Annotated in this window: 59 protein-coding genes (2 of these 59 running past the window's edge); 22 read left to right on the top strand and 37 right to left on the bottom strand. The window is 66.5% G+C overall.

Annotated elements, in window-relative coordinates:
* The 4 genes from argE to OHZ10_RS34955 form a co-directional block, all read right to left on the bottom strand.
* A protein-coding gene (argE, locus tag OHZ10_RS34940) for an acetylornithine deacetylase (RefSeq protein WP_256087486.1) crosses the window boundary here: on the bottom strand, positions 1-68 show its start. The gene continues 1,096 nt to the left of window position 1, outside the view; only the first 68 of its 1,164 coding nucleotides appear in the window; it begins with the start codon at positions 66-68; its stop codon lies off the left edge, out of view.
* Complete coding sequence (locus OHZ10_RS34945; RefSeq protein ID WP_174994557.1) at positions 61-738, bottom strand: DUF1028 domain-containing protein; 678 nt, start codon at positions 736-738, stop codon at positions 61-63. Before OHZ10_RS34945 ends, argE begins: the two co-directional genes overlap by 8 nt.
* Positions 735-1,184: a RidA family protein gene (locus OHZ10_RS34950; protein ID WP_059242004.1), complete on the bottom strand. Its 450-nt coding sequence runs from the start codon at positions 1,182-1,184 to the stop codon at positions 735-737. The genes OHZ10_RS34945 and OHZ10_RS34950 overlap by 4 nt, the downstream gene beginning before the upstream one ends.
* Before the next feature lie 75 nt (positions 1,185-1,259).
* A complete protein-coding gene (locus OHZ10_RS34955; RefSeq protein ID WP_342706444.1) occupies positions 1,260-2,582 on the bottom strand; it encodes an NAD(P)/FAD-dependent oxidoreductase in 1,323 nt (440 codons plus the stop codon).
* Between the two features lie 318 nt (positions 2,583-2,900).
* On the opposite strand from OHZ10_RS34955, the gene OHZ10_RS34960 reads away from it, so the two are divergent.
* Complete coding sequence (locus OHZ10_RS34960; RefSeq protein WP_059242009.1) at positions 2,901-3,779, top strand: AraC family transcriptional regulator; 879 nt, start codon at positions 2,901-2,903, stop codon at positions 3,777-3,779.
* A gap of 78 nt (positions 3,780-3,857) precedes the next feature.
* Complete coding sequence (locus OHZ10_RS34965) at positions 3,858-5,600, top strand: thiamine pyrophosphate-binding protein (RefSeq protein WP_342706445.1); 1,743 nt, start codon at positions 3,858-3,860, stop codon at positions 5,598-5,600.
* Positions 5,601-5,885: 285 nt separating this feature from the next.
* Here the strand turns inward: OHZ10_RS34965 and OHZ10_RS34970 are convergent, their stop codons facing one another.
* The 4 genes from OHZ10_RS34970 to OHZ10_RS34985 all read right to left on the bottom strand — a co-directional run bounded on the left by OHZ10_RS34970 (position 5,886) and on the right by OHZ10_RS34985 (position 8,225).
* Positions 5,886-6,332 (bottom strand): hypothetical protein, encoded by a 447-nt coding sequence (locus OHZ10_RS34970; RefSeq protein WP_342706446.1) that lies wholly within the window; start codon positions 6,330-6,332, stop codon positions 5,886-5,888.
* A gap of 286 nt (positions 6,333-6,618) precedes the next feature.
* Positions 6,619-7,224 (bottom strand): hypothetical protein, encoded by a 606-nt coding sequence (locus OHZ10_RS34975; protein ID WP_226196819.1) that lies wholly within the window; start codon positions 7,222-7,224, stop codon positions 6,619-6,621.
* A 35-nt stretch (positions 7,225-7,259) separates the two neighbouring features.
* Positions 7,260-7,553: a RebB family R body protein gene (locus OHZ10_RS34980; protein ID WP_059242014.1), complete on the bottom strand. Its 294-nt coding sequence runs from the start codon at positions 7,551-7,553 to the stop codon at positions 7,260-7,262.
* A 114-nt stretch (positions 7,554-7,667) separates the two neighbouring features.
* The gene (locus OHZ10_RS34985; RefSeq protein ID WP_059242016.1) at positions 7,668-8,225 is read right to left on the bottom strand and encodes an RNA polymerase sigma factor; all 558 of its coding nucleotides are present in this window, start codon (positions 8,223-8,225) and stop codon (positions 7,668-7,670) included.
* Positions 8,226-8,632: 407 nt separating this feature from the next.
* On the opposite strand from OHZ10_RS34985, the gene OHZ10_RS34990 reads away from it, so the two are divergent.
* A complete protein-coding gene (locus OHZ10_RS34990; protein WP_059242017.1) occupies positions 8,633-9,307 on the top strand; it encodes a Crp/Fnr family transcriptional regulator in 675 nt (224 codons plus the stop codon).
* 74 nt (positions 9,308-9,381) lie between these two features.
* Here the strand turns inward: OHZ10_RS34990 and OHZ10_RS34995 are convergent, their stop codons facing one another.
* From OHZ10_RS34995 to OHZ10_RS35010, 4 genes are all read right to left on the bottom strand, one after another.
* Positions 9,382-9,705, bottom strand: a complete 324-nt coding sequence (locus tag OHZ10_RS34995; protein WP_059242019.1) for a RebB family R body protein — start codon at positions 9,703-9,705, stop codon at positions 9,382-9,384.
* 223 nt (positions 9,706-9,928) lie between these two features.
* Positions 9,929-10,288 carry a RebB family R body protein gene (locus OHZ10_RS35000; RefSeq protein WP_059242022.1) on the bottom strand — a complete coding sequence of 120 codons (360 nt, stop codon included), beginning with the start codon at positions 10,286-10,288 and terminating at the stop codon, positions 9,929-9,931.
* A gap of 190 nt (positions 10,289-10,478) precedes the next feature.
* On the bottom strand, positions 10,479-10,811 hold the full coding sequence (locus OHZ10_RS35005; RefSeq protein ID WP_059242024.1) for a RebB family R body protein: 333 nt from the start codon (positions 10,809-10,811) through the stop codon (positions 10,479-10,481).
* Positions 10,812-10,891: 80 nt separating this feature from the next.
* Positions 10,892-11,533, bottom strand: a complete 642-nt coding sequence (locus tag OHZ10_RS35010) for a hypothetical protein (protein ID WP_342706447.1) — start codon at positions 11,531-11,533, stop codon at positions 10,892-10,894.
* Between the two features lie 434 nt (positions 11,534-11,967).
* On the opposite strand from OHZ10_RS35010, the gene OHZ10_RS35015 reads away from it, so the two are divergent.
* Positions 11,968-12,300, top strand: a complete 333-nt coding sequence (locus OHZ10_RS35015; RefSeq protein WP_155627359.1) for a hypothetical protein — start codon at positions 11,968-11,970, stop codon at positions 12,298-12,300.
* A gap of 117 nt (positions 12,301-12,417) precedes the next feature.
* Here the strand turns inward: OHZ10_RS35015 and OHZ10_RS35020 are convergent, their stop codons facing one another.
* The 4 genes from OHZ10_RS35020 to OHZ10_RS35035 form a co-directional block, all read right to left on the bottom strand.
* On the bottom strand, positions 12,418-12,921 hold the full coding sequence (locus OHZ10_RS35020; protein WP_342706448.1) for a pentapeptide repeat-containing protein: 504 nt from the start codon (positions 12,919-12,921) through the stop codon (positions 12,418-12,420).
* Positions 12,918-13,220: a hypothetical protein gene (locus tag OHZ10_RS35025; protein WP_081052128.1), complete on the bottom strand. Its 303-nt coding sequence runs from the start codon at positions 13,218-13,220 to the stop codon at positions 12,918-12,920. The genes OHZ10_RS35020 and OHZ10_RS35025 overlap by 4 nt, the downstream gene beginning before the upstream one ends.
* Positions 13,221-13,230: 10 nt before the next feature.
* Positions 13,231-14,793, bottom strand: a complete 1,563-nt coding sequence (locus OHZ10_RS35030) for an SEL1-like repeat protein (RefSeq protein WP_059242030.1) — start codon at positions 14,791-14,793, stop codon at positions 13,231-13,233.
* Between the two features lie 109 nt (positions 14,794-14,902).
* Complete coding sequence (locus OHZ10_RS35035) at positions 14,903-15,448, bottom strand: phospholipase D-like domain-containing protein (protein ID WP_059242031.1); 546 nt, start codon at positions 15,446-15,448, stop codon at positions 14,903-14,905.
* Between the two features lie 459 nt (positions 15,449-15,907).
* On the opposite strand from OHZ10_RS35035, the gene OHZ10_RS35040 reads away from it, so the two are divergent.
* Entirely contained in the window at positions 15,908-16,063 is a 156-nt protein-coding gene (locus OHZ10_RS35040; protein ID WP_174994553.1) for a hypothetical protein, read from the top strand.
* Between the two features lie 209 nt (positions 16,064-16,272).
* The gene (gene trpS, locus OHZ10_RS35045) at positions 16,273-17,286 is read left to right on the top strand and encodes a tryptophan--tRNA ligase (protein WP_059242035.1); all 1,014 of its coding nucleotides are present in this window, start codon (positions 16,273-16,275) and stop codon (positions 17,284-17,286) included.
* Positions 17,287-17,295: 9 nt separating this feature from the next.
* Here trpS and OHZ10_RS35050 read toward each other — a convergent pair whose 3' ends face one another.
* The 4 genes from OHZ10_RS35050 to OHZ10_RS35065 all read right to left on the bottom strand — a co-directional run bounded on the left by OHZ10_RS35050 (position 17,296) and on the right by OHZ10_RS35065 (position 19,084).
* Complete coding sequence (locus OHZ10_RS35050; RefSeq protein ID WP_059242037.1) at positions 17,296-17,709, bottom strand: VOC family protein; 414 nt, start codon at positions 17,707-17,709, stop codon at positions 17,296-17,298.
* 232 nt (positions 17,710-17,941) lie between these two features.
* Positions 17,942-18,256, bottom strand: coding sequence for an antibiotic biosynthesis monooxygenase family protein (locus tag OHZ10_RS35055; RefSeq protein ID WP_059242039.1), 315 nt, complete (start codon positions 18,254-18,256; stop codon positions 17,942-17,944).
* 161 nt (positions 18,257-18,417) lie between these two features.
* A complete protein-coding gene (locus OHZ10_RS35060) occupies positions 18,418-18,570 on the bottom strand; it encodes a hypothetical protein (protein WP_155627360.1) in 153 nt (50 codons plus the stop codon).
* Positions 18,571-18,712: 142 nt separating this feature from the next.
* A complete protein-coding gene (locus OHZ10_RS35065; protein WP_059242041.1) occupies positions 18,713-19,084 on the bottom strand; it encodes a winged helix-turn-helix transcriptional regulator in 372 nt (123 codons plus the stop codon).
* Positions 19,085-19,247: 163 nt separating this feature from the next.
* Here OHZ10_RS35065 and OHZ10_RS35070 point away from each other — a divergent pair, with 163 nt between their 5' ends.
* From OHZ10_RS35070 to OHZ10_RS35080, 3 genes are all read left to right on the top strand, one after another.
* Positions 19,248-20,090 carry an alpha/beta hydrolase gene (locus tag OHZ10_RS35070; protein WP_340626119.1) on the top strand — a complete coding sequence of 281 codons (843 nt, stop codon included), beginning with the start codon at positions 19,248-19,250 and terminating at the stop codon, positions 20,088-20,090.
* 30 nt (positions 20,091-20,120) lie between these two features.
* Positions 20,121-21,233, top strand: coding sequence for an NADH:flavin oxidoreductase (locus tag OHZ10_RS35075; protein WP_342706449.1), 1,113 nt, complete (start codon positions 20,121-20,123; stop codon positions 21,231-21,233).
* A 331-nt stretch (positions 21,234-21,564) separates the two neighbouring features.
* Positions 21,565-22,005 (top strand): nuclear transport factor 2 family protein, encoded by a 441-nt coding sequence (locus OHZ10_RS35080; RefSeq protein WP_059242043.1) that lies wholly within the window; start codon positions 21,565-21,567, stop codon positions 22,003-22,005.
* A 17-nt stretch (positions 22,006-22,022) separates the two neighbouring features.
* On the opposite strand, the gene OHZ10_RS35085 is transcribed toward OHZ10_RS35080, so the two are convergent.
* The 5 genes from OHZ10_RS35085 to OHZ10_RS35105 all read right to left on the bottom strand — a co-directional run bounded on the left by OHZ10_RS35085 (position 22,023) and on the right by OHZ10_RS35105 (position 26,621).
* Positions 22,023-22,409 carry a VOC family protein gene (locus OHZ10_RS35085; RefSeq protein WP_059242045.1) on the bottom strand — a complete coding sequence of 129 codons (387 nt, stop codon included), beginning with the start codon at positions 22,407-22,409 and terminating at the stop codon, positions 22,023-22,025.
* A gap of 36 nt (positions 22,410-22,445) precedes the next feature.
* Entirely contained in the window at positions 22,446-23,039 is a 594-nt protein-coding gene (locus tag OHZ10_RS35090) for an SMI1/KNR4 family protein (RefSeq protein WP_059242047.1), read from the bottom strand.
* An 86-nt stretch (positions 23,040-23,125) separates the two neighbouring features.
* Positions 23,126-24,046, bottom strand: coding sequence for a bestrophin family protein (locus OHZ10_RS35095; protein ID WP_174994550.1), 921 nt, complete (start codon positions 24,044-24,046; stop codon positions 23,126-23,128).
* 163 nt (positions 24,047-24,209) lie between these two features.
* Entirely contained in the window at positions 24,210-25,217 is a 1,008-nt protein-coding gene (cydB, locus tag OHZ10_RS35100; RefSeq protein WP_059242052.1) for a cytochrome d ubiquinol oxidase subunit II, read from the bottom strand.
* A gap of 3 nt (positions 25,218-25,220) precedes the next feature.
* Positions 25,221-26,621: a cytochrome ubiquinol oxidase subunit I gene (locus OHZ10_RS35105; RefSeq protein ID WP_059242054.1), complete on the bottom strand. Its 1,401-nt coding sequence runs from the start codon at positions 26,619-26,621 to the stop codon at positions 25,221-25,223.
* A 422-nt stretch (positions 26,622-27,043) separates the two neighbouring features.
* Here OHZ10_RS35105 and fdhD point away from each other — a divergent pair, with 422 nt between their 5' ends.
* The 5 genes from fdhD to moaD all read left to right on the top strand — a co-directional run bounded on the left by fdhD (position 27,044) and on the right by moaD (position 31,388).
* A complete protein-coding gene (gene fdhD, locus OHZ10_RS35110; RefSeq protein ID WP_342706450.1) occupies positions 27,044-27,916 on the top strand; it encodes a formate dehydrogenase accessory sulfurtransferase FdhD in 873 nt (290 codons plus the stop codon).
* Positions 27,913-29,127 (top strand): gephyrin-like molybdotransferase Glp, encoded by a 1,215-nt coding sequence (gene glp / locus OHZ10_RS35115; protein ID WP_342706451.1) that lies wholly within the window; start codon positions 27,913-27,915, stop codon positions 29,125-29,127. Before fdhD ends, glp begins: the two co-directional genes overlap by 4 nt.
* A 208-nt stretch (positions 29,128-29,335) precedes the next feature.
* Positions 29,336-30,460 (top strand): GTP 3',8-cyclase MoaA, encoded by a 1,125-nt coding sequence (moaA, locus tag OHZ10_RS35120; protein WP_059242060.1) that lies wholly within the window; start codon positions 29,336-29,338, stop codon positions 30,458-30,460.
* 48 nt (positions 30,461-30,508) lie between these two features.
* On the top strand, positions 30,509-31,078 hold the full coding sequence (locus OHZ10_RS35125; RefSeq protein WP_174994547.1) for a molybdenum cofactor biosynthesis protein MoaE: 570 nt from the start codon (positions 30,509-30,511) through the stop codon (positions 31,076-31,078).
* 52 nt (positions 31,079-31,130) lie between these two features.
* On the top strand, positions 31,131-31,388 hold the full coding sequence (gene moaD, locus OHZ10_RS35130; RefSeq protein WP_059242064.1) for a molybdopterin converting factor subunit 1: 258 nt from the start codon (positions 31,131-31,133) through the stop codon (positions 31,386-31,388).
* Between the two features lie 27 nt (positions 31,389-31,415).
* On the opposite strand, the gene OHZ10_RS35135 is transcribed toward moaD, so the two are convergent.
* Positions 31,416-32,000, bottom strand: a complete 585-nt coding sequence (locus tag OHZ10_RS35135; RefSeq protein WP_342706452.1) for a TetR/AcrR family transcriptional regulator C-terminal domain-containing protein — start codon at positions 31,998-32,000, stop codon at positions 31,416-31,418.
* A gap of 93 nt (positions 32,001-32,093) precedes the next feature.
* Here OHZ10_RS35135 and OHZ10_RS35140 point away from each other — a divergent pair, with 93 nt between their 5' ends.
* Positions 32,094-33,632, top strand: coding sequence for an FAD-dependent monooxygenase (locus OHZ10_RS35140; protein WP_059242067.1), 1,539 nt, complete (start codon positions 32,094-32,096; stop codon positions 33,630-33,632).
* Positions 33,633-33,726: 94 nt separating this feature from the next.
* Here OHZ10_RS35140 and OHZ10_RS35145 read toward each other — a convergent pair whose 3' ends face one another.
* Positions 33,727-35,151, bottom strand: coding sequence for a PLP-dependent aminotransferase family protein (locus OHZ10_RS35145; RefSeq protein WP_342706453.1), 1,425 nt, complete (start codon positions 35,149-35,151; stop codon positions 33,727-33,729).
* 575 nt (positions 35,152-35,726) lie between these two features.
* Between OHZ10_RS35145 and OHZ10_RS35150 the strand changes: the two genes are divergently transcribed.
* Positions 35,727-37,901 carry a DUF4132 domain-containing protein gene (locus OHZ10_RS35150; protein WP_342706454.1) on the top strand — a complete coding sequence of 725 codons (2,175 nt, stop codon included), beginning with the start codon at positions 35,727-35,729 and terminating at the stop codon, positions 37,899-37,901.
* A gap of 10 nt (positions 37,902-37,911) precedes the next feature.
* On the opposite strand, the gene OHZ10_RS35155 is transcribed toward OHZ10_RS35150, so the two are convergent.
* Positions 37,912-39,324 (bottom strand): PLP-dependent aminotransferase family protein, encoded by a 1,413-nt coding sequence (locus OHZ10_RS35155; RefSeq protein WP_342706455.1) that lies wholly within the window; start codon positions 39,322-39,324, stop codon positions 37,912-37,914.
* 231 nt (positions 39,325-39,555) lie between these two features.
* On the opposite strand from OHZ10_RS35155, the gene OHZ10_RS35160 reads away from it, so the two are divergent.
* Both OHZ10_RS35160 and OHZ10_RS35165 read left to right on the top strand, forming a co-directional pair.
* Complete coding sequence (locus tag OHZ10_RS35160) at positions 39,556-40,785, top strand: NAD(P)/FAD-dependent oxidoreductase (RefSeq protein WP_059242076.1); 1,230 nt, start codon at positions 39,556-39,558, stop codon at positions 40,783-40,785.
* A gap of 38 nt (positions 40,786-40,823) precedes the next feature.
* Positions 40,824-41,975: a branched-chain amino acid ABC transporter substrate-binding protein gene (locus OHZ10_RS35165; RefSeq protein ID WP_059242078.1), complete on the top strand. Its 1,152-nt coding sequence runs from the start codon at positions 40,824-40,826 to the stop codon at positions 41,973-41,975.
* A gap of 30 nt (positions 41,976-42,005) precedes the next feature.
* On the opposite strand, the gene OHZ10_RS35170 is transcribed toward OHZ10_RS35165, so the two are convergent.
* Together OHZ10_RS35170 and OHZ10_RS35175 are read right to left on the bottom strand one after the other, a co-directional pair.
* A complete protein-coding gene (locus tag OHZ10_RS35170; RefSeq protein ID WP_059242079.1) occupies positions 42,006-42,923 on the bottom strand; it encodes a hypothetical protein in 918 nt (305 codons plus the stop codon).
* Between the two features lie 71 nt (positions 42,924-42,994).
* Complete coding sequence (locus tag OHZ10_RS35175; protein ID WP_059242081.1) at positions 42,995-43,318, bottom strand: TfoX/Sxy family protein; 324 nt, start codon at positions 43,316-43,318, stop codon at positions 42,995-42,997.
* Between the two features lie 288 nt (positions 43,319-43,606).
* On the opposite strand from OHZ10_RS35175, the gene OHZ10_RS35180 reads away from it, so the two are divergent.
* Entirely contained in the window at positions 43,607-45,637 is a 2,031-nt protein-coding gene (locus OHZ10_RS35180) for an SMI1/KNR4 family protein (protein ID WP_342706456.1), read from the top strand.
* 214 nt (positions 45,638-45,851) lie between these two features.
* Here OHZ10_RS35180 and OHZ10_RS35185 read toward each other — a convergent pair whose 3' ends face one another.
* The 3 genes from OHZ10_RS35185 to OHZ10_RS35195 all read right to left on the bottom strand — a co-directional run bounded on the left by OHZ10_RS35185 (position 45,852) and on the right by OHZ10_RS35195 (position 47,977).
* Positions 45,852-46,241, bottom strand: a complete 390-nt coding sequence (locus OHZ10_RS35185) for a tautomerase family protein (RefSeq protein ID WP_226196821.1) — start codon at positions 46,239-46,241, stop codon at positions 45,852-45,854.
* Between the two features lie 35 nt (positions 46,242-46,276).
* Positions 46,277-46,588 carry a carboxymuconolactone decarboxylase family protein gene (locus OHZ10_RS35190; RefSeq protein WP_059242087.1) on the bottom strand — a complete coding sequence of 104 codons (312 nt, stop codon included), beginning with the start codon at positions 46,586-46,588 and terminating at the stop codon, positions 46,277-46,279.
* 258 nt (positions 46,589-46,846) lie between these two features.
* The gene (locus OHZ10_RS35195; RefSeq protein ID WP_342706458.1) at positions 46,847-47,977 is read right to left on the bottom strand and encodes a GlxA family transcriptional regulator; all 1,131 of its coding nucleotides are present in this window, start codon (positions 47,975-47,977) and stop codon (positions 46,847-46,849) included.
* On the opposite strand from OHZ10_RS35195, the gene OHZ10_RS35200 reads away from it, so the two are divergent.
* The 3 genes from OHZ10_RS35200 to OHZ10_RS35210 are packed head-to-tail and all read left to right on the top strand — an operon-like array spanning position 47,976 to position 49,638.
* Entirely contained in the window at positions 47,976-48,725 is a 750-nt protein-coding gene (locus OHZ10_RS35200; RefSeq protein ID WP_342706459.1) for an NAD(P)H-dependent oxidoreductase, read from the top strand. The genes OHZ10_RS35195 and OHZ10_RS35200 overlap by 2 nt on opposite strands.
* Positions 48,726-48,763: 38 nt before the next feature.
* Entirely contained in the window at positions 48,764-48,916 is a 153-nt protein-coding gene (locus OHZ10_RS35205) for a hypothetical protein (RefSeq protein WP_174994078.1), read from the top strand.
* Positions 48,916-49,638: a DJ-1/PfpI family protein gene (locus OHZ10_RS35210; protein WP_059242094.1), complete on the top strand. Its 723-nt coding sequence runs from the start codon at positions 48,916-48,918 to the stop codon at positions 49,636-49,638. Before OHZ10_RS35205 ends, OHZ10_RS35210 begins: the two co-directional genes overlap by 1 nt.
* A gap of 30 nt (positions 49,639-49,668) precedes the next feature.
* Here the strand turns inward: OHZ10_RS35210 and OHZ10_RS35215 are convergent, their stop codons facing one another.
* The 4 genes from OHZ10_RS35215 to narI all read right to left on the bottom strand — a co-directional run.
* Positions 49,669-51,405 (bottom strand): site-specific integrase, encoded by a 1,737-nt coding sequence (locus OHZ10_RS35215; protein ID WP_342706460.1) that lies wholly within the window; start codon positions 51,403-51,405, stop codon positions 49,669-49,671.
* Between the two features lie 121 nt (positions 51,406-51,526).
* Positions 51,527-52,792 (bottom strand): MFS transporter, encoded by a 1,266-nt coding sequence (locus OHZ10_RS35220; RefSeq protein WP_059242098.1) that lies wholly within the window; start codon positions 52,790-52,792, stop codon positions 51,527-51,529.
* 13 nt (positions 52,793-52,805) lie between these two features.
* Positions 52,806-53,591 (bottom strand): peptidylprolyl isomerase, encoded by a 786-nt coding sequence (locus tag OHZ10_RS35225; protein WP_174994075.1) that lies wholly within the window; start codon positions 53,589-53,591, stop codon positions 52,806-52,808.
* 9 nt (positions 53,592-53,600) lie between these two features.
* A protein-coding gene (gene narI / locus OHZ10_RS35230; protein WP_174994074.1) for a respiratory nitrate reductase subunit gamma crosses the window boundary here: on the bottom strand, positions 53,601-54,209 show its 3' portion. 75 nt of this gene lie beyond the right edge of the window; the window shows 609 of its 684 coding nt (coding positions 76-684); its start codon lies off the right edge, out of view — the gene reads right to left on this strand; the stop codon is at positions 53,601-53,603.

The raw sequence follows: 54,209 nt of genomic DNA on the forward strand, positions 1-54,209 counted from the left end.
GACTCGCGGCTGACCGTCGCGAAACCGATCAGCCGCTCGAGCAGCGCGCGGCTCGACATATCACTCATCGCCCGGCACCCCGTAGCTCGGCGCGGCGGTCGGGTTCAGCGCGCGCGTCTGGTAATCCTGCATCTGCGGCCGATACGCACGCCACAGCGCATCGAGCTGCCCGAGCGGATCGGTATCGGCCCAGTCGACGCGCAAATCGACGATCGGCCAGGTCACGTCGCCGGCCACCTTGAGCGCGGCCGAATGCACCGGCCCGGCCTCGCCGCCGGCCGCCATCGCCGCGTGCATCGCCGCCAGCAGCCGGTCGGCGAGCAGGCCGGGCGCCTGTTCGAACGCCTGCACCATCGCGTCGATCACGGCCGGCGCGGCCAGCAGGTTGCCGGCCGCCATGCATTGCTCGCCCTGCACCGCGTGATGCGTACCGAGCGCTTCCTTGCCGGTGAAGCACGCCGTGTGCCCCTGCCCGTCGATCACCGTGACCTGCCGGTACTGGCTCCAGCCGTTCGCGCTCAACGCGCGGTCGAGCGCCGCGGCGGGCGCAAGCTGGTCGTGTTCGATCAGGTCGAGGATCTGCGGGCCGAGCGCCGGCAGCGTGATGTTCTGCGTCGCGACGGCGCCGACGCCCGCGCGCACCCACGGGCAGCGCGCGCCGACCGCGATGCTCGACGAGCTGATCGCGATCCCGAGCTGGCCGGTCTCCGGGCAACGCCCGACGATGGAGAAAGTCATGTCGCCTCCTGGGCGCGGTGCGGCTGCCAGTTGTCCGGGATCACCGCGATCACATCGATCTCCATCAGCCACTGCGGCTGACCGAGCGCGGACACGACGAGCCCCGTCGAGATCGGATACACGCCCTTCAGCCACTTGCCGACTTCCTGGTACACGGGCTCGCGATAACGCGGATCGATCAGGTAGGTCGTCGTCTTCACGATGTGCGTGATGTCGCTGCCGGCTTCCTCGAGCAACTGCCTGACGTTCTTCATCGCCTGCTCGGCCTGCGCGCGCGGATCGCCGAGGCCGATCAGGTTGCCGTCGAAATCGGTGCCGACCTGGCCGCGCACGTAGACGGTGTTACCGGCACGCACGGCCTGGCACAGGTCGTTGTCGAGCGTCTGGTTCGGGTAGGTATCCTTGGTGTTGAACATGCGGATACGCGTATGGGTAGGCTGGCTCATCGAAGTCCTTCGAGTGTCGGGGTGTTCGCCTGCCACGCCGACAGCGGTCGCGGCGCGGCGGGTCGTATCAGGGGGTCAGTTCGCCGCTTCGGCGAGCGGACGCGCGTCGGCCGGTGCCGGCTGCGCGGCCGCGCGGTGCTGCGACGCGTCGTGGTACGCGAGATATTTGCGCTGCGTGACGATGTGATCGGCGATGTGCTTCGCGTCGTGCCACACGCCCCAGATGAAGCTGGAGCCGCGCCGCGACAGCCACGGCAGCCCGAGGAAATAGATGCCGGGCTCCTTCGACACGCCGCGCTGGTGCTGCGGCTTGCCGGTCGGCGCGAACGCGTCGACGTCCAGCCAGCCGTAGTCGACCGCGTAGCCCGTCGCCCAGACGATCGACGCGACGCCGGCACCGGCGAGGTCGAGCGCGAGGATCGGATGTGCGACGCATTCGGGGTTCGGCAGGATGCGGCGTGCCTCCGGCTCCTCCGGCAGGTCGAGGCCGTTGCGTGCCGCGTAGGCGTCGGCCGCGTCGAGCAGCGACAGGTAGTTCTCGTCGCCGCGGGCGAGATTGACCGCGAGATCGCGTTCGAACACGGCCACGCCGCCGTCGAACGACTTCGTCAGCCCGACGAGCGTCACGCCCTGGTTCGCGAGCGCGCGAAAATCGACCGTGTGGCCGCCGCGCGCGCCGCTCACCGCAATCGTCACGTGTTCGCGGCCGGGCGTCGCGATTTCCTTGTCCCATTCGCCGAGCACGCCGAGCCACCAGCAGAAGTCGCGGCCGCGATACGCGCGCGGCGGGCGATCGTGCGGCCCGACCGACAGATAGACCTGGCGGCCCGCGCGCTGCAGCTCGTCGGCGATCTGCACGCCCGACGAACCGGCGCCGACCACCAGCACCGCGCCTTCCGGAAGCTGGCCCGGATTGCGATAGTCGGCGGAATGGAGCTGCACGAGGCGCGCGTCGGCCGGTGCGATCGGCGGAATGACCGGGCGCTGGAACGGCCCTGTCGCGACGACCACGCGATTCGCCTCGATCGCGCCGTCGGAGGTTTCCACGACGAAGCCCGGCTTGCCCGTGTTGCGCACGACGCGCTTCACTTCGACCCCCGTGCGGATCGGCGCGTTGAATTTGCGCGCATACGCTTCGAAGTAGTCCGCGACCTGGTCTTTCGACGCGAACGCATCGGGATCGAGGCCGTCGAATTCGAGCCCCGGGAAACGGTCGTGCCATGCCGGGCCGTTCGCGACCAGCGAATCCCAGCGCCCGGTGCGCCAGCGTTCGGCGATGCGGCTGCGCTCCAGCACGAGATGAGGCACGCCCAGCTTGCCCAGGTGTTCGCTCATGGCCACGCCGGCCTGCCCGGCGCCAACGACGAGCGTATCGATTGAGGTTGTTTCGACTGCCACGGCTGTCTCCTTCTGAAGTGCGGCTCATGCGACGCTCGTGCAGTCGCGTGAGTTGGAATGGAGACATTCTGCTGACAGGCCGCCCGGCGCGAAATGATGTTTTTTGTTGGTGTTGACGAGAAAAAAGCTGGGGCGAGCCGTGGTCGTGCGGGCAGCGCTGCGGCCCCGGTCCCGGGATACCGGGCGCCTCGTCGGCACAATCGTCGGCGCACCCATGCCGACAAGGCCGAGACGGATTGCCGGCGAAACGCGTCGGCGAAGATTTCGTTTTGACGCTATTCTGCGGTTCGAACAGGGATGACCGTGCCCGAGTGACCTATGTCTGCAATCGACTCCGACGATATCGAGCAACACGCGCGTCAGGCGAACGGCCCGGCGACGCGCCGGAATGACGCGCGCGTCTGGCGCTCGACGCTGATCCCCGGCGGAGAGATGGTCACGGCCCGGTTCACCGACCATGTCTATGCGCCTCACTGGCACGACGCGTACACCATCTCGGTCATCGAGCGGGGAGCTGAGCGTTACGACTACCGCGGTACGCGGTTCGTCGCCGACGCCGGGTCCCTGCCGATCATCAATCCCGGCGAAATCCATACGGGCTCGAGCGCGGCCGACGCGGGCTGGCAGTGCCGCACGTTCTATTTGCCGGTCGATTTCGTGCAGGGCGTGGCCGAAGAGGCCGGGTCGTCCCGTCACGATACGCCCTGGTTCGACTCGGACATCATCAAGGATGCCGACCTGGTCGGCCGCGCGCTGCGCGCGCACCGCGTGCTCGAGACCGGCACCGACATGCTTGCCGTGGAGTACGCGCTGCTCGATGCCGTTTCCACGCTGCTGAAGCGCTACGGGCGGATGCGTCCGCCTTCCCGGCCAATGAGCATCGATCGCATGCGTGTCGAGCGCATGAAAGCGCGCATGCTCGACGAGCTGACCGCGTCGCTCGATCTCGCCGAACTGGCCAATGTCGTCGGGTTGTCGAAATTCCATGCGGCGCGCATCTTCTCGCGCGAAGTCGGCATGGCGCCGCATGCGTGGCGCAATCAGGTTCGGCTGGCCCGCGCGTGCGATGCGCTTCGTGCCGGCATGCCCGCAACGGACGTGGCCGCGACGTTCGGCTTCGCGGACCAGAGCCACTTCAACCGTCACTTCAAGAAAGCCAACGGCGTCGCGCCGAGTCGCTGGCGGGCCACCCGGTAAAAAAACGCGCAAACCACAAGAACGTTCAAGCGCGCGCGCCGCACCGCGTCCTATCCTCGCCCTCAATGGGAGGAAGACATGAACGCAGATCAACGACGCAGCCCCGTGACGATCGGGGAAGCAGAAGCCGCTACGGGTTTCGTGGCCCTCGACGACATCCGGCCGCGACGCGGCGCGGAGGTGCTGGTCGAGGTGCTGAGAAGCGAAGGGGTACGCTACGTTTTCGGCAATCCCGGCACGACCGAGCTGTCATTCATCGATGCCCTGGCCGACGCCCCCGACCTGTCGTATGTGCTGGGCTTGCAGGAGGCCGCGGTCGTTGCGATGGCGGACGGCTATGCCCAGGCTTCCGGCCGGCCCGGCTTTACGAACCTGCATACGGTAGGCGGCCTCGGCCACGCGATGGGCGCCCTTCTGAATGCGAAGGCGGCCAGAACGCCGCTGGTCGTCACGGCCGGCCAGCAGGATACCCGTCATGCCCACACCGATCCGCTGTTGTACGGCGATTCGCTGGGCGTCGCCCGTCCGGCGGTCAAATGGGCACGGGAAGTCGCGCACCCTGACGAAATCGGCGTGCTCGTGCGGCGGGCCTTCAACGACAGCGCGGCCGCGCCGTCCGGGCCGGTGTTCCTGTCGCTGCCGATGGACGTGATGGAGCGCACCACGTCCGTGCCTGTCGCGCGTCGATCGGCGATCGACCGCACCGCGATTCCGTCGGCGCTGCCCGATCTCGCGAAGGCATTGGCATCGATCCGCCCCGGACGCCTCGCGATGGTGGTCGGCGACGAAGTGTTCGCGGCCGGCGCCAGCGCGGAAGCCGTGGCCATCGCCGAAACGCTGGGCGCGCCGGTATTCGGTCCGTCCTGGCCGGCCCACCTGCCGTTTCCGACGTCGCATGCGTTGTGGTGCGGCAACCTGCCCATGACGGTCGCCGACATGCATGAAACGCTTCGCGCCTTCGACGCTGTCTTCGTGCTGGGCGGCCACTTCAGCATCACGATCCTCTACTCCGTCGGCCCGGCCGTTCCGTCGAGTTGCAGGCTCTATCAGCTCGCAAGCGACCCGCAAGACCTGGGCCGGATTCATGCAACCGCACTGGGCTGCGTCGGCGCCCTTCGCCCCTCCCTTCAGGCACTCCTGCCGATGCTGCGCGACGCGTCGCAGCATCGGCGCGCTGAAATCGACGCGTTGCGCACTGACGCGCAGCACGATCGCGCACGACAGCGCGCCCGCCTCGACGAACAGGTCGCGTCCGGGTTGAACGCCGCCATGACGACGCCACTCGTCGCCGCGCACGAGGTCGCGCGGGCGCTGGGCCCGACGACGCCGCTCGTCGATGAGTCGCCGGCGACGATGCCGCTGATTCGCCGCGCGCTCCACACCAGCGGTACCCGGCAGTACTACGGTACCCGGGGCGCCATCCTCGGATGGGGCATGGGCGCGGCGGTCGGCATCTCGCTGGGGCTCGGGCGGGAACCCGTCGTCGCAATCGTCGGCGACGGCTCCGCCCTCTACGCGCCGCAAGCGTTGTGGACCGCGGCGCACGAAGGTCTTCCGGTCACGTTTGTCGTGGTGAACAATCAGGAGTACAACATCCTGAAGAAGTACATGAAGTCGCAGCAGCATTTCGTCAGTGCTCACACCGATCGCTTCGCCGGCATGGACCTCAAGGATCCGCCCATCGACTTCCTGGCACTGGCAAAGTCCTGGGGGCTCGCGGCCCGTCGCGTGGCGCGTGCAGCGGACATCGCGGCCGCGGTCGAGTGCGGGATCGCATCGGGACAGCCAAACCTGATCGAGATTCCGGTCGGCGTGACGTAAGCGGCCTCGCGTGGCCAGGGGCCGAATGGCCTCTTCGGGTTCAGGCCGCACCGACGCCGGCAATCGTCCACACGCGGCGATTCCGGGCACCGATACGATCCGCAGCCATTTCGCTCGGCATCGGCGTGGTCAGGTTCGTGCGCGCGCTCGGAACGGTTCAACACATGCGCGTCCGTGTCGACCAATGGATTTTCCGACGCAATCGCGCGGATAAGCGAACCATCGAACGGTATTCCACCGGCACCCGCACGCATGGCAGGCGCCGGTTTCAACGATTCATGCCGGCTACACGTTGGCCCATGCATCGGTGCCCTTCTGATACTGCATCACGCCACCGTGAATCCGCACCCGCAGGTTGCCGTCCGGCACCTTCACCCATTCAGTCATGTCGAGGCTCATCATCAGCCCGGCGAAGAAATCCTGCAGCTCCTGCGACTCGCTGCCCTGCCAGAGATCGATCCGCCCGAGGCACGCACGCATGTCACCACTCTGCTGCATGATCGTCTCGACCTGTCCGGCGACATCCGCCACCGAATCGTAGACCTTCGTGCCGTCGGCGCTGACGATCGACAGATGGATCGCGCGCACCAGCGTTGGCTGGCCCGGCGTCTGCTCGACGAGCGCGATGCAACTCGTCATCGCGCCGAAATCGATTTCCGTCGCATCTCCCCAGGCGCGCTCGCCAACCAGCAGCGGCGCGGGACCTTTTACGTCGTGAATGATGTAGGACATGGGTTCCTCACAAGATTGGACAGGACTGCCGGTAGCGGGCCGCGACGTGTCCGGGAAAATGGACGTGCGCCGGTCCCGCCGTTCACATCCCGCATCGGGCCTGACGGCCCGGCGGGTCGTGTCGATTGATGCTTCGTCGCTGTACGCACGGCAGGCAATCGCCCGGTGTTCACGCGGCACGATTCCCCGCGACGTTCGTCATCGACGCAACCACCACTGCCGCGCGGACGATTGCGCGCGCATCGATTCAATGCAGATCGCTTCGCACCGCGCCGCCGACGCTGCCCTACGCGCCCTTCTTGTCCAGCAGCGCCTGATACTTCTGCAGGCTCTCGTCGATCTTCTCGAGCGCGACGCTCGCGGCCTCGCCTTCGATCGCCTCCGCGGCCCCCGCGACGATCGCCGCGGTCGCGACGAACAGGTCCGTCAGCAGCAGGCCCACCGCATCCATCGCCATCCCGGGCACGTTCTCGTCGACGGTCTTCTGCGCCAGATCCTTCATCAGCACGCTCTTGCCCGCGATCGCCAGCGACGTCGTCGCCTCGAAGTAGTTGGCCGCCGCCTGCGCGACCATGCCGCCCGCCTGCGTGATCATCATGTTCGGGCCGACGGCGATCTGCGTCGTCGCGTAGGACGCGGCCTCCGCGTTGATCGCCTGCACCGTCTGCAGCGCCGGGTCGCCGGGCCCGGTCGCAACCGCGATCTGGTTCGGCGCCTTCAGCGTATCGGTCAGCCTGCGCAGCCGGTTGACCGGCCACGCGCGCGCGCCGCCCGCCGATGCCGCGGGGGGCGGCACGGCATCGGCCGGCGTCGCTGCTTCGGCGGCGACATCGGCTTGCTCGTCCGGCGTCCGCGTTGCGCCGTCGCCGCGCCCGCCCAAAAGACCTTTCATGTTCATGATTCAGGTATCCCGAAAGTCATCGCGTCCTAATGCGTGGAGCCCGTCTTCGGCCCGCCCGTCACGGGCTGCGATGCGCCGCCCGATGCCCCCTTCGGCGACGCCTCGACGGACAGGATCATGGCCACCGCCTTCGACACGACGGCGTTCGAAATCTGGTTCAGCGCTGCCTGCTGCTGCGTCATGTTCTGCGCCGAGATGCCGACGGCCTGGCTGAACATCTGGTAAAGCGTGCCCAGCGCCTGGGCCGGCGATCCCGCGACGACGCTGACGTTGGTCTGCGTCAGCGCGTCGGTAATCTGCTCATTGACTTTGTCTGCCACGAGGCCTCCTCGGATCTCGGCTCCGGCATGCGATTGAAGGAACGGGCGGGCCGGCAGGCCAGCGACGCCGCGCATGCCATTAGGAACGCTGCGTGAGTGCGTTCGTGAACCCGCTCACGCGAGTTCCTCGCGCAACTTCTTGCGCAGCAGTTCGACACGCTTCCTGGCAAGCGGCTCGTTGATACCGAGCGTCGCCGCGATGTGCAGATAGGGACGGTCTTCCTCGAATTTCAGCGTGAACAGCATCTGCTGTTGCGCAGGGAGCGTGGACAGCGCCTGCTCGAGACGCAGCAGTTGCTGCCGGAGCAGTAGTTGCTGCTCCACCGACGGCGCGTGGCCGGCCAGCTCGACGGTGTGATCATCGTCCCAGCCCGGGTCGAATTCGAGCATGCCGCTTTCGCGGAGACGGCGGCGCGCGCCATCGAGGAACGCGTGATTCAACGCCAGGAAGAGAAAGCCGGACAGGTTCCTGACGCGCTCGGGCGAGCGCTGCAGGTAGATGTGGACCTTGAGTGCGGTATCGGAAAGCAGTTCGTCGGCACGGTGAATATCACCCTTGCACAACAGGCGCGCGCGGCGCCGCAACTTCCCCTGCATTTCCCGCCACGTGCGATCGAGCTGCTGCGCCGGAGACTCGGGCGTCGAGGCAGCGTGCTGGTTCGAGGTTGTCATCCCGTGCCTTCCTTTTTTATGGAAAACACAGAATCGATTCGATGCCGAGAGCGGCGCTGTTACCCGCGTAACACCGTTATAACGATAATCGGTTTCGGTAAATTTTCTTGATTATTATGAACGAAAACTTTAATCACCCGGCTTAGCCCGATCCGTCGTTTCACGTGCGTTGCCGGGCCTGAATAACGGCATTGCGATGAAAAACAACGACTGCCGCCGCGATACATCCGTGCGCCGGCATGCTGCTACCCATGTCGATGAGCCAGGCGCCCTTGCCGCCAGCATGGCAACCTGCCGGGCCTGCTTGCCGATTATCACGATATTTCCATTATTCAATTTTCACGTAATGCCAAAGGCAGCGTTTTTCGCTAGGTGGCTGCATCGTCAAACAACCTCGCGCGGAAAACATGCCTGCCCTTGCTAATGCTCCAACGCTGCGCAATATACCGATACTGACCGATCTCCCGGAAAGCCTGCTCGCGCACATCGAGCGCCATGCCACACCCTGGCCGGAGCACGGCAATCGCCTGCTGTTCTTCAAGGGCGATCCGGGCGATTTCGTTGCGTTCGTGCACCGTGGCCGCGTCTACAGGACGCTGCACGAACCCGGCGGACGCGAGATCATCCTCGGCCACTCGATGCCGGGCGACCTCATCGGCGAAAACACGCTGATTCGCGCACATCGGCGCAGCTTCACCGCCCAGTTGAGCCCCGACTGCCGCATTTCGCTGCTGCATCGCCAGTACTTCGCACCACTGCTGGCCGATGCGGAATTCATGGGACGCATCCACGAGCAGCTGTGCCGGCACATCCACCAGCTGAGCGATTTCGTCGAGTCGGCGTGCCTTTACCGGCTCGACGCAAGGCTCGCGCGCCATCTGCTGAACCGCATGCAAGGAAACGATCTCGAGGTGCCGCTGCCGGAGAACCAGAGCATCCTCGCCGCGATGCTCAACGTCAGCCGGCCGCGACTGAACAGCAGCCTGCAGAAGATGCAGCGCGAGGGCCTGATCCGGCTACACGAGCACGGTGTGACGATCGAGAAACCGGAGCAGCTCCGGTACATCGTCGACGCCAATTGACGCGCCGGCAAACACGGCGTCGTGCCGCGGCGCGCGGAGGTGACGCGCGCCGGGTGCGCGGCGCGCGATGAAGGTCAACCGCGCCAGTGGCCGATGGCGTTCATCAACTGCGCGACGGCGGCCAGCTGGGACGCAAAGCTGTCGTTCGACGACCGCGCCGCGCTGGCCAGCGCCACCGGCGAGCCCGCATAGAGCTGCATGATGCCGACGGTCGTGGCGGCGAGGTTGGACGCCGCCTGGTTCGCCTGCATCTGCACCGCGTTGTGAAGCAGGATCGCGGACGCATGGCTGTTCGACTGCATGAGCGTGCCCAAGGCCACGGCGGGCGCCTCGCCCACCACCTTGACGTTGGCTTGCGTGACTGCATCGGTCATCGCAGGGGAAACCTGTTCCGGCATGTCGTTGCTCCTGGTTTGCTCGCCGCCGCGGCGCAGTCACGGCGAAAGCGTGGGTGAGTGGGTCGGTCGGCGATGCGTGCCGCACGGCGCAGTCGATGCGCGCCGCGATGCGCAGTCGATGCGCAGTCGATGCGCGCCGTCGCGGACGTCGACACGACATCAGGCGCCGGGCGGCGGCCACCGCGATCGGGGCCGCCGCCCGGCGTCGACGCCGGGTTACGCGTCAGGCGGCGAGCGCCTTGCCGAGCGCGAGCACGTCGGCCAGCACGGACAGCACGCCGTTCGAGCCGATTTCCGTGGCGGCCGCGCCGGCGCTCGCCGGCCCGAGCGTGTACAACTGCATCGTGCCGACGTTCGTCGAGGTCGGCAGCTGCACCGCGGACTGCGATTGCTGCTGCACGGCATTCTCGAACAGCACGCTGAGCGAATGGCTCTGGGCCTGGTACAGCGAACCCGTTGCCATCGCGGGCGCTTCGCCGACCACCTTGACGTTGGTCTGCGTGACCGCGTCGGTGATCGCGGCGTTGACCGCGCAGGTCTTGCAGTTGCAGGGGTCTTTCGGGTCGTTTGCGTCGTTTGCCATCGTATTTCTCCTGGTTCGCGAACGGGCGCCGCATCGAATCGGCTTCGCCCGTTCTGTCGGTTGCTCCGGAACACCGCGCGGCACCGCGGGTCGGGCGCCGGCGGCCATGCTGCGGATCCGTGGCACGGCGGCGGCATTGGCGGCTCGTACCGCTAGCGCCGCCGCTCAACCACGGCGTCGCGACGACGCCTTACGGCCGCACTGCCTTCCCGATCGCGATCACGTCGGCCAGAATGGAAATGATCCCGTTCGCACCGATTTCCGTGGCGGCCGCGCCCGCGCTTTCCGGCCCGATCGTGTAGAGCTGCATCGTCCCCACGTTCGTCGACGTTTGCGACTGGATCGCGGCCTGCGACTGCTGCTGCACCGCGTTTTCGAACAGGATGCTGAGCGAATGGCTCTGGGCCTGGTACAGCGAGCCCATCGCCATTGCCGGCGCTTCCGCGACCACCTTGACGTTGACCTGTGTGACCGCATCGGTAATCGCGGGATTGACCTGGCACACTTGACACGTATCAGCCATTTGTTGCTCCTTGGTTCACGTAGTTGAGAGGTCGCACATCGGGGCCGGCCGGTTTCGCGTTCGGCCGCATGACCCGCGTGCTACTCCATGGACGCATGGCCGGGGATATCGTGAACGCCGGCGGTGGCGGCAGCGGTCGATTCGGACAGGTCGACCGGACCGGCGCCGATGCTTTGCAACCGTTCCCCCATTGCGTCGAGCCGGATCGCGAGCCGTTCGGCGAGCGAGTCGACGTATTGCCGGAAGCATGCTTCGATTTCCTGGCGGATGAGGCCCGTCAGCTGTTCGCCGATCATCGCCAGCGCCTCGCGGGTGCTGTCCTGGAGCTCGGCCGCGCCGGATGCCTGCGCGTCGCCCTGCGGCTCGTGCGCGTCGAGTACGCCCGACACCTTCCGCTGTTCCGACGCCAGCATGCCGAGGGTCGTCTCGTTCTGCGCGTCGATCGTCTGCAGGATGCCGCGCATCTTCTCGTACGCCTTCTGCTGGTTGAGCTGCAGAAAATGCTTGATCTGTTCGCGCGCCTCATGCCGGGTCTTCAACTGCGGCAACGACGGGTTCGCGGCGTGCGCGTGCGTGGCCGGGCCGGTGGCCGACGCCTGCGGATTCCCGTGTCTGCCCGGCAGCCGCTCCACCAGCGCCTGTTCTTCGCCCGGCTCGAGGGGCCGTCCCAATCGCTTCTCCGCGAACTGCCGCAGCAGGGGGTCGAGTGCTTCGTGGCTCATCGCTCAGCCCTCCTCGATATCGGCTCGCGGCGCCAATGCGTGCGGTTCGGATTCGGATGGACGCCGCGCCTCGGCGCCCTGATCGACGTGCTGCAATGGATATCGCATGGTGTTCTCCGGGAATGGGATGCGTGACGGCCTGGCCGAAAATTTCGGCAGGACCGCTGCAAGGACGAACCGTGCGACGTGCCTGTGAAGTCAGCCGTTGCTGCGGGCGGGCGGAGTGTGCAAGGTGTCCGATGTCGCCGACGTCCGGGCCGCGCGTGAAAGCGTGCATCGGCCGGACGATGCGCTGTTCGAGCGGACGGGAAGCACACGTGCGTGTCGTGCCCGTTCCCGGCATCTCTTGCAAGGATGAGGAAACCGAAGCAGTCTGTCCGCCCCTTCGCGACCAAGACCGAACGCCTTGGGTACACGCAGGCGCGTTGCTGCTGATGATCGAACTGCTGTACCTGCTCGCTGACAGGCCGCTTGACGCGAAATGTGTTTTTTCGGTGTCGACGGGCAAAAAACTGGGGCGGGCGGGGATGGTGCCGGCCCGCCGCGCATCGCACGATTCAGCGGGAACATTCCCGCCCGTGTCGGGTGTGATTCGGATTCGAGCGAAGCGGGGGTGGTTGCCTCGCGATATCCCGCTCCGTCACGCGGTACTTTCGCCACAAGTCCTTGCCGTATTCGATCTTCCCCCGGTTCGAAGCTTGTATCTCAAGCGCGACGCGCACGCCGCTACCGCCGCCGAAAATGTTACCGTGCTGCACTCATGCTGATCCGGCAGACCGCCACTTTCCGCAGGCAGCGGTGCGCGACCGAATACGGAGCGGGTAACCGTCGCAGGCAGACTCGCCGCTACGTCCACGAAACCCCGCAACGGAGGCAGTCTCGCCTCAATGCCCGCCGTTGATTTCCGTGTCTTCGAACGCCAGATGCTCGAAATAGCTCCCGGTGAAATCAACGTCCAGTCCCTTGAGGCCGTGCGCTTCAACCGTCGTGCCGGTGCAGTCCAGCACCTGCACTGAATGCCACGTGTTGCCGTCGAACCTGACACCGTTCCACTTGCATCCGAGAAATTTCACGCCGTTAAACGTGCTGCCCTGAAAGGCGGCGTCATTGAAGCTGCAATCCACGAATGTGCATTCGGAAATCGCAATCTCCGCGAAATCGCAACCGGTGAACGTGCAGGCCGAGAATCGGCAGCCGGTCCAGCCGGCCTGCCGGAATGACGTTCCGGCGAAGCTGCTGCCGCTGCAACTGCTGCCGGCAAATTGCGCAAGACCCAGATCGAGGCCCGCACAGGCCGCGCTGTCAGCCTGACCGGACAGTCCCGCAGGCATGCCGCCCGCACCCTTGCGCCACTGATCGTGCTTGTAGATGATTTCAGCACTGCTCATCGGTCTGCGTCCCGGTGCGCGGGAGCAGCCGGATCGCGCTCATCCTTGCCCGAAGGCTGATCATCGTCATCGTCGCCGGATGTTGCCGAACCTCGGCTGGCAAACCACGCGACCAGGCCACCCAGAGCAAGTAGCGGACCGAGAAACAGGAAATTCTCGATCGCAAAATCGCTCACATCGTGCGACCCGTAGCCGCCTCCGCTGATCTGGGCCACGGCACCTAATGTTGCAATCGCCCCCCAGGCAGCCAGGATCAGCCCTCCGACACACACCGTCACGGCAATCGTCGATTTACGCATCTCCGCTCCGTCAAGCGCTCTCGGAAGGGTTGCCGACGCTGACCTGAGGCAGCTTCGCGAACCCCAGGTGATTGGCCTCGTTCCACCACGTCCACGTCACGTCCGCCGGCGATACGTCCAGATGTATGTTTCGTGGATCGGGGAACGCATCACCCTGCAACACATAGGCCTGGCGATACCACTGATTGAACGTGGCCGCGCGGAGATGATCGTCCGCCACGCCGGCCTGCCAGATGCCCGTCACCGGACACGTGCGCGTGCCGCGGCACCGGATCGCCGGGTCGGGAAGTTCGGCGGCGCGCGCAATGCCCTGCGTCACGCGCGGATGCGATTCCGCCTGTTGCGCAGGCATCGGAATCGCATCGCCGACATAGTGGAAGAAGATGCGGCCGTCCTCGGGCACCAAGCCGGGACGACTCCGATCGAACAGTTCCTCGTTTCGGTAATGCATCGGTGCTTGAGCCGCATTCCATGCGAAGTGACGTTCGGCGGTCGGATACTTCAGTTGTGCGAGCCAGTAACCACCGACAGGAGCGGCGGTCGTTTCCGCCTGCGGAGGAACGGCAACCTGCGGCTTCTCCGGCAGCATGTAGCCATCGGGCACGTGAGCGCGGCCCGTACGCAACGACACGGGATGCGCCGCTGGCTTGACTGGCGTCACCGGCGCGAACGTCACCGCCTTCGCCGCGTCGATCAACGTCTCCTTTTTGCCGTCCCACTTAGGCAGTTTGGCGGGCGGCAGCGGCACGACCTTGTCCAGATTCGGCAAACGCAGATCGGGGTCGCGCTCGAGGCGATCGGCAAGAACGCTGTAGCGCTCGGCGCGGGCTTCATCCTTGACATGGCCGACCAGTGCGTCCCCCTTGCCAAACGACGCACTCAACCACCCCGCACTCTCGGCACTGCCGAATTTCACACCCGCATGCAGCGTCTTGAGTGCGCGCTCGTTGTTCTCGCTCAACTCGGCTCGATCACCCGTAATCGTCGTTCCCAACTCATATGCCGCAAGTCCGTTGCCTTGCGCAACTGCACACTCAAGCATCTGGAGTGCGATTTTGCGGTTGCCCCAGAAACCCGCCTTCGGGTCGTCATAGAGCGCGTCCATCTTGCCACCCAGATACGCCATCGCACCCGGGCTACCCATATCGGCGGCCAGTTGCCAGAATGCATAGGCGCGGCTGGAATCCTGCTTAACGCCCATCCCGTTCATGTGATACGTGCCCATCAGATCGTAGGCCGCCGGAATACCAAGTTTCATCGCCTGTTCGGTGATCTGCACGGCATGTTCCGAATCACGATCCACACCCTGCCCCTGGGCGTAGGCATTCGCCAGATTCAGCATCGCCTTCCAGTGCTTGCGCTCGGCCGCCTTCGTCCACAAATCGACAGCCCCCTTGTAATCGCGCTGATTCGGCCACAACAGCGTGCTGGTCAGCGCCATCGCCTGCTGATTCCAGCGATCGGCATCTGGGTCGAGCGGGGGAACCACGTCCGCCTCATGCTTGCACTCAAATGCTGTGCGATGAGGGTTGAAGGCGGTCAACGACATGTTGCGGGGAAGAGAATCGTTCATTGAGCAGGCTGCACATGCAAGGAACAGGAAAGCAGAAACTAACCGGGTAAAGCCGATACGGTTGGCAGGAGACGAACGCAATTGATTTAGCACGATTTGAGAAGACTACTCAGGATAAGCGAACGCCTGTCACACGTTCATCATGGAACGGATGCAGGAAGCCGGTCGGCGCGTCCCCCTTCTTTCGAGCAAGCTCATTGGCACGCAGCAATTGCACCCAGTTGCGGAGCGCCTTCGACATGGCCTGCGGAGTCAGCGACGACGGATTGCAATCCGCTGCATTCCCGGTGTGAAGCTTCCACACCCGCTTGCGCAGATCTTCGCTTTTCGTGCGGTCGTCGGTTCCCATGTTGATCTCGGCATCCACAGCCATGCTCCGCAAATTCAGATTGGCACTGCCCAACGTGAAGAAGCTGTCGTCGATCATCAGCAGTTTACTGTGGATGTAGATCTCCCTGTACCGGGCCGCGAATGATTGTGCCGGCAACGGCAGCATCGGCGCCAAGTCCGGGTCGGGCAATTCGCCTTTGGCTTGCTGCTTTTTTACGTAGTCATCCCAGCGCGCCTGCTTCTTCTCAGTCTCGGTATTCAGCTTGGAACTACGCCAATTGTAGTCAAAGGACCACAGACTACCGACCAGCGCGCGGATGCCCATCTGATCCAGCGATTTTGTCAGGGACGCCTTGTCACCGAGGTCCTTGGCACTTTGCGCCGCAGGCGACAGCGGCGCAGGGTAATAGTCGGGGTCGACCGCGCAACGAAATGCGACGAATACTCGATGTCTCGCGGGTTAATCTGCCCCCTTCTAAATGACAGAAATCAACCAATTGATTTCATTGTGTTTTTTCATTATCTCGGACGACCGACGGCAAATGTCGCCACGCCTGAACGACAATTCTTGACGGTTCGCGGGCCGCCAAGCTGATAACATGCGCGTCGCACATGACCGATCCGCCCCGGATCGTCGCGTGTCAGGCCGACAGACGTACCGAATGTATGGTCAAGCACCGCACCACGTGTTTGGGGGCCTCGTAGAAGCCCGCAACACCCCGGCATCGCCCCCGCGCGACCCGTTGCAGCAACCGTTGGAGTGGCGCGCCCCGCGCCTGCAAGCATGAAGAAATCGAAGCAGCCCCCCCGTCCCTCGCACGACAAGGACCGCACGCCGCTCGCACGCGCCGGCGCGTTGCTGCTGATGGCCGGCCTGCTGTACCTGTTGTGGCCGTCGGCCGAAACCGCCTACCTCGCGATGGAGTCGGTGATCCGTTGACGCGCACGGCCTGCCGCACACTGCGCTATACTGGCGCGATGGAAACCCAACCCGCCTCGCCGATCGTGCATTGCTGGTGGCGCGCCTGACCCAGGCGGCCCGTTTCCTTTTGCATGTCCCAAACGTGATGCCGCCAGCCATGGCGGCATTTGCGTTTCTGCGCTGACATCATGGCTGGCGGCTTCGATAACCCGGAGCCAACGTCCACCATGACTCACCCGTCCCGCCCGATCATCCTCACCGGCGACCGCACGACCGGCCCGCTGCATCTCGGCCACTACATCGGCTCGCTGCGTGCACGCGTACAGATGCAGCACGAAGCAACGCAATTCCTGCTGCTCGCCGATACGCAGGCGCTGACCGACAACATGGGCCGCCGCCAGCGCGTCACCGAGAACGTGATCGAGGTCGCGCTCGACTATCTCGCGGTCGGCATCGACCCGGCGATCTCGACGATCGTCGTGCAGTCGCAGGTGCCCGAACTCGCCGAGCTGTCGCAATACCTGCTCAACCTCGTCACGGTCGCGCGCCTCGAACGCAATCCGACCATCAAGGAAGAGATCCGCCTGCGCGGGTTCGAACGCGATATCCCTGCCGGCTTCCTGACCTACCCGGTGAGCCAGGCAGCCGACATCACCGCGTTCAAGGCGACGCACGTGCCCGTCGGCGACGATCAGCTCCCGATGATCGAACAGACCAACGAACTCGTGCGCCGCTTCAACGCGACCGTCGAACAGCCCGTGCTGGTCGAATGCGAGGCGGTGCTGTCGTCGGTCACGCGGCTGCCGGGAATCGACGGCAAGGCGAAGATGAGCAAGTCGCTCGGCAACGCGATCACGCTCGGCTCGACGCCGGACGAGATCACGCAGGCCGTGAAGGACATGTACACCGATCCGAGCCACCTGCGCGTGAGCGATCCCGGCCAGGTCGAGGGCAATGTCGTGTTCACGTTCCTCGACGCATTCGAGCCGGACGTCGCAAAAGTCGACGAACTGAAGGCCCACTATCGCCGCGGCGGGCTCGGTGACAGCGTCGTCAAGCGCGTGCTGAACGAGCGGCTGCAGGCGCTGATCGAGCCGATCCGCACGCGCCGCCGCGAATTCGAAGCCGACAAGGCCGAGGTGATGGCGATCCTGAAACGCGGCACGCTGCACGCGCGGGACGTGGCGGGTGCGACGATCGCGGAGGTGAAGGGCGCAATGGGGCTCACGTACTTCGATTGAGCGGCGCCGTCATGGCCGCTCACGCTCCGGCGGAGCGGCATGACACACGGCCTCGATCCGGTTGCCGGCCGGATCGACAAGAAACGCCGCGTAGTAGTCGCCGTGGTAGTGCGGCCGCAATCCGGGATCGCCGTCGGACTGGCCGCCCGTGGACAGGCCGGCCTCGAAAAATGCTTGCACCTGCTCGCGCGTGGACGCCTTGAAACACCAGTGTCGCTTGTTCGTCCCGATTTCGGCGGGATCCAGATACACCGCCAGGAACGTCGATGCGATGTCGTTCGCGTTGCAACGTTCGCCATAACCGAGCGCAGTAGCCCGATCATAGACCTTGGTCGCGCCCAGCGCGGCCATGACGGCATCGTAGAAAGGGCGAGCCAGATCGATATCCGGGACACCGATCGACACGTGATCAAGCAGTTGCATGGGTTGGTCAACCGAGAATTGCACACCTGTGGGAACGTGCACGCGCCCGTCATACGAGGCTGCGCGGCTATCGCGCATTCCTCGGAAACAGGCGACGAGGACTCGATCGGCGAACCTCCTGCCCCCATGACGTCACCGCTCCGTATGAGAGCACGTGCTTTCAGCCGTCATTCTAAGCCGACCAACCCGGCCGGGAAAATCATCGATGTTTCCCGGCGATGGCTCAACGCACCTACTTGATGGATTGAACGACCTCGAAGCCCTCGAATTCCGGATGCCCGAGAAAGAGCGAGCGGCTGTCGTTCGACTCCCCTCGATGCGTGGCGTCGAAGGCTTTCGAATTTCTCCATGCCTCGAACGCCAGGTAATCCGTCCAGATCGTCTGGCTGGAATACAGAATGTGATCTTCCCTGCTCACCCCCTTCAGCAGATTGAACTCGATCGCGCCCGGAAGCTCTCTCAGATAAGTCTCGCGAGATGACCAGACATTTTCGAATGCCGCTTCGGATCCGAGTTTCACCTTGAAACGATTGACTGCGATGTACATGTCCAATGTTCCTCTTCCGTGGTGATGCAGGGATTATTTGCAACGGGTTGCACGTTGCGTGCGGATCGGAGTAATGCTTGCGCCGAGAATGATCGACTTGCCCGTCCATCAAGCTCCGATCGTTTCGATGCCTGAGACAGGCCAAGCCCCTCCCGGAGCCCTCATGAACCAGTCTCGCGGAATGTATATGTTGCGCGGAATGCGCGTGGCGGCACGGCGCTCATCACGAAGAACCGGCTTGATTTGCGAAGCGATCGACAAGGCGCTTCTTTGGCTTGATCAACTTGTTTCGCCAGAGTGATGAAATCATCCATTAATATGGTTTCCTTATCAAATCAGATTCTCATTCTCTCGGCGCACACTAGCCAGATCACAAGGCGAGGCGATGACGGAGGGTCGCGCCGAGTAACGAAGCCACCATCCGACGACCGACTTGATCGATCAAACCACCGATCGTCACGCGCCTTCCCGCTCGTCATAGGCTTGCCGGGCCTGTTCGATCTCGTCCAGATGGTTGATCGACCAATCGTAGACGGCGCCGAACGGCACCTGCAGCGTGCGCCCCAATTCGGTAATCGAGTATTCGACCGCAACCGGCGAAGCGTTGATCACTTCGCGCGCAATCAGGCCATTACGTTCGAGACGCCGCAGCGCCTGCGTGAGCGCCTTGTGCGTGACGCCCTCCAGACGCCGCTTGATCTCGTTGAAGCGTGTGGGCTTCTCCGAAAGCAGCGTGAGAATCATCACCGACCATTTATTGGCCACCTGATCGAAAAACGAGCGCGCGGCGCAGTCCGCAAAGAACACTGCGTCAACCTCACATGCCATCCCGGTATCCTCCTGTATATCTACGCACTTCGTGGTGCGTAATTGACCGTAGATATCCGACGTATACCATAGGTGTCACCTCAATCGCGCCGAGCCTTGAATCGCAAATGCGCTGCCGGCATACACGTCAGATTGCGTGGCTCGACACCTCGGAGAATGCGGAATGGAAGCAAGCCTGGGCAATGCATTGTCAGTCGATGGAGCCGGTTTCGCCGGCACTGCAATTGAATCCGCGGCACGTCTTTATTCAACGGATGCCGGCAGCGGCAAGAACGTGATGCTCCTGCACGGCTGGACCTGCGACGCCGGCGACTGGAGCGGGCAAGCCCCCTGCTTCGAGCACAAATATCGCACCGTGACCATCGAGCTACGCGGACATGGCAGGTCCGAGGTGATGCCGTCCGGCGCGTACTCTCCGGAGGATTACGTCGCCGACATCGAGTCGTTGATTGCGACGCGCTACGCGGGCGAACCGTTCATTCTGGTGGCGCATTCGATGGGCGGCCAGATTGCGGCCCGCCTCGCGGCGCGCCGGCCCGAGTTGGTCCGCGCCATCGTCTCGATTGACGGCGCACTCGGATTCTCCAACGAAGCCGCCGAAATCTTTGCGAAAGCCGCAAACGACATGAACGGAGAAGATGCTCGCGGCGTGGTCGCGGCGTTTTTCCAACGTGTCTACGGCCCCGGGACCGATCCAGCTCACAAGCGCTTGCACGCCGACCGGCTTCAGTCGATGCCGCTGCACGTCATTCGCGAATCCTTCGCACCATTGTTCTTCGGCGCGGGTCAGGTGGGGATTGGCGAAGCGAGCGCACGGTTTTGCGCGGGCCTGACGGTGCCCGTCTACCACCTGTGCATCGATCCCGCGCAGGCCGATCGCATGCGTCCATGGTTCTCGCACCCGAAGTCGAAAGTGCAGGTGTGGTCTGACACAGGTCACTGGATCATGCAAGATCGCAAGGACGACGTGAACGCGGCCGTGACTTCGTGGATCGATTCGCTGTAGACCACGCGCCCTCCAAGCCCGGGAATGCCCATGTCGAATCTTGACGTCCTGTTCAGCCCCTATCGCCTGCATACGCTCGACTTGCCGAATCGCGTGGTGATGGCACCGATGACGCGATCGTTGTCGCCCGCCGGCGTGCCCACCGCCGACATGGCCGCTTACTACCGTCGCCGTGCCGAGCACGGCGTGGGTCTCATCATTACGGAAGCCGCCGGAATCGATCGTCCGGCCGCGCTGAACGAGCCGGATATGCCTCGCTTTCATGGCGAAACGGCGCTCGCCCACTGGAAAACGATCGTGGATGAGGTCCACGCAGCAGGCGGGCGTATCGCACCGCAACTCATGCATGTGGGCCAGAAACGCTCGAACGCGGCTTCCGGCTGGATACCGCCCGCGCCCTACGAAAGTCCTTCGGGTCTTGCCTTGACGGGGCAGCCAGCCGGCAAGCCGATGACCGATGCCGACGTCGCGCAAACCATCGACGCCTTCGCACGCGCGGCGGCCGACGCCGAAAGAACCGGATTCGACGCTGTTGAGTTGCACGGTGCGCACAACTACCTCATCAACCAGTTCTTCTCCGAGGATCTGAATCTGCGCAGCGATCCGTATGGCGGCTCGACACTTCTCGCGCGCTCGCGCTTTGCCATTGAAATCCTGAAGTCGATCCGCGCCGTCGTGAGCCGTGACTTCCCGGTCATTCTCCGCCTGTCGCAATGGAAGCCGAAGGATTTCAACGCACGTCTCGCGGCAACGCCCCAGATACTGGAACAGTGGCTGGGCGCGCTCGTCGACGCAGGCGCCGACGCCTTCCATCTCTCTCAACAGCAGTTCTGGCAGGCGGCTTTCCCGGAAGTCCATGCAGGGCTGAATCTGGCGGCCTGGGCAAAGAAGCTCACGGGCGTGACCGCCATTACCGTGGGCTCGGTTGGATTGACGCGTGACGTCTACGCATCGTTCGCCGGCCAGCGCGCGCAAACGGCATCGCTCGATGGCCTGCTGGAACGGCTGGCGCGTGACGAATTCGATCTTGTCGCAGTCGGACGCCCATTGCTTCAGGACGCAGCGTGGCTCGACAAGATCCGCGAGAACCGTCTCGAGGCCATTGCCGACTTCACGCCCGCGGCCTTCGCCACACTGAGCTAGCGTATTCCGTCACGCGAAGCGGCCTGCGGCTTCGCACGGGTGGAACATCGCCGCACGCGTGTGCCTGCCAACGGCCCGAGGCTGTCGCCGTCATCCGGCGGCAGTCTTGCATCGCCGCTATTCCGGCCCACTCACGACACGCTCGTTCACGTCGAGCCGCACGCGTCCCGCGCGTTTCACGTGTCGATATCGAGCATCACGACGACTTTCGTGCACGAACGCACCGGCAGCGTCCGATCAATTTCGCACCGGCTTCTTAGTCCACTCCGCCGATGTCGCGCCCTGGCGCACCCGCTATCGTTTCCCCGTCATCCACACAGTTCACGACACCATGACATCACAGGAAACGATCGACCGGCTGGACATCCAGGATCTGCTGACGCGTTACTGTCACGCAGTCGACCGCCGCGACTGGCCGGAATTCGAGCGCCTCTTCACCGCCAACGCGCGGCTGGACTACGCGGCGTTCGGCGGCCCGGTCGGCAGCCGCGCGGAGATCGCGTCCTACCTGGAACACATGACTTCGACGATGCGCGGCACGCAGCACACGATTTCGACGTCGCTGGTGATCGTCGACGGCGACGCCGCGACCGCGCGAACGGCCGGCCAGGTGATGATGGTGTCGGCCGACGAAGCCGGCGACGATCGCGTGTGCTTCGTCGGGCTGTGGTATCGCGACCTGCTGGTGCGGACCGAATGCGGGTGGCGCATCCAGAGCCGCATGCAGGAGCGCAGCTGGATGCACAACGCGCCGCCGGTTGCAGCGCGCTGAACGGCCCGCGCGGCGCGTTACTTCATCTGCATCAGCTGAATCAGGTTCCCGCACGTATCGTCGACGATCGCCACACGCACGGGCCCCGCATCCATCGGCGCCAGCGTGAACCGCACGCCGAGCGCCGTGAGCCGCGCGAATTCGCCGTCGAGATCGTCGACCTGGAACGACGCGGCAGCAATGCCGTCCTCGTACAACGCCTGCTTGTACGGCCCCACCGCGCGATGGTTGCTCGGCTCGAGCAGCAGTTCGGTGCCGTCCGGCTGATCCTTCGACACCACGGTCAGCCAGCGGAACTCGCCCACCGGCACGTTGTTCTTCAGCCTGAACCCGAGCTTGTCGGTATAGAACGTCAACGCCTTGTCCTGGTCGTCGACAAAGATACTCGTCACATAGATTCGCATTTCACGCTCTCCTGAAGCGGCGGCCAGCGCCCGCCTCTATTCTTCGTCGAAATCGATGACAAACGTATAACCCTCGTCGATCAGCTTGCGCAGGTAGCCGTCGAAGTCGTCGGCGATCACCGCGTAGCTGTCGGGGTCGTGCAGAAAGCGCACGACCTGCCCGACCTTGCCGCCGGGCGCCGGCTCGAAATCGATGTAGAGCTGCGACGTGCCGCCGTTGTTCATGCAATGCGAGAAGCACAGCCGCCGGCTCATCGGCAAGGCGATGTCGATGCGCGGATCGACGAGTTCGCCGTCGTGGTTCGCGTCGTCGCCGTAAATCCCGGCGATGCTGTCGCGGTACTTCGCGCTTTCGTCGAGCATCTGCGCGGCCGATAGCAGGTAGTAAGGATATTCGTAGACGTCCGAGCCCAGCGCGTACACGTTGATCGTCGTGTCGCCGTAGTCGCGCCAGTAGGTGCCGTCGAGCTTGCCGAGCAGTTCGAGCAGGCTGGCCGGGCACTGCGGATAGACGGCGCGCAGCGCATCGAGCTGCTCGGGCGTCGCGCCCGTGGCGGCGGCGAGCGCCGTGTTGTCGGCATCGGGCAGCGCGGCGCGCAGGCCGGCGAGGTAGGTATCGACGAGGGTCATCGCGAAGGGTCCTGAATCCGGGAAACGGGCAAGCGCCATTCTAGCGCCCGCCGCCGCGCATGACCGCCCGGCTTCGCGTCGATTGCTTACGTGATCTGGTACGTCGACGCCGGCACGAATTCCTCCGGCATCGGCCGGTCGCCGAGTTCGAGCACCGACCGCTCGATCGTGCGCGTCATCGCATCGAGCGCGAGGGCATTCGGCGCAAGACCGAACGGCTCGGCCACTTCGTTCGCAATCGCTTCGAGCGCGATCAGCGTGTACGAGATGAACACGCAGATCAGCGGCGTGAAGAACTCCGTCGAATCGACGAGCCCGAACGGCAGCAGCACGCAATACGCGTACACGGTGCGGTGCAGCAGTACGCTGTACGAGAACGGGATCGGCGTCGACAGGATGCGCTCGCAACCACCCACCGACTTGCCGAGCTCGTCGAGCTGGGTCTCGAACATCCAGCAGGTCGTGTCGCTGCCGGGCGCGCGGCCCAGCGCACGGACGATGCCGCCGCGCAGCTCGTCGAGGATCGCAACGGGCTTGAAGCATTTGCCGCCAAGCTCGACCGTGCGCGCCGCGCCGAGAATGCGCCGCAGGTCTTCGGTCGGATCGGTATGGCGCAGCTGATGCTTCAGCGCATACGTGAATGCGATCAGCAGATCGGCGAGCCGGTTGCGCTCCGCATCGCTGACGCCGTCGGGCAGGTAGCGATTCAGTTGCGACGTCACGGTGCGCGCGGCGATCAGCAGGTTGCCCCACAAATGCCGCGCTTCCTTGAAGCGCTCGAAGCTCGCGTTGTTGCGAAACGCGAGGAAGATCGCGAGCGCGAGCCCGAACAGCGTGAACGGCGCGGTGTTGAGCGGAATCTTCTCGCCGAAGATGCGCCCGTTCGTGAAGACCGCCAGCGTGCTGACGATCGCCATGAACACGAGCTGCGGAATGATCGATTGCAGCACGGAGCCGTTCCATACGAACAGCATCCTGAGCCAGTTTTGTCGTGGTCTGACGATCATGATGTTTTCTCGACTGCCAAATGAATGCGCTGCGCGGCACGCCTGCGCCCGATGCGCAACGGCCCGCGCGTGGCGGGCCGCTGTCGGTCGGGTGCCGTGCCGGAGGCGCGCTGCGCGTGATGATACGCCCGCGCATGCCGCGCCCCGTCACATCGCTTGCCGCTCAGTGATAGCCGATGTCGCCCTCCCGCACCTTGCCGCGGAACACGCGGTACTGCATCGCGTTGTACACGAGGATGATCGGCAGCACGATCACGGTGCCGACGAGCGCGAACAGCTGGCTCGAATGGCTCGACGACGCATCCCAGATCGTCAGCGACGGCGGCACGATGTTCGGCCAGATGCTGATCACGAGCCCCGTGTAGCCGAGGAACACGAGGGCGAGCGTCAGCAGGAACGGCGTGGCTTCATGTGCGCGCTTCACCGTGTGGAAGATGCCCCACACGCAGGCGACGACGAGGATCGGCACCGGCAGGAACCAGCCGAGGTTGCCGCTGCCGAACCAGCGGTGCGCGACGGCCGGCAGCCCGATCACGGTCCACAGGCTCACCACGCCCATCACGGCAAGCAGCACGCCCGCGAGCGGCTTCATCAGCAGCCGCATCTTGCGCTGCAGTTCGCCGTCGACCTTCAGGATCAGCCAGCCGCAGCCGAGCGTCGCATACGTGACGAGCACGCCGATCCCGCAGAGCAGGCTGAATGGCGACAGCCAGTCGAACGGCCCGCCCGCGAACTGGTTGTTCTCGATCTTGATGCCCTGCAGCAGCGAACCGAGCACGATCCCCTGGCAGAACGCGGCGAGCGCCGAGCCGCCGATGAACGCGAGATCCCACATGTGCTGCGTGCGGGTGGCCTTCGCGCGCAATTCGAACGCTGCACCGCGGAAGATCAGGCCGACCAGCATCAGCACCAGCGGCAGGTAGTTCGCGGGCAGCAGCGTCGAATACACGACCGGGAACGCGCCGTAGAGGCCCGCGCCGCCGAGCACGAGGAACGTTTCGTTGCCGTCCCATACCGGCGCGACGGTGTCGAGCATCACCTGGCGCTCGGCCTTCGCATCGAAGAACGGAAACAGCAGGCCGATGCCGAGATCGAAGCCGTCCAGCATCACGTAGATGAATACGCCGAGGCCGATGATCGCGGCCCATACGACAGGAAGATCGATGTGCATGGCTTACTCCGCTTCGGTGACGTTCAGCGGCGTGGACAGCGCGCTCTTGCGCAGCCCCGGATGCCGGTGCAGCTCGATGTACCCGGCCTGGGCAGCCGGCCCGCGCCTCATCAGTTTCATCATGTAGTAGATACCCGTCCCGAATACCAGGAAATAGACGACCACGAAGATCAGCAGCGACACGCCGACCTGCTGCGCGCTGAGCGGCGCGACCGAATCGATGGTGCGCAGCACGCCATAGACGGTCCACGGCTGACGCCCGACCTCGGTCGTGATCCAGCCGGCCAGCAGCGCGACGATGCCCGACGGCCCCATCGCCACCACGAACCACTGGAACCAGCGCGTTTCATAGAGGCGTCCGCCCTTTCTCAGCAGCAGCCCGAGCAGCGCGGTGAGCAGCATCAGCATCCCGAGGCCGGCCATGATCCGGAACGTCCAGAAGATGATCGGCGAATACGGGCGGTCCTGCGGCGGGAATTCCTTCAGCCCGCGGATCTCGCCGTCCCAGCTGTGCGTCAGGATCAGGCTGCCGAGGTGCGGCACCTGGATCGCATAGCGCGTGGTTTCGGCCTGCATGTCGGGCAGCCCGAAGAGGTTCAGTGCGGTGCCGCCCTTCTCGGTTTCCCACAGCCCCTCGATCGCCGCGATCTTCGCCGGCTGGTATTCGCGCGTGTTCAGGCCGTGCGCATCGCCGACGACGATCTGGATCGGCGCGAGCACCAGCAGCATCCAGAGCGCCATCGAGAAGCTGCGTTTCACCGGCTCGTCGCGGCGCCCCTTCAGCAGGTGCCATGCGCCGCATGCGGCGACGATGAAGCCCGCGACGATGAACGCCGCGATCGTCATGTGCACGAGACGGTACGGGAACGACGGGTTGAAGACGATCTTGAACCAGTCGACCGGCACGACGAGGCCGTTCTCGATCTTGTAGCCCTGCGGGGTCTGCATGAAGCTGTTCGACGCGAGAATCCAGAACGTCGAGATCAGCGTGCCGACCGCGACCATCAGCGTTGCGAAGAAATGCGCGCGCGGGCTGACGCGTTGCCAGCCGAACAGCATCACGCCGAGGAAGCCGGCCTCGAGGAAGAACGCCGTCAGTACTTCATACGTAAGCAGCGGCCCCGTGATGTTGCCCGCGACGCGCGAGAAGCCGGCCCAGTTGGTGCCGAACTCGTACGCCATCACGACGCCGGAGACCACCCCCATCCCGAAGCCGATCGCGAAGATCTTCGACCAGAACTGAAACATGGATTTGTAGGCGGCGTCGCCGGTGACGAGATACCGCCACTCCAGCACCGCCAGGAAGCTCGCCATGCCGATGCTGATCGCGGGAAACACGATGTGGAACGACACCGTGAATGCGAATTGCAATCGGGCGAGATGGAACGCATCGAAGATTTCCATGACCGTAATTTGCTCGTGATTGTGAGGACGTACGCCCGAAGCAGGAAATCGCGCGACGGCTTGGCGACAACACATGCGAACACAAACGGTCACTCGCATGGCATCGAAGCGTGAATGACGATATCGCGTTTGCAACGATACTCGCAATCACTCGAACGTGCGCCGAAACTGTGCTGCTTCCGCCGCCGAAGATGTGTGTACGGAAAACACATTTCGTGCCCGCGGGATGGTCAGCTGTACTGCTTTCCGCGTTGCGGTGCTGTGCCTCCGGCGCGCTGTTCACTCCACTTAACATGTTATGCAACGCCTGCCCGGGGCGGTAGTGCGCCCTGCGGCACCCGTCCGGCAGCTTCGATTCCCGTGGTTCGGCCAATGCGCCGAGCCCGGCCGGTCCGCCGGCCGCCCCGCCTGGAGAAAAACGCATGGAGTCCTGCACCCGACTCGACGATCCGACCGGCAGCACCGCATGTCATGTGACGCGTCATCGTGCCGGCGACGTGCGCGACACCATCGATCGCGTCGTCGAAGAAACGCCGGTCGCACTCGTATTCAACGGCATCTCGCACACGGTCATGATGGCCACGCCGATCGACCTCGATGCGTTCGGTCTCGGCTTCGCGCTGAGCGAAGGCATCGTCGAGCGCGCGTCCGACGTGTTCGACATCGAAAGCGAATGCCGGCCCGGCAGCGCCGAAGTGCGGCTCACCGTGTCGCAGCAGGCATTCATGGCGCTGAAGGCGCACCGCCGCGCGCTGGCCGGCCGCACGGGCTGCGGCGTCTGCGGGATCGAAAGCATCGCGCAGCTCGACCTGCACCCGCCGCACATCGCGGCCGCCGGCGCGGCTGCCGGCATCGGCGCCGACGCGATCGCCCGCGCCGCGCGCGCACTGCCGGCCCGCCAGACGCTGATGCGCGAGACGGGCGGCATCCACGCGGCCGCGTGGTGCGACCGCGACGGCGCGGTGCTCGACGTGTTCGAGGACGTCGGCCGCCACAACGCGCTCGACAAGCTGATCGGGCATCTCGCGCGGCGGCGCGCCGACCCTGGCGCGGGCTTCGCGTTCCTGTCGAGCCGCGCGAGCTACGAGCTGGTGCGCAAGGCCGCGCGGGTCGGCATCCCGATGATCGCGACGATCTCGGCGCCGACGTCGCTCGCGATCGACGTCGCCCGCGAAGCCGGCGTGCGGCTGCTCGGCTTCTGCCGCAACGACGGCTTCGTCGAATACGTGTCGCCCGTCGCCGTTCACCCCGACCAACCGGCGCTTGCGCCCGAGCAAGCGGCCCTCTCGTCATGAAACACCTGTTCGATTTCGATACCGCGCAGCAGCAATTCGCCGGCGCGTTCGCCCCGCTTGGAGCCCGCGCCACCCTGCTGGTCGCCGAAGCGGCCGGCCACGTGCTGGCCGCACCGCTGACCGCCGTGCTCGACCAGCCGCCGGCCGACCAGAGCGCGATGGACGGCTATGCGGTGCGTTACGCGGATCTCGCGCAGGGCGAGCCGCTGCACGTCGCGCAACGCTGCTATGCAGGCGATACGCCGGCGCCGCTGGCCCCGCGCACGGCCGCGCGCATCTTTACCGGCAGCCTGATTCCGCCCGGCGCGGACACCGTCGTGATGCAGGAGCATGCACGCGAACGGGACGGTTGGGTCGCGTTCGACGCACCGCAGCGCTGCGGGTCGCATATCCGCCGGCGCGGCGAGGAAGTGCGCGCGGGCGACCTGCTGGTGCCGGCCGGCGTGCGGATCGGCGCGATGCACGTCGGCGTAGCCGCCGCGCAAGGGTTCGCACGCGTCGACGTAAGTCCGTCGCTGCGGGTCGGCATCCTGACGACCGGCGACGAACTCGTCGCGTGCGGCCAGCCGCGTGCGCCGCAGCAGATCTACAACAGCAATGCGCCAATGCTCGCCGCACTGGTTGAAGGAACCGGCGCCGGCGTCGCGATGCGCCTGCACGCGGCCGATACGGCGCCGGCCGTCGATCGTGCGCTGCGCGACCTGCATGCGCACTGCGACCTGGTGATCTGCGTCGGCGGCGCTTCGGTCGGCGACAAGGATCTGCTGCGCCCCGCGCTGACCGCGCTCGGCGCGTCGTTCATCGTCACCGGCGTGCGGATGAAACCCGGCAAGCCGGTCGCGCTCGCGCGGCTCGACACGCGCCCCGTGGTGCTGCTGCCCGGCAATCCGGGGGCCGCGATGACGGCGTTCGCGCTGTTCGTCGCGCCGCTGATCCGCCGCCTGCAGGGGCGCGACGCATGCCGGCCGGCCGTGCCGTCGCTGCCGATCGACACCGGCTTCGAACCCGATGCGCAACGCGAACGCTTCGTGCGCGTGCGTTGCACGGTCGGCGCCGGTGGTGCGCCCGTGCTCGACACGCTGCGCCAGCAAGGCGCCGGCACGCTGCAGTCGCTGGTGCAGGCCAGCGGGCTTGCGCGGCTGCCCGCCGGGCGCGCGATCGCGCGCGGCGACGCAGTTCCGTATTACGAATTCGCGCACTGGCTCGCATGAGCACGACGCCTGACGCCCGCCCGATGCTGCGCAATCGCCGCACGTGTCGCGCCTTCCGCCCGGCGAACTGTATTCCTGCAATTCGGGCGCGATTGTGTCTCTGCCGGAAAAAACCGGCGGACTATGCTCACGATGAGGCTCGTCACGACCTGTGCGCCGACACGTCGGCACACGCACGGCCGGCCGGCGATGCCCCTCCGCTTACTTCATGCAGGCCGACGACCCGATCGTGAATGCCATCGTTTCCGCCGCGCCGGCCGCCGCCGTTTCATCCGGCGGCGCATCGCCCGGCGCCTTCCCCCGCACGTCCGACACGCTCGGCCGCCCGCTGCGCGACCTGCGTCTGTCCGTCATCGATCAGTGCAATTTCCGCTGCGGCTACTGCATGCCGCGCGAAAGCTTCGGCGCCGACTACGCGTTCATGCCGTCGTCCGAACGATTGTCGTTCGCGCAACTGGAAAAGATCGCACGCGCCTTTACGTCGCTCGGCGTCGAAAAGATCCGCATCACGGGCGGCGAGCCGCTGCTGCGCCGCCACCTCGAAGCGCTGATCGAGCGGCTGGCCGCGCTGACGACCGTCGACGGCAAACCCGTCGAAATCGCGCTGACGACCAACGGTTCGCTGCTCGCCGCGAAGGCACGCACGTTGCGCGATGCAGGGCTGTCGCGCGTGACCGTGAGCCTCGATGCGCTCGACGATGCGGTATTCCGCCGGATGAGCGACGCCGACGTGCCCGTGTCGCGCGTGCTGGCCGGCATCGAGGCCGCGCACGCGGCCGGGCTCGCACCCGTCAAGGTCAACGCAGTGATCGAGCGCGGCGTGAACGACGACCAGATCCTGCCGCTCGTGCGTCACTTCCGGCAGTCCGGCGTGGCCGTGCGCTTCATCGAATACATGGATGTCGGCGGCGCGAGCTTCTGGTCCGGCGACAAGGTCGTGCCGGCCGCGCGAATGCGTGAGCTGATCGACGAGCACTACCCGCTCGTACTCGTCGGCGAACCGGGGCACGACGCCACCGCGATCCGTTGCGCGCACATCGACGGCGCCGGCGAAGTCGGCTTCATCGCGAGCGTGTCGCATCCGTTCTGCGGCACCTGCTCGCGGGCGCGCGTGTCGGCCGACGGGCAGCTCTATACGTGCCTGTTCGCGACGCAAGGCACCGACCTGCGGCCGTGGCTCGACGACGCCGCTTCGACCGGCGACCTCGCAGCGGCCGTCCGCGCGCGCTGGACGCAACGCGACGACCGCTATTCCGAGCGCCGCGCCGCACGGCCGGCCCGCGCGCCGGGCAAGACCTATCCGACCGTGCGCATGTCGCTCGTCGGCGGCTGACGGGCCGCCGCGCGACACCGGATGCGCCGCCCCCATGGAGAACCTGTCATGACGACCTTCACCGAATCCCGCGCCGGGCTGCCGGACGATCCGCTGCGTGCCGGCAGCCCGCCTTCCGTCGACGCGACCGACCCGCACACCGAACCGGCGCCCTCGATTGCGGCCGGCTTCGAAGTGCGCGTCCAGTACGCGCCGATCGATGCCGGTGCCGAGCTCGCGCCGATCGTTCGCAATCCGAATGTCGGTGCGGTCGTGAATTTCCTCGGCGTCGTGCGCAAGGAAGGCGACGTCGACGACGTCGTCGCGCTGGAAGTCGAGCACTACCCGACGATGACCGAGCAGGCGCTCTGGAGCATCGTCGAGGAAGCCAGCGCGCGCTGGCGGCTCGAATCGGCCAAGATCGTGCACCGCGTGGGCCGCATCCCGCTCGGTCAGGCCGTCGTGCTGGTCGTGGTGGCCGCTGCGCATCGCGCCTCTGCATTCGATGCCTGCGAGTTCCTGATGGATTTCCTGAAGACCCATGCGCCGTTCTGGAAGAAGGAAATCCGGCACGACGGCGAATCCGGCTGGGTCGAGGCGAAAGCGCACGACGACCAGGCAATGCGGCGCTGGGGCTGACCGCGTCCGCTTCGCGCTTTCCGATTCCGCCGCTTCCGTTCAAGACATCGCGATGAAACTGACCATCAAATACTTTGCAAGCATCCGCGAGCAACTCGACACCGACGAAGAAACCGTCGAGGTCGATGCGCGCGAACTCACCGTCGATGCGCTGCGCAGCACGCTGGCCGCGCGCGACGCACGCAGCGCGGAAGCGCTGCGGATGGACCGCCCCGTGCGGGCGGCCGTGAACCTCGAGATGGTGACCGGGGAGTTCGTCGTGCGGGAGGACAGCGAGGTCGCGTTCTTTCCGCCGGTAACGGGCGGGTAACGCACCCCGACGCAAGGGAACGCGCGGCTACGCGCGGCCCACCCGCCGGCGCAAGCCGTCCACGATCAGGCCGAGCCCGAATTCGAACGCCACACCGGGGTCGATCGGCGCCAGCGTCACCCCGTTCGTCCGCGGCCGGTCGTCGGCCGCCTCGCGCCGCGCCGGCTCCTCCGCCCCGCCCCCCTGCGCGGCCTGCTGCTCCAGCACGCAGCCGATCGTAAACTGGCCTGCAGCCAGCATCGCCATCCCGGCCTCCTGCTCCGTCAGGCCGGCGCGTACCAGGTACGCGATTTTCGGCCTGATCCGCTCGACGGCATCGGGGCCCGGCGTCGAGCCCGCATGCAGCCGCGCACCGTCCCGATACGCGAGCAATGCGCGTCGAAAGCTGCGCGCGTTGTCCGCGAACCACGCGTCCCACTGCGCGATGCCGGCCGGCACGTCGAGCGTGTGATGCCGCGCCAGCGCGACGGCAGCCATTTCCGCCAGCAGCACCGACTTGTCGCGGTAATGCCAGTAAAGCGCCGCCGACTCGACCCCGAGCCGCTGCGCAAGGCGCCGGGTCGTCAGCGCATCAAGCCCCTGTTCGTCGAGCAGCGCGAGCGCCGCATCCACGATTTCGTCACGTCGTATCTTCGCCATGCTTGATTTTCTCTATCGATGATAGATAAACTTATCACCGATAAATTTTACGCGAAGGTGTGCCCGATGCCTACCTCTGTCACTACGACGCCGGTGCTGATCGCCGGCGGCGGGCTGGTCGGACTGTCCGCAGCCCTGTTCCTGCAGCGCCTCGATGTTCCGTTCATCCTGGTCGAGAAAAACACGGGCGTGTCACCGCTGCCCCGCGCACGCGGCATTCATCTGCGGACGATGGAACTGTTCCGTCAGGCCGGCGTGGAAGACGCCGTCACGGACGCAGCGGCCGGTGCGTGGCGTCAGGGTGCGTTCGGCGGGGCGCGTCGCGGGCGCACGCTGGTCGATGCGCAACCGGTCATCGACATCGCGGCCATGCAATCGAAGCTGGCCGCGATCGCGCCGTCGCCGTCGCGCTTCACCGCGTGCCCGCAGACGCTGATCGAGCCCGTACTGCGCCGGCATGTCGAAGCGCGCGGCGGCGATGTCCGCTTCGGCCACACGCTCGTGTCGTTCAGCATGACCGGCGACACCGTCCTTGCCACCGTGCGCGGCCCGGACGGCGTGGAAGCCGGGATCGAGGCCGCCTGGCTCGTCGGCGCCGACGGCGGTGGCAGCTTCGTGCGCCGGCATCTCGGCATCGATACGGCCGATACGCCGGCGCCGCAGCATTTCGTCAACATCTTCTTCCATGCGGATCTTGGCCGGACCGTGCAGGGCCGCACGTTCAGCCAGTGCGAGGTCGCGAACGCGACCGTGCGCGGCCTGTTCCTTGCCATGGACAACGCCGACAAGTGGTCATTCCATCTCGAGTACGACCCCGTGCAAGGGCCGCCGCCCGACCACGCACTGCCCGGCCTCGTGCGCGCCGCGATCGGTCTGGACGACCTCGGCATCGACATCCGGAGCCACGGCACGTGGAACACCGGCGTGCGCGTCGCGACGCGCTACCGGTCGGGCCGCGCGTTTCTGTGCGGCGACGCTGCGCACGTGATGCCGCCGTGGGGAGGATTCAACGCGACGACCGGCATCGCGGACGCGCACAATCTCGCGTGGAAGCTCGCCGCGACGCTGCGCGGCGACGCGGATGCGGCGCTGCTCGACAGCTACGATTCCGAGCGGCGGCCGCTGGCCGTGCGCAACGGGCATCAAGCGCTGCTGCGCAGCGACTTCGACGCGCGCTTCGGCATCGAGACCGACGCGAACCGGCACGTCTTCGCCGGATTGCTCGACACCGGCGACGTGCTGCTGCGTCATCGCTACCGGGAAGCCGGCGACGCACCGCCCGATTCCGTCGTGCAACTGCAGGCGCAAACCGGCACGCGCTTCCCGCATGCGTGGATCCGGCGCGATGGCCGGCAGATGTCGACACTCGACCTGTTCGGCAGCGGCTACGTGCTGCTCGCCGGCCCGGCCGCGCCGGTCGCCTCGTCGGGCCGCGCGAGCCTGAGCCGTGCGAACCCGGCCGTCCTGGTGGCCGGCAGGGATTTCGACTTCGTCGACGCCGCGACCGGCTGGCACGCGTCGACCGCGCTTCCCGACGACGGCCACGTGCTGGTCCGCCCCGACGGGTTCGTGCTGTACCGCTCGGACGAGCCGCCGCGCGACTGATGGCGGTTGATGCGCAGCCAGCGATCACTCAAAAAGACAAAGCCGGCACCCGGCCGGCTTCGTCGTCCAAGCGCATGACACCGCACGCGCCCGCTCACCGCATGCACGCCGCGGCCAGCTTCCCGACCGTGATCACCGCCTGTTCGATCTCCGGCGACCACGGGCTGCTGTAGTTCAACCGGATGAAGTTCCGGTAGTTGTCGGTGATCGAGAACATGTAGCCGGGACCGATCGTGATGCCCTGCTCCAGCGCGAGCTGGTACAGCCGCATCGCATCGACCTGCGCGGGCAGCTCGACCCACAGCACGTACCCGCCCGCCGGGCTCGAGATGCGCGTGCCTTCCGGGAAGAACCGCGACACCATCGCACGCATCAGGTTCGCCTGCTGCGCATACGCCTTGCGCAAACGCCGCAGGTGATGCTCATAGCCGTCGCGCTCGAGAAACTCCGCGATCGCGAGTTGCGGCAGCGACGGCGTCGCCAGCGTGTTCAGGAACTTCAGCTTCTCGACCTGATCGCGATAGCGGCCCGGCAACGCCCAGCCGATCCGGTATGCGGCCGTCAGGCTCTTCGAGAACGACGAGCAATGCAGCACGATCCCGGTCCGGTCATAGGATTTCAGCGAACTCGGATGCGTATCGCCGAAATACAGTTCGTTGTACACGCCGTTCTCGATCAGCGGCATGCCCGTTTTCGTTGCGTACTCAACCAGTTCGCGCTTGCGCTCGTCGGGCATCTGGAAGCCGAGCGGGTTCTGGAAGTTCGGCATCGCCATGCACGCGGCGATCGGCTGCGACTTCGCGATCGCGGCCAGCGCCGCGATGTCGATCCCGTACTCCGGATGCGTCGCGACCTCGATCGCCTTCATCCCCATCCGTTCGATCGCGTGCAGCATCGCGTAGAACGTCGGCGATTCCACCGCGATCGTGTCCCCCGGCTTCGCCACCGCCTGCAGGCACAGGTTGATCGCCTCCGTCGCGCCGACCGTCACGATGATCTCGTTCGGATCCACCGACATCCCGTTTTCCAGGTAGCGGCGCGCGATCTGCCGGATCAGCCGCGGATGGCCGGGCGGCAAGCCGTCCGTCACGCCCCACAGCGACTTGTCGCGGCCGGCTGCGTACGCATAGCGGTTCAGCTTCTCGAACGGGAACAGGCTCGGGTCCGGGTACGGCGAGCCGAGCGGCACCGCATCGTCGGTGCCGATCGAGCGCAGCGTCGACAGCACGAGCCGGCTCACATCGACCGACGACGAGATCGCGATCGGCTTCGACGGCCGCAACTCGCGCACCGGCGCGTGGCTGTCGTCGCGCCGCAGGTTCACGAAATAGCCCGACTGCGGCCGGCTTTCGAGCAGCCCGCGGCTTTCCAGCAGCAGATACGCATGCAGCACGGTCGTGATGCTGATCCGGTGCTGCTGGCTCGCCTGCCGCACCGACGGAATCCGGTCGCCGTGCCGGTACACGCCCTGGCGGATCAGACGCTCGATGTCGTCCGCGAGTTTTTCATAGAGTTTCATCGTGCGCCTCCCGCCGGCAGGCGCAGAAGCGCCGCCCTGCCGTGTGCGTCCGACACGCACGTGTTTCGCCCGCCGACCGGGCCGTCGTGATTCCTGATCTTTCCCTCCGGTTTTGCCTTTTCCATCGCACTGGCTCTCTTGAAGATGCGCCAACAGGGTTCCGGTACGACTGGATCTGCGGCACTGTGCACTTGATGATGGAATCTTAAGAGCAGAACAGTTGGCGGCGAGTACACACATCGACCACGCGAACAAGAGTACAGTTCGGCGCGAATCGCGCATGGCGGGATAACTGTACGTCTTATGAAATGGCCGGCTGGCCGGGAAACCGGCGCGGCGCGGCCGGATCGGCCCGGAACGCCCGCCGGACGGGCATTCGCCCGATTGCCTCAATCGGGGTGCAATACTGTGCGGCCGCACGGCGTTCAGTGCCGGAGTCAGTCCCATGCCGCACGCGATCGAACGAGCAGCCGGCCTCGGTGGCGCAATCCGAAACGCCCGACAAGTACAGATGAAATGGTGTCAAAACGAAACGGCCGACCGTGCACCGCACGCCGCCGGGAAGGAAACCGCACATGACCGATCGCAACCTCGCCGCGCTGCTCGTCGCGCGCCTGACCGGCACGGCCGACCATCCGCGCTTCACCGGCGCGCCGATCGACCTGTCGACGCTCGACGCGCACACGCTCGGTGCGGCCTGGCCGGCACTGCGTCGCGCCGAGTACGAGATCATGCTGCGCGACCACGCGTACGACGACCCGCGCGCCGAATTCGCGCGCTGGCTGCGCGGGCAGATCGACGCGCTCGGCCTGGAGCCGCTCGTCGACGCCGATACCGCACTCGAACTGTTCCGCGACATGCCGCCCGGCGGATGGAAACGCGCGCTGGAAGACCTGCCCTGCCTCGACGCGCTGCCGTCGCCCGCGCTGCAGGCCGAACTCGCGCGCATCGCGGGCGAACCGGAAGACGGCGAGATCCGCGCGAAGTCCGCATATGGCGCGTATGCGCTCGACTGGTTTGCCGGCCGCCGGGACTTCTCGGCGCGGCGCGAGGCCTACGCACAGGCGCTGGCCGACTCGCCGTTTCGCGTGCGCGAACTCGACGTGCTGCCCGAGCTGGGGCCGGCCGCGCTACTCGCGCTGGCCGCGTCGAGCAACGGCTACTTTGCGCCGAAGCGGCTGTGGCTCGATGCCAGCGATCCGGCCGTCACACTCGCGGAAGACGCCGCGTATGTCGCATTCGCGCACGACGCGCTGACCGACGCAGCAAGACAGATCGCGGCCCTTCATGCCGGCACCGTGCCGTACGAAGCCGACCGCGCGTTCACGATCGATGATGCACAGGTCGTTGCGCGCGCCGTGCGCGTGGCCGCCTATCGCGACGAAGCGTGGCTGCGCCCGCTGATCGGGCCGTTGCTGACGGGCGTGTGCGTCGCGCCGACGGCCGCGAAGACGGTGCCGTCGCAGTCGCTCGCGATCGCGCTTGGCCATGCAGTCGAAACGATCCCGACGCCCGAGAGCGTGCGCGCGCTGCGCGACGCGCTGGCCACGGTGCGTCATGCAGGCGTGCAGAAGAAGCTTGCACGCAACCTGAAACCGGCCGAACGCATGCTCGGCGAGCGGCCGCACACCGCGCTGCGGATGACGCTCGATGCAAAGCCCGACAAGAAGCAGCTTGCGATGCTCGCCACGTGCATGGAAGCCGGCTTCTGGCAGCCGATGACGCTCGGCCACGCCGAATGGCGCGAACGGCTCGTCGATGCGCCGGCCGGCGCCGCGTTCTCCGCGCGGATGATCTGGCAGGCGCGCGGCAGCGATGGCGCGACGCAATCGTTCATGCCCGACATCGCGAAAGGCAAGGTGGTGCTGCGCGACGCGGCCGGGCACGCGTGCGAGATCGCCGAGGACAGCGACATCCGGCTCTGGCACCCGCTGCTGGCCGACGCGGACGAACGGCTCGCGTGGCAGCGCGCGATCGTCGGCCGTTCGCTGCGGCAACCGGTCAGGCAGGCATTTCGCGAGTACTACGTACCGGCGGACGACGACGCGTCGGCCAGCGATTCCGCGATGTTCGAAGGTCATGTGCTGTCGAGCCGGCCGCTGCTCGGCGTCGCGCGCCGCGAAGGCTGGTCGATCCGCGCGTACGACGACGGACTCGTCCGCGAATTCGGCGACGTGCGCGCGACCTTTCTCGTCGATGCGCGGCTCTATCCCGGTTCGGAAAGCCACGGCACGTCGCGCCGGCTGCACGTCGAACGCCGGCATGAGCGTCGCTGGGCGCCGCTGCCGATCGGCGAGATCGACCCTGTCGTGTTCTCGGAAGTCGCGCGCGCGGTCGACCTGCTCGTCAGCGTGGCCGCGTTCGCGCTCGACGACGATGCAACGCGTGCGGCCACCGCCACGCGCACGACGGACCCGGTCCGCCAGCGCGATCTCGAAACGGAACGCTGGCAGCGCCTGAACCGCTTGTCGGATCTGCCGCTCGGCGTAATGGCGCGGCATCGCAAACACGTGCTGTCGCTCGTGTTCGCCGAACCGGTCGCACAAGGGAAGATCACGATCGACGAACGCCACGTGCGGGTCGGCGCGTGGTCGGTGCATTGCGCGACCGGCCGCGTGACGCGCGATGGCGCGCCTGTCGATGCCACAATCGAGCCGCCGCCGTCGCCGCTGCGCGCGGTGCCGTGGCTGCCTTACGACGAAGCGCTGCTGCAGCGGATCGTCGACGTCGTCGCGGATCTGCTCGACTGAGCGGGCGCCGTCAGATCGAACCGAACAGCGCGCGCGGCCGGTCCTTCAGCGTACCGGACAGGATCCGCAGCCCGTTGACGAGCTCGTCGCGCGTGGCCGGGCACGCGAGGTTGATGCGCACGCCATGCTCGATTTCCGCGCGATCGACCGCGAACGTCGACGACGGCATCACGATCACGCCGCGCGCCTTCGCATTCGCGGCGAAGTCGTCGGCACGCCACGGCGGCGGCAGCCGCAGCCACACGAACATGCACGCCGGATCGGACTTCAGCTGCCCGGCCGGCAGCAACTCCCGCGCGAGATCGACACGCGCGCGGATTTCCGCGAGTTGCGCGGCCATGATCCGCTCGGCGGTGCCGTCCTCGATCCATACCGTCGCGATCAGCATCGATGTCGGCGCGGGCATCCATGCGGTCGTACGCACGGCTTCCGCGCACAGCGCGACGCTGTCGCACGGGCAGCTCAGGTAGCCGAGGCGCAGCCCCGGCGCGAGGATCTTCGACGTCGCGCCGATATGGAACGTCAGCTCGGGACACAGCCCCGCGATCGCCGGCAGCCGGTCGCGCACGAGCGGGCCGTATACGTCGTCTTCGATGATCGTCACGTGATGGCGCCGCGCGACGTCGACGAGCGCCATCCGGCGCGCGAGGCTCATCGTCGTCACGGTCGGGTTCTGCAGGTTCGGCACGACGAAGATCGCCTTGACCGGCATGCGCTGGCAGATCCGCTCGATCTCGTCGGGCAGCAGGCCGTCGTCGTCGGCCGGCGCGCTGACGATCTCGAACTGGAACACCGGCGCGAGCGCCTTGAGGCCGTAGTACGTGAGGCGATCGGCAATGATCACGCCGTCGGTACCGATCAGGCTGTTCAGCACCGCATACAGCCCGTGCTGCGCGCCGCTCGTGACGACCACCTGGTCGCGCGGCGGCGTGAAGCCGGGCGCGGCGAGCCACTGCGCGCCGGCCGCGCGCGCCCAGTCGGGCCCCTGCGGCGGCTGGTATTCCTGCAGCGCGGCGAACCGCGGGTCGTTCGGCAGCGTGCCGAACGTCTGCGCGAGGCTCGCGAGAAACTCGCCGGTCGCCGGGCGGTTCACGGTCAGGTCGATCACGCCGTTGCCCGCCGCAAGCGACGCGCGGGCCGGCTCGATGCTCGGCATTGCGCCACCGGTGACGAGCGAACCGCGCCGCTTGCTGCCGATCACGAGGCCGCGCAGCTGCAGTTCCTTGTACGCACGCGACACGGTCGACACGTTGATGCCAAGCTCGGTCGCGAGCTGACGCTGCGGCGGCAGCCGGCTGCCCGGCGGATACGTGCCGTTGCGGATTTCCGCCTCGATCGAGCTCGATACCTCGACATAAGTCGGCCGCTTCGCCTGCACCAGCAGGCCGCTGTCGCGCTCGCCGGAAAGTTTGTCTGATGCCATTTGTCGCCCGTGACCACACAAAAAGCGTTTGTCTGCCGTTTTGGCTTGCCCAGCGATTGTATATGACATCCCCGCCCCGTCAAACGCCCAGGGAAAAGTCTGCTGAATCAATGCATTGGAATCGGGTAAACACTGGCACCACACAATCGATTTTTGATTGCACACAAAAAATTACTGTGTGATTCTTGATCGCAACTTTGTGTGAATCACGTGGACCGGAGGGGAAGCGTCATGGCGAATGTCGCCATCGTGGGTGCAGGCTTCATCGGGCTCGGCGCAGCGGCATGGCTGCAGCGCGACGGGCATCGCGTGACGCTGTTCGATCCGGCCGGCATCGGCCAGGGCGCGTCGTTCGGCAATGCCGCGACGTTCGCGCCGTACGGCTGCGTGCCGGTGAACGGCCCGTCCGTGTTCCGCAACATCCCGCACTTCCTGTTCGCTGCCGACAGCCCGCTGCGCATCCGCTGGCCTTACCTGCTGCGCGGCGCACCGTGGCTTGCGCGGTTCCTGCTCGCGTCGACGCCCGCGCGCCATGCGCGCAGCGCGAGCGCGCTGGCCGCGCTGCTGTCGCGCGCCGCCGACGGCTATGCGCCGCTGCTCGCGCCGCCGCGGCTCGCCGCGTTCGTGCGGCCGCGCGAATGCCTGTACCTGTATGCGCGGCAGGCATCGTTCGATGCCGCGCAACCGTCGCTCGCGCTGCGGCGCCGGCTCGGCGTGCCGTTCGAGACGCTCGACGCGAGCGCGATCCGCCAGCTCGAGCCCGCACTCGCGCCGATCTTCACGCGCGGCGTGCTGTTCGTCGGCAGCTGGCATTTCTCCGACCCGCACGGCTTTCTCGGCGAGCTGTTCGCGCAACTCGCCGCCTCCGGCGCAACGCTCGAACGGGTGCGCGTCGAGCGGATCGCGCCCGCCGGCGACAGCGTGAACGTGCAGGCGGGCGGCACGGTGCGCGCGTTCGATCATGTCGTCATTGCCGCAGGCGCACGCTCGCGCGAATTCGCGGCCGCGTGCGGCGACGCGGTGCCGCTCGATACCGAGCGCGGCTATCACGTGCAGTTCGCCACGCACGAGCCGATCGTCACGCGGCCGGTCGGCTGGGCCGAACGCGGCTTCTACATGACGCCGCTCGACGAAGGGTTGCGCGCGGCCGGCACCGTCGAACTCGGCGGCTTCGACGCGCCGATGAACCCGTCGCTCGTCGCGCTGCTCACGCGCTCCGCACGCGAAGCCGTGCCGTCGCTCGGCGCGCCGACGCGCAGCTGGCTCGGCTTCCGGCCGACGCTACCCGACGGCGTACCCGTCATCGGCCACGCGCGGCACAGCGCGCGCGTGATCCACGCATTCGGTCATCAGCATCTCGGCGTCACGCTCGCCGGCATCACCGGGCAGATCGTCGCCGACCTCGTCGCCCGGCGCACACCGCCGCTGGACCTCACGCCGTACCGGGCCGCGCGATTCTGACGCGCGCCACGACTTCCACCCACACAAGGAGAGGCATCATGAATCGTCGTCACTGGCTGGTATGGCTGGCCGTCTGCTCGATCGGCACGGTCGCGGGGGCCGCGCAGGCCGCGGACCCGGAAACCGTCAAGATCGGCTTCGCCGGCCCGCTGACGGGGCCGGTCGCGCGCGTCGGCAAGGATCTGCAATACGGCGCGCAGCTCGCACTCGACGAGGAGAACGCGAAGCATCCGACCGTCGGCGGCAAGCCGGTGCGCTTCGTGCTCGACGTGCAGGACGACCAGGCCGATCCGCGCATCGCGATCCAGGTCGCGCAGAAGCTGGTCGACGACGGCGTGGTCGGCGTGATCGGCCACTACAACTCCGGCTGCAGCATTCCGGCGTCGGCCGTCTACAAGCAGGCGAACGTCGCGATGATCACGCCCGGTTCGACCAATCCGCAACTGACGATGCAGGGCTTCAAGAACGTGTTCCGCACGATGGGGCACGACGGCGTCGGCGGCGTGGTGGCCGGCCGCTTCGCGGTCGAACAGCTGAAGGCGAAGCGGATCGGCATCATCGACGATCGCACCGCGTTCGGCCAGGGTCTCGCCGACGCGTTCGAGAAAGGCGTGAAGGACGCGCACGGCAGCATCGTCGGCCGCGAGTACACGAACGACAAGGCCGTCGATTTCCGCGGCATCCTGACGACGATGAAGAGCAACAACGTCGACCTGCTGTTCTTCGGCGGGCTCGACGAGCAAGGCGCGATGCTCGTCAAGCAGATGCGCTCGCTCGGCATCCGCGCGCAGCTGTTCGGCGCCGGCGCGTTGAAAAGCAACGCATTCCTGAAGATTGCCGGCAACGCGGGCGAAGGCACGCAGGATCTCGAGCCCGGCCCCGCGCTCGACAAGCTGCCGTCGGCCGTCGCGTTCGCGCAGCGCTACAAGGCGCGCTTCAACCAGGACGTCGAGCTGTATGCGCCGTTCGCGTACGACGCGGCGCTCGCGATGATCGCGGCGGTCCGCAAGGCTGATTCGCTCGATCGCGGCAAGATCGTCGCGAGCCTGCCGGGCGTATCGGTGACCGGCGTGACCGGCAAGATCTCGTTCGACGAGCGCGGCGACCTGATCAAGCCGCCGTACACGCTGTTCCGCGTCGAACAAGGGCAGTGGCACAGCATCCGCACGGTCGGCGGCGCGTCGAACTGATGCCGGGCCGCGCGCCGGCGGGCCACACCGTCAGCGCGCCGCCTGCTGCCGCTGCACCTCCTGCGCTTTCATCTGCAGATACGCGTTCCTTTCCACTTCGTGCAGTTGCTGCGGATACTGTTCGGTCGCGTCGAACCAGCGCGCGAGGCGCTGGTCGAGCGGCTTGTCGAGCGTCGCGAGATACGTGTCGATCGCGAGGTAGTAGCGCATCGTGTTGCGCTCCAGCAGCCCGCGCACGCCGCCGATGTACTGCGGCTGCGCGGCCGATGCGCCGACGTTCGTGAACCCGACCTTGTCGCTGCCGACCGTTGCCAGGTAGGTCTTCATCGCCATCCGGCCGACCGTGCCGAAGCCATACGAATACGTGAGGTGCAGGAACGTGCGCGACCCGCCGGCCGGCACGGCCTCCAGCGCGATCCGGTAGTCCTTCGTGCCCATCGGGCCGCTGTCGGCGGTCAGGTCGACCTGGAAATAGTCGGGCGTCGCGGCCGCCACGCGATAGCGGAATTGCACGCGATAGGTGTCCGACAGCTTCTGCTGGATCTTGCGGCCGAGGTTCACGTCGAGCACCGGGCCGTTGCTGCCGCTCGACGCGTGACAGTACTTCGTGTTCAGGTGCAGGATCAGCACCGCGCACCAGTTCGCCGGGCCCTGCGCAGGATCGTCGAGCTGATCGCTCACGACCGCGAACGGATAATCGACCACCGCGTAGATGTCGCCCTTCAGCGATGACGACGATTCCGCCGATTCGAGGACCACCGGCCGGTGAAACGCGTTGTCCTTCAGTTGCGCGCCGAGGCTGCGATAGCGATCGAGCAACGCGGCCGCGCCGCCCGCACCGTCCGCGCCGAACGACAACGCGCTCCAGCCAAGACACGCAACCGCGACGAGCGCGTGCCACGCGCGGCGGGCACGCCACGTGCCGCGCGGATGTCCGGATGTCTCCATTCTTGTACTCCCTGGCGCGCGATGGCCGCACGCATGTGTCACAGAATACGCCTGCGTGTCGCGCACTGTCGCTATCGGCTCCGCTTCACCGGCATCGGCAACTGCGCGGCGGTGATCCGGATCAATGCCGACAGCCATTCGCGGTCGTCCCAGCGATCGCCGGCGATGACGAGGTGCGGCTTCGCGGCCGGATACGGCGGGGCTTCTTCGCAGGCGCCGAGATACGCGCGCCCTTCCGGGGTCGGCTTGACGAACAGCCGGTCGTCGCAGACGAGCGCGACCATCTTGCCATCGCAATAGATGCCATACTCGCCGAACATCTTGCGGGACGAGACCGTACCGGCCGCCGCGATCTGCTCGACGATGAAATCGACCGTGCTCTGGCTGGATGCCATTCACTGCTCCTTGCGAAAAAAATTATGACCGCCGCGTGCACCGACCGTTCCGTGCCATCGGCCGATGCGTTGCGGCGCGTCATTCATTCGTCGACCGCCAGCCTGTTCCAGCACCGGCCGGGCCGTCCCTGCCGACAATCTCCTGACACACCTGACAGTTACATCGCAACGCGATGAATCGTCCAATAGCGCTTCACAAAAATCCGCCTTCGGTCACGCGTCTGGAGAGAGACGCGGGCCACCTGGCCGCACAATGGTGTGCCACGAAGCATCACGACGAGGAACCCGATGAGCGTACCCGCCCGCTATCCCGCATGGCTCAGGCAAGCCTATGAACCATGCCGGCGCCTCGTTCCCGGCGCGATGCTGAGCGAGTCGATCCCGATCGACGAAGCGGCATTGCGCGTCACGGCGGAGGACATCCTCGCCCCGGACGACGTTCCGTCCGTTCCGCTGGCCGCCTGCGACGGCTATGCGCTGCGTGCGGCCGATACAGCAACCGCCTCTTGCCGGGAACCCGTCGAGCTCGACTGCAAAGTCGGGCTGGGCCAGCTGGCGTCGCGAACGGCCAGCCCGGCTGCCCGCGCGCTCGGCGAACGGCAAGTGGCCAGCATTCCCGCCTACGTCGCGATGCCGGATCACGCCGACACGGTTGCGCCGAACGCCGAGCATCGGTGGATCGACTCGCACACGGGCGCACGCCTGCGGTTTCATGCGCCGCTGGCGGAAGGGCAGCACGTGATCGCCATCGGCAGTGAATTCCGGAAAGGACACGTGCTGCTCGCGAAAGGGATGCGGATCACGCCCGCGCGACAGGCGGCGCTGATAGCGGCAGGTGTGCGCGACGTTGCCGTCACGAGGCGGCCGCGTGTCGGCGTCGTGATCGCCAGTTACGATGTGGCGCCGCCGGGCCACGCGCGCGAACCCTGGCAGCGATTCGACTCGATGGGCCCGTATCTGCGCGCGGTGCTGCGGCAATGGGGTTACGACGTCCCGGTCGTCGAATATCTGCCGTTGCCTTCGACAGATTCGTTGTCGCCCGAGGTGGAGCGCAACGAACGGGCCTTCAGGCAGCAGCTGGTCGAGCTGTCCAGCCGCTACGACCTGATCGTCGGCGCCGGATTGCCGGCGGGTGCGCCATTCGGGATTCGCGGCCTGAATGCGCAGATGATGTATTCGAACAGCCGGGAGACGGTCCAGGTCCGGCAGGTGCCCGGCGAACGCTTCAACGTCGGGCGAAGCGAAGACCGCTCGCCGCCGACGAAGTGGACAGTGAAATCCGCGAGGCCGGACGGCTTCGTCTACCGGACGGAGTCGTTCACCCGCTACGACCAGGCCGTGCTGGTCAACCTGCCGGGTCACACGAGCGGCGTCGCCGTACTGCTGCATACGATCGTCCCGCACGTGCTCGACCTGCTGGAGCACATGGCGACGCCGGGGCCGTATTGGGAAACCGCACTGACCGCGCACGACATCGAATCCGATGCCGAAGTCAACGGGATGCGATGGGGCAATCTGTCCGCCACCGAACGCGGCGAATCGCGGGTCCGTCTTCTGCCGTTCCAGGGTGACGGCCCCATCCGCGGCGTGGCCGAAGCCGACGTGCTCGTCGCGATCCCGGCGGGCGTCGATGCACTGCCGGCCGGGACGCCCGTGCTGTTTCTGCGACTGGATGGCACGGGTACGCGCGCGTCGCGCACCGATGTCACGACGGACGACACCGCGACCGTTCCGGCGCAGCCGCCGCAGGCCGCGGCCTCCGCCGCTGCACCAGTTGCCGGCGCCGTTGCGCCTGATGTTCACGATGCATGGAAACGCATCGAACACGCGATCGCCGCCCATCCCGCGAGCTTGCCGGGCGGCCTGAACGGGCCGGCCGACGCTCTTGCGATTGCCGAACTCCAAGCCGCGCTGGGTTCGACGCTGCCGGACGACCTGATCGCCAGCCTCCGGTTGCACGACGGGCAAGCCGATCCCGACGCCGTGTTCGCCGAAAGCGATGCGTTGTTGAGCGCGCAGGAGATCGTCGCGCAATGGTCGATCTGGCAGAAACTGGTTGCGTCCGGCGACTTCGACGGCATGTCATCGGAGCCCGACGCCGGCATTCGCGACGACTGGTACAACCTCAAGTGGCTTCCGTTCACGCACGACGGCAGCGGCAACCATCTGTGCATCGACCTCGATCCCGCGGCAGGCGGCGTGGCAGGCCAGGTGATCCGCGTGTGGCATGACGACGAGCTGCGCGAACGCGTCGCGTCCAGTTATGCGGAATGGCTCGCGGGCGTAGCCGCGGAGCGCGACGACCGGTCCGGCGATTGACCGGCCGGAGAATGCGGGCCGGGGCGCCTTACCGAAGCCGGCAGTCGTCGATCGACTGCTCCGCGCACGTGCGCTTGTCGAAGCACTCGGCCCGGATGGTGGACATCCCGCGCTTTCGCCTTCGATGCGCGTCGGCCCTTTCGGTGCATCGGCTCTCGAAGGCGTTTTCTCCGTCGTCGCATGACCTGGTTCGGACCTCACGTCAACGCGATTCTCACGGTACGGCCCGATGAGCCGGCGGCGCCGTCAGCGATGCGGCCCGGCCATGCCCGAACGACCAGTCGTCGGCACCGGTCGTGCCGATGATCACCATCACGTCCGCGGGCCGGATACCGGGGCTGTCCGCGAGCCGTTCGACGAGTTTCGCGTAGAACGCCGCTTTACACGCAGGACTGCGCACGCGGCCAGCCGTGATGTGGATCAGGACGAAATCGTCGGTGCGCGGCCCGCCACCGTAGTCCCGGTCATAGACCAGTTCGCCCGGCCGGCACTGCTGAAAGATCTGGAAGCAATCCCCGGCCGGCACCTCGAACGTTTGCTCGAGCGCCTCCTGCAAGCTCCTCGAAATCGCCGCCAACCAGTCGGCGGGCTTACCGTCCAGCAACGCAATTCTCGCGTAAGGCATCGGACACCTCTCCGTTATTCGGGCAGCGCGGCGAGCGCATTGATCGCGGATGCCGCGGCGGGCCAGCCGGCGTAGAACGCGAGGTGGGTGATCAGTTCTCCCAGCTCGCCTTTCGTGACGCCGTTGGCGATGGCTCGCTGCAGGTGTCCGGGCAGTTGCTCGGGACGATAGAGCGCCGTGAGCGCAGCAACGGTGGCAATGCTGCGCTCCCGTGGCGAAAGCTCGGGGCGCTGCCAGACATCGCCAAAGAGCACGTCTTCGCTCAGCTGAGCGAGCTTTGGAGCGAATCGCGTGATTTTTTCCAGATCGGTGGCGGGTTTGGCCATCAGGGCACCTGTGGTGGGGATTGACGGCTTTCAGTCTAGCCAGCCACGCGCATGCTGAATATTTGAAATATCTGCATCAACGATCCTGTTTTTTTGAACGATCGACATCCGCCCGATATTGCCGGATCTGGCCGTGCGCCGTCGTTTCGCAACCGGTGTCGAAACGGCAGCGTTGCCCAGGCGGCGGAACGGCTGAATCGCTCGCCATCGGCCGCCGGCCGCCGGCGCGCCACTGAAAAAGCGCGAGGACCACGCGGGTCAGGATGTTCGAAAACGCCCACGGTACGCGCCCGGGCTCAGCCCGACCCGCTCCTTGAACAACCTGCAGAACGAACTCACGTCGCTATAGCCGACCTTGACTGCAACCGCCTCGATACTCAGGTCGCCCGCCTCGAACAGCCCACGGGCCGCCTCGATTCTCAGGCTTTGCAAATAACGCAGCGGTGTCTGATCCAGCGCGGCCTGAAAGCGGCGGATGAGGGTCCGCTCGCTCACGCCGAGTTCGCTCGCGAGCACCGATATCCGCACCTCTTTTGCCATGCTCCTCTGCAGCCGGTGCTGGGCGCGATGAACCAGCGAATCGCCATGAACCTTGTCGGCCAGCAACGGGAGATAAGGCGTTTGCCGGGTCTGGCTGACGTCGATGAGCATGGTCTTCGCGCAGAGCGACGCAATCGTCGGCCCCGACAGACGCTCGATGATGTGAATCGTCTGCAGCAGATAGGAGGCCGATGCGCCGGCGCAAATCAGGCGATCGACTTCAGTCAGAACGGGTTCGACCTGAAGATTCACACGGGGAAACCTGGCGCGAAACTGGTCGGCGAGCCACCACGTCGTCGTCGCCGATCGTCCGTCGAGCAGGCCGGTCTTCGCCAGAATGAAGGTGCCGGTGCAGTTTGCCGCGACACAAGCGCCGGCGTGCCATTGTGCGATCAGCCAGTCGCACGCCATCGATTGACTCGCCAGCAGCTTGTCGAACGCCTTGTGCCCGGCGTAGTGCGCACTAGGGACGAACACCAGGTCGAATCGCTGCCGCGGGCGAATCGGTTGCGTACTGATCTCCAGACCGTTGCTGGTCCTGACCGGACCGCCATGCTGCGACACGAAATGCCACTCGTAGCGCGCCCCCGCTTCGCCGTTCTGCCGCTTCAGGTGGGAATTCGCAACCTGAAGTATGTCGGCGAATCCCCCCAGGCTGAAGGCATAGCAATTTTCGTAGGCAAGGATGGCCGCGCGGTGCATGTCGGATTTCGCAAAGTGTTTGTCACTTCCGCCAATGTACAGCAGCGCGCGGCGCGACGAAACTTTCGATGCGAAGTCAGGTTTCACGCCTGATACCCGCGTTCCAGCCGGTATCCATTGCCCTTTCGTCACGAGGCCAGCTTTCATGAAAGTCCTGATCGTCCACGCGCATCCCGAACCGCAGTCATTCTGCACGGCACTCAAAACCACGGCAGTCGATGTGCTCGGCGGCGCCGGGCACGAAGTGGAGGTGTCGGATCTCTATGCCATGGGTTTCAATCCCGTCGCATCCGCCGATGACTTCGGAACACGCGCCAACCCCGACTACTGCGTCTATGCACTCGAGCAGCGCCATGGCGTTGCCGGCGGCACCATCGCCCCGGACATCAAGGACGAACTCGAGAAGCTCATGCGATGCGACTTGCTCATCCTGAACTTTCCGCTGTTCTGGTTCTCGACCCCGGCGATACTCAAGGGCTGGATCGATCGCGTTCTCGTCTCCGGACCCGTTTATGGCGGCATGCGCTTCTACAATCGCGGCGGCCTGCGCGGGAAGCGCGCCGTGGTGAGTCTCACGCTGGGCGGACAGGCTCACATGTTCGCTGACGACGGCGTCCACGGGCCACTCATGGACATGCTGCGGCCGCTGCTGCAAGGCACGCTCGGCTATACCGGGCTCGATGTGCTCGAGCCGTTCGTGGCCTGGCATGTTCCTTATGTCACGCACGACGTGCGACTCGACTATCTGGCCGCCTGGCGAAGCCGCTTGTCGTCGCTCGCGACGGAATCACCGCTTCCATTCCCGAGTCTCGATGACTTCGACGAACGTTTGCATCCGGTCACCGGCGCAACCCCGGCGATCGAAACACGCCAGGTAGCGCGCGTGAAGATGTGAACGGGCGAAAATGTCGCTTCCCGTGCGACATTCGCCAGATGCTCGACGACCAGCTCTTTTTGCATGCCGACCTCCGGCGGATCCGCGCGAAACGGTGCGCGCGCATGGCAGAAAGTGCGGGAGAAATGACCTTGCGACAGGCCGCGCGCGGCGCGATGCTACAGGCCGCTCATGCCTTCGAGGGATCGTGATGGCCGCCACGCCGTTCATCGTCGTATTCGCATTGTTCGATCACGTCACGCAGCTCGATTTCACCGGGCCGGACGAAGTGTTCTGGCGCCTTCCGGGCGCACAAATTCACCGCGCTTCCGTTCGCGGCGGATCGATTCGCGCGGACAGCGGCCTCGCCGTTGCGGAGGTCGGGCGGCTCGCCGACATCGCGCATGCCGATCTCGTCTGCGTGCCGGGCGGGCTCGGCGTGATCGACGCGATCGCCGACGATGCGTTCGTCCGCGAGGTGCGCCGGCTCGCGCAGGATGCGCGTTATGTGACGTCGGTGTGCAGCGGGTCGCTGGTGCTCGGCGCGGCCGGGTTGCTGCGAGGACGACGGGCGGCCTGCCACTGGGCGTGGCGCGACCTGCTGCCGCCGTTCGGTGCGATCGTCGACGAAGGGCGCGTGGTGCGCGACGGCAGGATCGTCACGGGCGGCGGCGTGACCGCCGGCATCGACATGGCGCTCGCGGTGATGGCCGACGTCGCAGGGGCGGAATACGCACAGGCGGTGCAGCTCGGCATCGAATATGCGCCGGAGCCGCCGTTCGACTGCGGGCGCCCCGAACTTGCCGCCCAGGATGTGCTCGCTTCCGTCTGCGCGCTGTTCGAGCGCGTACGGCCCGATCGTCATGCGGTCGTCGCGCGTGCGGCGCAGCAACTCGCGCAACGGGACGGATGCGGATGCGCGGCATGCCGCTAAAGCGGCGGCCGCCTGCCGCGCGCGACGCCGCTACTTGTCCGCAGCAAACGCACTCGACATCTGCCGCGCGCGCTTCACGTCGTCGCCATGCAGGTAAATCGATGTCGTCGAAATCGACGCATGCCGCAGGTTGTCGCGCACGGTCGTCAACTCGGCCCCGCGTGCAAGCGCGTGCGTCGCATGCGTATGCCGCATCCAGTGCGGGCTCGCCTGGCGCAGCTTCTGCGCCAGCGCCGGGTTGTCGGCATCGACGGCATCGGCCGTCTGCGCAAAAAACCGCTGCATCACCTTCCACAGCCGCACGCTCGTGATCGCGGCCGCATCGTCTTCCGCGAGGCTCGGAATCAGCGGCGTATCGGGCCGCCAGCGCGCGGGCGTCACCGGCAACCGTCGCGCGACCAGATAGCGATCGAGCGCCGTACGCGCAAGCGGCGGCATCGCGACACGCGCGGCCTTGCTGCCCTTGCCGATCACCTTCAGCCACGCGTCGCCGTGCGCATCCGTCTCGATGCCGCCGAGCGTCGCGCCGACCAGCTCGCTCGCGCGCAGCCCGGTCGCATAGCCGAAATCGAGAATGAAGCGCAGCCGTTGCGCGGCGCCCGGCGTCCAGCCCGGCTGCGGCGCGCCGGCCGGTGTGCGCTTCCGGAATTCGAGACCGTCGGCGATCGTGCGGACCAGCAGCCACTCGCCTTCGGTAAATGCATGCGACGTGTCGAGTGCGTTCGCGCCGCGCGTGTCGCGCACCTTCACGCCCGCGAACGGATTCGCGAGCAGGTAGCGCTGCTCGATCAGCCAGCGGAACAGTGCGCCGAGCACCGACAGCGTGTACGCCGCCGAGCGCGCGGACAGCGCGCCCGAGAACGGCCGCCAGTCGGGCGCGCCGCGCGGCCGCACCGGCCCGACCCAGCGCTCGTGCGGCGTCGGGCGCCGGATGAACGCGCGATACGCGACCGCATCCTCGGTCGTCAGCGACGACAGCGCGCGGCCGCGCTCGACGATCGCCCACAGTATCAGCCGCTCTGCTTCCTTGCGGTATGCGCGCCGCGTCGCGGCCGATTCGTGCAGCGACAGCCATGCGTGCACGGCCGCGTAGTCGTTGTCCGCGTCGAGCGTGCTGGTCGCGCGCGGCGCGCGGAACGTGCCGGCCGAGCCGTCGACCTCGTGCGGCAGCTTCAGCTGTTCCCACGGCACGATGCTGCCGCGCGGCGTCGCGGCGATCAGTGCGCGCGCCCGTTCGGTCAGGTCCGGGTGCGCGGCGAAGAATGCCTCGATGCGCCGCGCGCTGGCCACGCCGAGGCCCGCGATCGGGCTCCACCACTGGCGCCGGCGCGGAATGCGCACCGTCAGGTCGGCCAGCGTCGCGATGCCATGCGCGCGCAGCGCGCCGACCGCGCGGGCGGGCAGCCACAGGCCGACGTCGTCGCTGATCTGCGGGACCGGTGCCCGCGCATGACGCAGCAGGCCGATCGCTTCGGTTGCGGCCTTCGCCTCCCGCAAACGCTCACCGTCGGCATGCCCGAGCCGTTCCGCGAGTTCGGGCCGACCGGCCTGCCGCGCGACGCGCACGAGGCGGCGGCGAATCGCGCCGATCACGCCGCGCGCCGATCGCCCGTCGCCCAGGCGATCGGGCAAGTAGCGCTCGACGGCCTGGCGCACGGTCATGCCCGCATACCACGCGCGCAGCGCGGCCAGTTCGTCGGCGTCGGGAAAGCCTGCGGGCGCAGGCGCGGAATCGGGGGAAGGCGGCGAAATGAGGCGCGGTTTCATGGGCGCCAGTTTGACAGAAGCGCGCGCGGCCGGATACGTCGTGCGCGCCTTCAGAGGGAAGCGCCGCACTGGCGCGATCCCGAGCCTTCCGGCATCGCGCCCGCGCATCGATCGCGCCCCGTCAGCCCGTGACCGGCGTGCGCCGCACTTCCGACAGGTAGATGAGGATCAACGACACCCACACGATCCCGTACAGGAACATGAAGCAGGTCGTGCGCACGCGCAGCAGGTCGAGCAGCACGCCGAACAGAATCGGCAGCAGGAAGCCGCCGAGCCCGCCCGCGAGCCCGACGATGCCGGTGACGACGCCCATGTTGTCCGCGAAGTCGTCGGCGACGTACTTGAAGGTCGACGCCATCCCGAGCGCGAACACCGCGCCGAGCACGAAGGTCAACGCGACGAAACCGGCCACCGGCATCGACACGTTCAGCGTCGCGGTGCCGTCGATCGTGTGGATCACGAAGTCGGTCGCCGGGTACGACAACAGGAACAACGCGATCCACGCGACCCACAGCCCCCACCACGTGACCGCATGCGCGCCGAAGCGGTCGGACAGCGCGCCGCCGAGCGCGCGCAGCACGGAGCCCGGCAGCGAGAAGCCGGCCGCGAACGCGGAAGCCATCACGAGCGACATTCCGTACTCGCTCTTCAGGTACTGCGGAATCCACAGCGACAGCGCCGTGAAGCCGCCGAACGTGATCGAGTAGTACTGGCAGAGCCGCCACACGCGCGGGTCGCGCAGCACCTTGAACGCGTCGAGCATCGACCCGCCGCGCTTGCCCGCGCCCGGATCGGGCGCCGACGCGAACCAGAAGATCAGCGCCGTGACGAGCAGCGCGACCGCGTAGATGCGCGGCACGACGCGCCAGCCGTACGCATCGAGCAGCAGCGGCGTGACGAACAAGTTGACGGCCGCGCCGGCCGTGCCCGCGCCGAACACGCCCATCGCGAGCCCGCGCCGCTGCGGCGGGAAGAAGCGCGCGACATACGGCGTGCCGACCGCGAACGACGCGCCGACGCAGCCGAGGAACAGCCCGATCAGCAGGAACTGCCACAGCTGCGTCGCGTAGCTGACGACATAGACGGGCACCGCGCACACGACGAGCAGCACCGTCATCACGATGCGGCCGCCGAAGCGGTCGGTCCACGTGCCGAGCGGCAAGCGCATCAGCGCGCCGGTCAGCACCGGCGTCGACGTGAGCAGCCCGAACTCCGTGCTGTTCAGCCCGAGGTCGGTGCGCAGCTGCACGCCGAGCACGCCGAACATCATCCACACGACGAAACACACCATGAACGCGAGCGTGCTCGCGGCCAGCACCGACCACGCGCGCAGCGGGACGGCCGGCGCGTTCACGACCGGCCCGGCATTACCTTGTTGAATTGCCATACGCAAGACTCCGTTACTGGACCAGCGGCCCGTTCGCGCCGTCGAATTCGACGCCTTCGACGCGCGCATCACCCGCGAGAATCGCCACGTACTGCCGCATCGCCCGCTGCCGCACGCGTTCCGACAGGTACGCGGCGATCTGGCCGGCGGCTTCGTCGAACGGCACCGCGTCGCCCTCCACGCGACGCTCGATGCGCACGATGTGGAAGCCGAAGCGCGTGTTGACGAGTTTCGGCAGCACGCCGATGCCGTCGGTATCGAACAGCGCGGCCTCGAATTCCGGCACCGTATCGCCGCGCAGCAGTTGCCCGAGGCTGCCGCCGACTTCCGCCGACGGGCAGTTCGACGACGCGCGCGCGACCGCTTCGAACGTCCCGGGCGCGGCCACGACATCGGCGAGCGCCCGTTCCGCGCGCTGCCGCAGCGGCGCGAGCGGCACGCGATCCGTCATCGCGAACAGCACGTGGCTCGCATAGACGATGTCGTTGCGGCGAAAGCGCGCCGGGTGCTGCGCGTAATAGCGCTCGCAATCCGCGCGATCGGGTTCGGGCACGTGCGTCAGTTCGCGTTCGAGCAACGCGTCGACGGCCGCGTCGTCGAGCGGTGCCCCCTCGTCGAGCAGCGAGAGCGATATCGCGCGCTGCCGCAGCAGCTCGCGCACCGCGAGCGCGCGCCGTGCCGCGTCGAGCGGATCGGGCGTATCGCCGTGATGCGCGGCCTCGGCCGCGATCGCAGCGTCGTCGATCGTGATGCCGTTGATGCGCAAGACGACCGGTGCATCGGAGAGAACGTCGTTCATGCGGCCTCCTTAGCGCTTGCGCACGAGCTGGTACGGGCGGATCAGGTACGCGACCGACGCGATCCCGCTCCAGATATGCACCATCCGCGTGAACGGTGACACGAGGAAGATCGTGAAACCGAGCAGGATGTGCAGCCGGTACGTCAGCGGCACGCCGACGAGCAGGCTCGCGATATCCGGCCGGAACGTGACGACGCCCTTCACGTAATCGGTCAACTGTTCGAACATCGCGCCGTCCATGTGCCGCGTCGACAGCACGACGGTGCCGAGCCCGAGCGCAAGCTGCACCCACAGCATCAGCACGATCAGGATGTCGGACTGGCGGCTGTTGCGACGGATGCGCGGATCGCCCAGGCGACGCCAGATCAGGATCGTGAGCCCGACGATCGCCGCGACGCCGGCCGCGCCGCCCGCCACCATCGCGACGAGCTGGTGCCCGGACGCCGACAGGAATGGCGACACGAGCCAGTGCGGCGCCAGAAAGCCGCCGAAGTGACCGAGCACGACGACCAGCACACCCCAGTGAAACAGGTTGCTGCCGAGCCGCAGCATGCCGTGGCGCAACAGCTGCGACGAATCGCTTTTCCACGTGTACTGCTCGCGGTCGAAGCGGATCAG

The sequence above is a fragment of the Burkholderia arboris genome (assembly GCF_038723655.1).
GTDB classification, from domain to species: Bacteria; Pseudomonadota; Gammaproteobacteria; order Burkholderiales; family Burkholderiaceae; genus Burkholderia; species Burkholderia arboris.

What these genes read in the sequence shown, in the direction of transcription:
- OHZ10_RS34945 (WP_174994557.1), bottom strand. Translation starts at nt 738, where the DNA reads ATGACTTTCTCCATCGTCGGGCGTTGCCCGGAGACCGGCCAGCTCGGG.
- OHZ10_RS34950 (WP_059242004.1), bottom strand. Translation starts at nt 1,184, where the DNA reads ATGAGCCAGCCTACCCATACGCGTATCCGCATGTTCAACACCAAGGAT.
- OHZ10_RS34960 (WP_059242009.1), top strand. Translation starts at nt 2,901, where the DNA reads ATGTCTGCAATCGACTCCGACGATATCGAGCAACACGCGCGTCAGGCG.
- OHZ10_RS34965 (WP_342706445.1), top strand. Translation starts at nt 3,858, where the DNA reads ATGAACGCAGATCAACGACGCAGCCCCGTGACGATCGGGGAAGCAGAA.
- OHZ10_RS34970 (WP_342706446.1), bottom strand. Translation starts at nt 6,332, where the DNA reads ATGTCCTACATCATTCACGACGTAAAAGGTCCCGCGCCGCTGCTGGTT.
- OHZ10_RS34975 (WP_226196819.1), bottom strand. Translation starts at nt 7,224, where the DNA reads ATGAAAGGTCTTTTGGGCGGGCGCGGCGACGGCGCAACGCGGACGCCG.
- OHZ10_RS34985 (WP_059242016.1), bottom strand. Translation starts at nt 8,225, where the DNA reads ATGACAACCTCGAACCAGCACGCTGCCTCGACGCCCGAGTCTCCGGCG.
- OHZ10_RS34990 (WP_059242017.1), top strand. Translation starts at nt 8,633, where the DNA reads ATGCCTGCCCTTGCTAATGCTCCAACGCTGCGCAATATACCGATACTG.
- OHZ10_RS34995 (WP_059242019.1), bottom strand. Translation starts at nt 9,705, where the DNA reads ATGCCGGAACAGGTTTCCCCTGCGATGACCGATGCAGTCACGCAAGCC.
- OHZ10_RS35000 (WP_059242022.1), bottom strand. Translation starts at nt 10,288, where the DNA reads ATGGCAAACGACGCAAACGACCCGAAAGACCCCTGCAACTGCAAGACC.
- OHZ10_RS35005 (WP_059242024.1), bottom strand. Translation starts at nt 10,811, where the DNA reads ATGGCTGATACGTGTCAAGTGTGCCAGGTCAATCCCGCGATTACCGAT.
- OHZ10_RS35010 (WP_342706447.1), bottom strand. Translation starts at nt 11,533, where the DNA reads ATGAGCCACGAAGCACTCGACCCCCTGCTGCGGCAGTTCGCGGAGAAG.
- OHZ10_RS35015 (WP_155627359.1), top strand. Translation starts at nt 11,968, where the DNA reads ATGATCGAACTGCTGTACCTGCTCGCTGACAGGCCGCTTGACGCGAAA.
- OHZ10_RS35020 (WP_342706448.1), bottom strand. Translation starts at nt 12,921, where the DNA reads ATGAGCAGTGCTGAAATCATCTACAAGCACGATCAGTGGCGCAAGGGT.
- OHZ10_RS35025 (WP_081052128.1), bottom strand. Translation starts at nt 13,220, where the DNA reads ATGCGTAAATCGACGATTGCCGTGACGGTGTGTGTCGGAGGGCTGATC.
- OHZ10_RS35030 (WP_059242030.1), bottom strand. Translation starts at nt 14,793, where the DNA reads ATGAACGATTCTCTTCCCCGCAACATGTCGTTGACCGCCTTCAACCCT.
- OHZ10_RS35035 (WP_059242031.1), bottom strand. Translation starts at nt 15,448, where the DNA reads ATGGGCATCCGCGCGCTGGTCGGTAGTCTGTGGTCCTTTGACTACAAT.
- OHZ10_RS35040 (WP_174994553.1), top strand. Translation starts at nt 15,908, where the DNA reads ATGAAGAAATCGAAGCAGCCCCCCCGTCCCTCGCACGACAAGGACCGC.
- trpS (WP_059242035.1), top strand. Translation starts at nt 16,273, where the DNA reads ATGACTCACCCGTCCCGCCCGATCATCCTCACCGGCGACCGCACGACC.
- OHZ10_RS35050 (WP_059242037.1), bottom strand. Translation starts at nt 17,709, where the DNA reads ATGCAACTGCTTGATCACGTGTCGATCGGTGTCCCGGATATCGATCTG.
- OHZ10_RS35055 (WP_059242039.1), bottom strand. Translation starts at nt 18,256, where the DNA reads ATGTACATCGCAGTCAATCGTTTCAAGGTGAAACTCGGATCCGAAGCG.
- OHZ10_RS35060 (WP_155627360.1), bottom strand. Translation starts at nt 18,570, where the DNA reads ATGGATGATTTCATCACTCTGGCGAAACAAGTTGATCAAGCCAAAGAA.
- OHZ10_RS35065 (WP_059242041.1), bottom strand. Translation starts at nt 19,084, where the DNA reads ATGGCATGTGAGGTTGACGCAGTGTTCTTTGCGGACTGCGCCGCGCGC.
- OHZ10_RS35070 (WP_340626119.1), top strand. Translation starts at nt 19,248, where the DNA reads ATGGAAGCAAGCCTGGGCAATGCATTGTCAGTCGATGGAGCCGGTTTC.
- OHZ10_RS35075 (WP_342706449.1), top strand. Translation starts at nt 20,121, where the DNA reads ATGTCGAATCTTGACGTCCTGTTCAGCCCCTATCGCCTGCATACGCTC.
- OHZ10_RS35080 (WP_059242043.1), top strand. Translation starts at nt 21,565, where the DNA reads ATGACATCACAGGAAACGATCGACCGGCTGGACATCCAGGATCTGCTG.
- OHZ10_RS35085 (WP_059242045.1), bottom strand. Translation starts at nt 22,409, where the DNA reads ATGCGAATCTATGTGACGAGTATCTTTGTCGACGACCAGGACAAGGCG.
- OHZ10_RS35090 (WP_059242047.1), bottom strand. Translation starts at nt 23,039, where the DNA reads ATGACCCTCGTCGATACCTACCTCGCCGGCCTGCGCGCCGCGCTGCCC.
- OHZ10_RS35095 (WP_174994550.1), bottom strand. Translation starts at nt 24,046, where the DNA reads ATGATCGTCAGACCACGACAAAACTGGCTCAGGATGCTGTTCGTATGG.
- cydB (WP_059242052.1), bottom strand. Translation starts at nt 25,217, where the DNA reads ATGCACATCGATCTTCCTGTCGTATGGGCCGCGATCATCGGCCTCGGC.
- OHZ10_RS35105 (WP_059242054.1), bottom strand. Translation starts at nt 26,621, where the DNA reads ATGGAAATCTTCGATGCGTTCCATCTCGCCCGATTGCAATTCGCATTC.
- fdhD (WP_342706450.1), top strand. Translation starts at nt 27,044, where the DNA reads ATGGAGTCCTGCACCCGACTCGACGATCCGACCGGCAGCACCGCATGT.
- glp (WP_342706451.1), top strand. Translation starts at nt 27,913, where the DNA reads ATGAAACACCTGTTCGATTTCGATACCGCGCAGCAGCAATTCGCCGGC.
- moaA (WP_059242060.1), top strand. Translation starts at nt 29,336, where the DNA reads ATGCAGGCCGACGACCCGATCGTGAATGCCATCGTTTCCGCCGCGCCG.
- OHZ10_RS35125 (WP_174994547.1), top strand. Translation starts at nt 30,509, where the DNA reads ATGACGACCTTCACCGAATCCCGCGCCGGGCTGCCGGACGATCCGCTG.
- moaD (WP_059242064.1), top strand. Translation starts at nt 31,131, where the DNA reads ATGAAACTGACCATCAAATACTTTGCAAGCATCCGCGAGCAACTCGAC.
- OHZ10_RS35140 (WP_059242067.1), top strand. Translation starts at nt 32,094, where the DNA reads ATGCCTACCTCTGTCACTACGACGCCGGTGCTGATCGCCGGCGGCGGG.
- OHZ10_RS35145 (WP_342706453.1), bottom strand. Translation starts at nt 35,151, where the DNA reads ATGAAACTCTATGAAAAACTCGCGGACGACATCGAGCGTCTGATCCGC.
- OHZ10_RS35150 (WP_342706454.1), top strand. Translation starts at nt 35,727, where the DNA reads ATGACCGATCGCAACCTCGCCGCGCTGCTCGTCGCGCGCCTGACCGGC.
- OHZ10_RS35155 (WP_342706455.1), bottom strand. Translation starts at nt 39,324, where the DNA reads ATGGCATCAGACAAACTTTCCGGCGAGCGCGACAGCGGCCTGCTGGTG.
- OHZ10_RS35160 (WP_059242076.1), top strand. Translation starts at nt 39,556, where the DNA reads ATGGCGAATGTCGCCATCGTGGGTGCAGGCTTCATCGGGCTCGGCGCA.
- OHZ10_RS35165 (WP_059242078.1), top strand. Translation starts at nt 40,824, where the DNA reads ATGAATCGTCGTCACTGGCTGGTATGGCTGGCCGTCTGCTCGATCGGC.
- OHZ10_RS35170 (WP_059242079.1), bottom strand. Translation starts at nt 42,923, where the DNA reads ATGGAGACATCCGGACATCCGCGCGGCACGTGGCGTGCCCGCCGCGCG.
- OHZ10_RS35175 (WP_059242081.1), bottom strand. Translation starts at nt 43,318, where the DNA reads ATGGCATCCAGCCAGAGCACGGTCGATTTCATCGTCGAGCAGATCGCG.
- OHZ10_RS35180 (WP_342706456.1), top strand. Translation starts at nt 43,607, where the DNA reads ATGAGCGTACCCGCCCGCTATCCCGCATGGCTCAGGCAAGCCTATGAA.
- OHZ10_RS35190 (WP_059242087.1), bottom strand. Translation starts at nt 46,588, where the DNA reads ATGGCCAAACCCGCCACCGATCTGGAAAAAATCACGCGATTCGCTCCA.
- OHZ10_RS35200 (WP_342706459.1), top strand. Translation starts at nt 47,976, where the DNA reads ATGAAAGTCCTGATCGTCCACGCGCATCCCGAACCGCAGTCATTCTGC.
- OHZ10_RS35195 (WP_342706458.1), bottom strand. Translation starts at nt 47,977, where the DNA reads ATGAAAGCTGGCCTCGTGACGAAAGGGCAATGGATACCGGCTGGAACG.
- OHZ10_RS35205 (WP_174994078.1), top strand. Translation starts at nt 48,764, where the DNA reads ATGCTCGACGACCAGCTCTTTTTGCATGCCGACCTCCGGCGGATCCGC.
- OHZ10_RS35210 (WP_059242094.1), top strand. Translation starts at nt 48,916, where the DNA reads ATGGCCGCCACGCCGTTCATCGTCGTATTCGCATTGTTCGATCACGTC.
- OHZ10_RS35215 (WP_342706460.1), bottom strand. Translation starts at nt 51,405, where the DNA reads ATGAAACCGCGCCTCATTTCGCCGCCTTCCCCCGATTCCGCGCCTGCG.
- OHZ10_RS35220 (WP_059242098.1), bottom strand. Translation starts at nt 52,792, where the DNA reads ATGGCAATTCAACAAGGTAATGCCGGGCCGGTCGTGAACGCGCCGGCC.
- OHZ10_RS35225 (WP_174994075.1), bottom strand. Translation starts at nt 53,591, where the DNA reads ATGAACGACGTTCTCTCCGATGCACCGGTCGTCTTGCGCATCAACGGC.